The sequence below is a fragment of the Streptomyces sp. CC228A genome, from assembly GCF_021390935.1.
Classification (GTDB): domain Bacteria; phylum Actinomycetota; class Actinomycetes; order Streptomycetales; family Streptomycetaceae; genus Streptomyces.
Genome location: NZ_JAJPUI010000002.1, coordinates 460861 through 518531, shown reverse-complemented (window position 1 = coordinate 518531; position 57671 = coordinate 460861). Strand labels below are relative to the sequence as shown.

The window sequence follows — 57671 nt, the reverse complement described above, 5'->3', positions numbered from 1 at the left end:
CGGTGCTCGTGCAGGGCGCGGGCGGCGGGGTCGCGACGGCCGCGATCGTCCTCGGCAAGGCCGCCGGGCTGCGGGTGTACGCCACGAGCCGCGACGAGGCGAAGCGCAAGCGGGCCGTCGAGCTCGGCGCGGTCGACGCGTTCGAGCCCGGTGCGCGGCTGCCGCAGCGGGTGGACGCGGTCATCGAGACGGTCGGCGCGGCCACGTGGTCGCACTCCGTCAAGTCCCTGCGGCCGGGCGGCACCCTGGTCATCTCCGGTGCGACGAGCGGTGACCGGCCCTCGCACGCGGAGCTGACCCGCATCTTCTTCCTGGAGCTGAAGGTCGTCGGTTCGACGATGGGCTCCAAGGGCGAGCTGGAGGACCTGCTGGCGTTCTGCGCCGCCACCGGGGTGCGGCCGGTGATCGACGAGCTGCTGCCGCTGGACCGGGCGCGGGAGGGCTTCGCGAAGATGGAGTCGGGCGACCTGTTCGGAAAGATCGTCCTGACGGCCTCCTGAGGGCCTCGGCGGTCTGGTGACGGCCTGCTGACGGCCTGCTGACGGTCTCCTGCCGGTCTCGACGGCCTGCGCGGACCTGGCCGGCGGCGGGGATCTGTCAGTCTCCTGCCGGCCTGCCGGTCTCGGTGGCCTGCCGGCCTCCTGCCGGTCTCGGTGGTCTGCTGGCGGCCCGGCGGCCTCCTGAAGCTCTCGACGGCCTCCCGCAGGCCTCGACGGTCCCTGGCGGCCTTCCGGGCTCCTCCGGCCCGCACGGTTTTCCCGCCGCATCTCTTGATGGTTCGTCAGTTTCGCTGTGGGATCTCCGGCATCGCGTACGACACGTCCCGTCACGCCATGCCGGAGGTCCCATGCGCACCACCGCCCGTGCCGCCGTCCTCTCCGCCCTCTCCGCGCTGCTCGTCGCCGCGGTCCCCGCGCCTCCCGCCGCCACCGCGCCCCCGGCGGCCCGTGCGGCCGCCGATCCCGGTGTCCCGCGCCTCACCGACGAGCGCGGCCGGGTGCTGACCCTGCGCGGCTGGAACGTCGAGGACAAGGCCAACCGCGGGGACGCCGCCCTGTCCGCCATCACCGAGCGCCACTTCCGCGACCTGCGCGCCCGCGGGTTCAACACGGCCCGGCTGCTGGTCTTCTGGGACGACCTGGAGCCGCGGCGCGGCCACTACAGCGAGGCGTACCTCAGGAAGATCGCCCGCATCCTGGACTGGGCGCACCGGCACGGCATACGGGTCGTCATCGACGCCCACCAGGACGTCTTCGGGCCCGCGTTCGGCCACCGCGGCATCCCCGCGTGGGCCACGAGGACGGACGGGCTGCCGTTCACGCCGCGACCGGACGACTGGTTCTCCGAGTACTTCGAGCCCGCCGTGCAGCGGGCCTTCACCCACCTGTACGACGACGAGGACCTGCGCCGCGCCCAGGCCGCGATGTGGCGGGTGATCGCCGACCGGTTCGGGCGGCATCCGGCGGTGCTGGGCTACGACCTGATCAACGAGCCGATGGGCGAGCTGCGGGAGGGCGAGGACCTCGCGGCGGCGGCCCGCAGGATCGAGGCGGAGAAGCTGACGCCCATGTACAACCGGCTCGCCGCGGCGGTGCGTTCGGTGGACCGGGAGAGCTGGCTGTTCGTCGAGCCCACCCCGATCGTCGGGGAGGGCGTGCCGACCGCCCTGGGGAAGATCAAGGACCCGAAGGTGGTGTACGCGCCGCACTTCTACAACACCGCCATGGAGGCCGGGGCGGACTACGACCCGGACGCCGGGTGGATCGAGGCGTACGAGGCGGCGGTCGTCGCCTACCCGAAGGAGTACAAGGTCCCGGTGGTCGTGGGGGAGTGGGGCCCGCTGAACAACGCGCTGCCGCGCATGGGCCGCTTCTACGACGACGCTCTGGCGTCGCTGAACCGCTACAGCTCCGGCTGGACGGCGTACGTGTGGTGCTACGGGGGCGGCTACTGCGCGGTGGACGGCGCCGGCAGGTTCCGCACCCACAAGGAGAAGACGGCCGCGCCGTACGCGCAGGAGGTGGCCGGAGCCGTACGGGAGGAGCGGCACGGGCCCCACTCCTACCGCCTGGCCTACACGGCGGGCCGTCCGGGCGCCGGCCCCACCGTGCTGTCCCTGCCGCCCAGCGGGGGCGGCTGGCGGATCGAGGTCGAGGGGCGGGCGTGGCCCCGCACCCGGGTGGTGCCGCCGTCCGCGGGGGCGGTGCGGGTGGCGGTACGGGCCGTGCCGGGTGCGCCGGTCACGGTCCGCGTCGACCGGGGTGACACGGGGCCGCCGCCGACCCGGGCCCCCGGGCCCGGGTCGGCGACGGCCGTCAGGGGCCGGGTGTGCCCGCCGTGGCCCGGTCGGCGGCTGCGCCGCGGGGGCGGGTCAGGGCGCGGTGCCGCGCAGGAGGCGGGTGATGCGGGCTGCCGCCGACGCCAGCTGCGCGCGGGCCTCGGCGAGCCCGGCCTCGGTGACGCCGTGGTCCCGGGCCGTGTCGCGGACGTCGTCGCGGAAGCGGTCCAGCAGCCGTTCCAGGTCGCGCGCCGGGTCGCCCGAGGTGCCGGTGTCCCCGGCCCACTCCGGCAGGTCGGCCGCGGCGGGCTCCGCGTACGGGTCCCGCGGGGCCGCCGCGCCGTTGGCCGCGCCGTTCGCGGGGCCGGGGCTCGGGGCGGGCGGCGCGCCGAACAGGCCGCCGAAGCGGCTCGTCAGGTCCGACAGCCCGTCCCGTACGCCCTTGGGCCAGTCGCCCTGGGAGAGGTGCTCCTGCACCTGCTGGGCCAGCCGCTGCATCTCCTGGCGGGCCCGGTCCTGCGCCTCCTTCGCCTGGCGGCGGGCGTGCTGGGCCTCCTCGCGGGCCCGGCGCGACTCGTCCTTCGCGCGCCGCGTCTGCTCCTTCCACTCCTGCTTGGCCCGGCGCAGCTCCTCCTTGGCGCTGCGCCACGCCTCCCCGTCGGGTGCGCCCGCCGTGTGCCGGCTCTCGCCCGCCGCCGCGCGCACCTCGCTGCGCAGCCGCCCCGCGGCGCCCCGTACGTCGTCCCGGATCTCGGCCGCCAGCTCGGACACCGACTCGCGGATCTCCTGCTCCAGGTCGGCCAGCTCGCCGGCGCGCGCGGCCAGTTCGGCACGGCCCGCGTCGGTGATCGCGTACACCTTGCGGCCGCCCTCGGAGGTGTGCCGCACCAGCCCCTCGGCCTCCAGCTTGGCCAGCCGCGGGTAGACGGTGCCGGCGGACGGCGCGTACAGGCCCTGGAAGCGCTCCTCCAGCAGCCGGATCACCTCGTAGCCGTGGCGCGGCGCCTCGTTGAGCAGCTTCAGCAGGTAGAGCCGCAGTCGGCCGTGGGCGAAGACGGGCGGCATGTCACAGGACCTTTCCGGACGGTACGTCATCGGGGGCCGCGCCGCCGGCGGGCGCGGGCGCAGCCTCGGCGTCCTCCGGGCGGCGCAGCAGGGCGATCGCGCCGGACACGGTCGTCGCCTTCAGGGTGCCGGTGCCCGCGCCGAGCGTGCCGGTGATCTGCTTGGCGCCCCACATGCCGCCGACGCGCAGCCCGTCGAAGGCGTTCGACACGGCGCCGCTCGTCGTGTTGGCCTCGACCCGGGCGTCGGCGCGCTGCGGCAGCCGGATCGCGACCTCCCCGGACACGGTGACGAGCTGGATGTCGGTCGGGCCGCCGGCGGCCGGTTCCACGTCCACCAGCATGTCGCCGCTCACGGACTCCGCCCGCAGGGACGCGCCCGAGCCGTCGACGACGGTGAGGTCACCCGACACGGACGTGAACCGCAGGTCGCCGGTGACGGCCTGGGCCTCCAGACCGCCGGAGACGGTCTCGGCCCTCACCGGGCCGGACAGCCGGGCCAGCGTGGTGTCCCCGGTGACCCCCCGGACCTCCGTGCGGCCCCGGATGCCGGAGACCGTGGCCGTGGCGCCGACCGCGGCGACCTGCACGTCCGTGCCGACCGGGACGGTGACGGTGACGACGGCGCTGCGCTGCCTGCCGCCGGGCTTCAGCCAGGACCGGAACCCCTTCCAGTGCAGGTCCTCGTACGTGACGGTGAGGGTGCGGTCCTCGTGGGTGACGACCAGCGGCGGGCCCTCGACGGCCGAGACCTCCAGCCGGGCCGGGGCGCCGGCGTCCTCGGTGCCGATCACGTTGACCGCGCCGTTCACCACGCGGACGCGCACCGCGGCGAGGGGGTGGTCGAAGGTGAGTCTCACGGAATCGCTGACGGTCCACTGGGACATGCGGCAGTCCTCCTCGGCACGGGCGGAAACGCGACCGGACACGGCATATCGCGTTACGTCTCTACACACGATATATCGCGCTAGCCCGTAGTCAAGCGCGTGTTTCTGCCCCCCGGCCCCCGCACAATCCCTCACACCGGGACAAATTGCCCTAGCGTATGGCCCATGAACGCGACATCGACGGGCGCGCTTCTGCTCTGCCGTGCCGCCTGCGACACGGCCGCGGCCACCGCGTACCTGCTGCGCGAACGCGTCGTGCTCGCCCCCGCGGGCCCCCACTGGAGCGTCCTCGTCCCCGAGGGCCGCCCCTGGCAGGAGGACGCGGAACCCGTCGAGCGGGTCGCCTCCGGGTGGGCCACCGCACTCGCCGTGGCCGCCCCCTGGCCCGTGCTCGCCCTGTGGTGGGACCAGGACCGCGCCGGCTACACCCTCGCCTCCGGCTTCCGCAGGCCCGTCGGCTACACCTGGCTCGCCGACGGCACGCCCGCGGGCGAGGACGAGGCGATGCTGACCTTCGCCGAGCGGCTCGGCCTCGACCCCGTCCTCGACGTCCAGGCCCTCCACTGGCTGACCCGCCCCGACGCGGACGCCGACGCGCACGCCCGGCTGCTGGGACTCCTCGCCGTGCTGTCCCGGCTCGACCTGCTCCTCCCGGAGGGCGTCCGCCCCGGGGGCGCGGCCGCCGACCTCCAGGGCGGCGCCTCCGCGGTCCCCGGCGCCCGGCACCTCGCCGGCCACGGGTGGCGCGACACCGTCCGGGCCGAGCTCGCCACCGTCGAGAACGGCCCGCTGGGCCCCTGGCTGCGCGGCCCGCGCGCCCGCCTCGTCGCCGCCGGACAGCTCGCGGTCGGCCTGCCGCTGCTCGCGTGGGCGCTCGCACCGCGCCGGATCCGCCCCGGATGGGCCACCGCGGGCGCGCTGCTCACCCTGCAGGGCGCGCTCGGCCTCGCGTACGACCGCATCCGCGCCCGCGAGGCGGACACCGACGACGACTGACCGGGCGGGCGCGGCCGGCGGTCGGACGGCGCCCCAGGGGCGGTGGGTGGCCGGGGTGGTGGGCGGCCGAGTGCGGCGGCCGGCTGGGGGTGACGGCGCCGGCCGAGTGCGGCGGTCGGCCGGGGCAGTGGTGGACCGGGGTGGCGGGAGGCTACTCGTCGTCCTCGTCGTCCAGCCGCGCCAGCCACGTGGCCAACCGCTCCACCGGCACCTCGAAGTCCGGGTTCAGGTCGACGAACGTGCGGAACTGCTCGGCGAGCCACTCGAAGGTGACCTCCTCCTCGCCGCGCCGCTTCTCCAGCTCCTCGATGCCACGGTCCGTGAAGTACAAGACATGCTCCTGATCGTCCGGGGGCGTCGCCCCGCTGTCCTCCGTCCAGGGTATGAGGTGGTCGGCGCCGGGGTCGGTGCCTATCCCGCCGGCAGAGGCCCGACGGGCAGGCGCGGGGGCGCCGCCGAGATCGCACGTGTCGACCGGATCGCGCGACGCAGCCTGCCCGACCGGCCGCAGGACGTGCCCGCGTCACGCGCGTCACTGCGGCAGCTCATCGCCGTGCGCAGGGAGGTCGGTTCGCGGGCGCGGTGCCGGCCGTACCGGGACTTGACCACAGCCGTACTGTCCGGATCCGCGACGGCACCGCACGAAGGGCCCGGTCCCGCGGCCGGTGAGGCCGCGGGGCCGGGCCCCTGATGGGCGGTGGCCCGCGTCAACGCGTCAGGAGATCGCCTCGACCGCCTGCCAGCCGCCGGTGCCGACGACCAGGGGAGCGCCGATCAGGCCGGTGCGGCGACCCGGCATGAACTCCAGCCCGGCCGTGGCATTGCCCGTGGTGGTCCACATGTCCGGGATGCCGTCCCCGTTGCCGTCGCCCGTCGCCGTGATCAGCGGGCGCGCGGTGGTGCTCCAGCCGGTGGCGTAGGCCGTGCGGTAGGAGGGGATGCCCAGCGCGCCCGGGTCGGTCCCGCCGTCGGCGACCCCGTCGCCGTCCGCGTCTCCGCGGCTCCTGCCGTGGTACACCCAGACGTCGCCGCTGACGGTGTCACGGGCGATGAGGTCGACGAAGCCGTCACCGTCCAGGTCACCGGGCGAGGCCAGGGTCATCTTGCCCCAGCCGCTGTTGCCGATCGGGTAGCCGGACTCGATGGTGCCGCCGGAGTACCCGGGCAGGAACCACAGCTGGTCGCCGATGACGGCCACGAAATCGGGGTTGTAGGACTCGGAGTCCGGTGTGATGTCCCCGACGGAGACGATCTGCCGGATCTTGGCCGGGTCGGTGGCGGTGCCCGTCTCCGGGTCCGGGAAGACGTACACCTCCTGCTTGGTGTCCTCCGAGAACTCGCCGATGCCGCTGTTCGGGTACAGCCACAGCTTGCCGTCGGCCTTGCGGGCCACGACGTCCTCGTAGAAGTCCTCCGTCCAGTCCCCGCGGTGCGTCACCAGCGCGCCGCTCCAGTCGCCGGTGGCGGTCTGCGGGATGCCCACCGCCAGTTCGCCGCCGCCGATGCCGCCGTACAGGCGCAGGTTGTCCTGGTAATCGACGCTCAGCATGTCGGGGACGCCGTCGCCGTTCACGTCACCCGGCTTGTCCATGACACCGGGACTGCCGACGTAGAAGCGGTACGGGTACGTGGGGCCGGGGCTGCCGGCCGCGTCGAAGGACTGCACGTACAGGGTGTGCGGTCCGGGGGTGAGCGGGGTGACCGAGACCGTGACGCTGCCGCCCTTCACGGACGGGGTGGCCGTGCTGTCCGGCGGGACGCGGTCCAGGGCGTACTTGTACCGGGTGACGTCCGTGACGCCGTTGGCCTCGAAGGTGAACTTGCCCGTCGTGCGGGCCAGGGCGCCGTCGGCGTCCTCCGGGTACAGCCCGTCGGCCGACTTCACGAGCGGCGGGACCGCGGGGGCCAGCGGGTCGAAGCCGAAGCGGCAGCCCGGGGCGCCCGCCGTGGGCGTCCAGTCGGAGGCGAAGGCGGCGTCGGACGGGTCCTCGGCCTGGGCCTTCCACGAGAACTGGCCGCCGCTCAGGCCCTTGTACTGGTTCAGCAGCGTCTTGGGCACCGTGACCTGCGCCCGCGCGCCCTTGGAGTTCTTCGACGAGACCGTGACCTTGACCTTCCGGTCGAAGAAGACCCCCGGCGACCCGCCGTGCTTGCCCGTCGCCCACAGGTGGAACTGGACGTTCACGTCACCGCCGTCGGGGTCCCAGACCTGCGCGGTGAGGACGACGTCGGTGTTGCCGAGCGTCACGTACGAGCTGCCGTTGCCGCACTCGTTGGCGCCGACCTTGGTGCTGGGGATGGTGTCCAGTGACCACGGCGCCTTCGGCGGCCGGTTGAAGTCCACGATCAGCTTGGCGTCCGGCTTGAACTTCTTCCAACTGTACGTGTCCTTCGCGTCCTCCGCCGACTGCGGGGCGCGCAGGCCGAAGGTGATGTTCGACCACTTGCCCTTGGCGGCCTTCACGGCCGCGTCCATGGCCGTGAAGTCCACTGCCTTGTTGGCGCAGCCGACGCTCTCGTTGCCGTGCGCGTAGTTGCGGCTGTCCTGCCGGGTGGACCAGGACGGCTGGTTCTTCCACGTGGTGGACGAGCTGATGCCGCCGGTGAGCCAGAGCTCGACGGGCTTGGGAGTGCACGACCAGGAGTGCGTCTGGGTGATCTGGAACTGGGCGTCGACCACCTTGACGCCCGCCAGGAACTTCGAGTCCACGCGGAAGAAGGAGCGGGCCGTTCCGCCCGAGCTCTTCTCGTAGCCGACGCGGGCCTCGCTGGTGGTGCCGCCGCCCCAGCCGGTGCCGTTCCAGTAGCTGCTGGTCGCATGCGGCTTGTAGGCGATCGTCCAGGCCTGGCGGGTGCCCGTCATGCGCGGGTCGATGTAGACGGGGTACGTGGTGTCGGCCGCCTTGAGGAGCTTCTGGTCCGGCTTCAGGGTGAGCCGGTTCTCCGTCACGGCCACGCCGACGGCCGCGCTCTTGGCGCCCGGTGTGAGGTCCGACGGCGGTCCGCCCGCGGAGGTGGCCTGTCCGGTGGCCGCAGCCATCGTGCGGGCCATGGCCTGCGGCGGCGCGGGTTCCTCGGACTCCTCGCCGGACGAGTCCCACATGCGGGCCGTGGAGGTGGCGAACACCGTCCGCCCGGCGGGGTTGACGGCGCTGACCACGCCGGTCTCGGTGTCCTTCTTCACCGTCAGGCCGTCGGCCTCGATGCCGAAGTCCACCGCGGCGAGCTCCGGACTGGCCGCGGCCTGCGGGGTCTTGACCACGAGCGCCTGGCTGAAGCCGTCGATGTCCGCGGCGACCGACAGGTCAACGCCGGGCATGACCTCGCGGTACGTGGCGACCGAGCCGTCGAGCACCGGCTCGGGCAGCGGCTCGGGCCAGGTCAGCTTGAGCGTACGGCCCTGGTCCTTGAGGACGACGAGCGGGGCCTTGCCGCCGGCCGAGAAGGTGACGTTTCCTACGGCGGCCTTGGGCGTGATGCGACCGGCCGCCTTGACGAGCGACGTGTCGACGGCTGTCCACTCGCCCTCGCGCTTCACGCGCACCGGCACGGTGTGCTGGACGTGGCGGTAGTTGCCGTTCGGCAGGGCGAACGTCTCGCTGGTCTCCGAGCGCTTGTCGAGGATCTCGACGGGTTTGCCGGATTTCTTCGCCTCGGTCAGGGCGTGCGCCGCCGAACCGGGCTGGGAGACCGCTGAGGCGTCGGTCGTGGCGGCTGCGGCCGGCGTGGCGGAAACGACCGGGGTGAGACTGAGGGAGCCCCCGGCGAGAACGGCCGCCAGCGCTGTGCGCGCCGTGCGTCTCGCCCTCCCCTTCGCCGCGGGTATATCTGACATGTACCGATTCCCCCCTTGTTGCTGTTCTTTTCAGCACTCTTCGTGAGTGACTTCGGCCGGAACAGTACACCGCGTGGAGAACCGGAGCCCTTGCCTCCATTTGGTCGGTTGAGTGCCACTGCATGGCGCTTGTCAAGCGTCTGGGACGACTTGTCGCTTGTGACCTCTCCTCATAAGGTCATCTCGATCATCTGTTCGTGTTGCTTAGGGTGGGGGAAGCCTTCGTGCAACAACTCCTCGGCCAGTTGCGCTACTGGGGCCACTGGCACAGACAAACGACCTTCGTCGTCTTCATGGCGACGCTCATCACGCTGATACCGAACGACCCGGCCGCGGCCGCCGGACGCGGACTGCGCCTTGCCGACCTCAAGGACGAACGCTCCGTACCCGGCCGCGAGTTCAGCCGCGACCGCGAGGGCGTCCGCAACGGCGCGCTCAAGGCCTTCCGGCCGGCCGCCGGCACGCTCCCGACCGGCAGCTACGCGGCCCGCGTCGGCACCGCCGACGGCGGGTCCGCCGGGGGAGGCTCCACCGCCAGGGGCAAGGCGGCTCCGCGCGGTCTGACGCCGGCACCTGCCGGCGACCTCCTGCGCGCCGCCCCGGAGCCGCTGAAGCGGATGCCCGTCCAGCTCCGCAAGGCATCCGAAGCGCCGGCCTCCAAGGGAGCCCGCGCCAAGACGCCCGAAGCCAAGGCCGGTTCCGTCGCACGCGTCGACATCAAGGACGCCGCCACGGCCCGGAAGGCCGGCATCGAGGGCGTGCTCTTCACCGCCGCACCCGAGGCGTCCGGCGGTGACACCGCCGCGGCAGGTGCCGTCGAGGTCGCCCTCGACTACTCCGCCATCAAGGACACCTATGGCGGCGACTGGGGTTCCCGACTCCGCCTCGTCCAGCTTCCCGCCTGTGCACTGACCACTCCGGAGAAGGCGGAATGCCGCACCCGGACGGAGCTGCGCGGCGACAACGACGTGGAGAACCACACCGTCGAGGCCACCGTGGACCTCGGCGGCACGGCACCCGCCGTCAAGGACGGCGACGCCGGCGGACTCGCCCCCATGACGGCCCGCAGCGCCTCCGCAGGCTCCGCCGCTCCCATGGTGCTCGCCGCCACCGCGGCCGCCTCCGGCCCGGGCGGCAGCCACGAGGCCACCTCGCTGTCACCGTCCGGCTCCTGGATGGCCGGCAGCTCATCGGGCGGCTTCTCGTGGACGTACCCGATCGAGGCCGCCGAGGTCCCGGGCGGCCCGCAACCCGAGATCGCCCTGTCCTACTCCTCCCAGTCCGTCGACGGCCGCACCGCGTCCACCAACGCCCAGTCGTCGTGGATCGCCGAGGGCTGGGACTACGAGCCCGGGTTCATCGAGCGCAAGTACCGCTCCTGCTCGGACGACAAGGCCAAGGTCGACGGCAAGGCGCCCAACAACACCGGCGACAGCGGCGACCTCTGCTACGGCTCCGACCAGGTCGTGATGTCCCTCGGAGGCAACACCACCGAGCTCGTCAAGGACGACAAGACCGGCACCTGGCGCCCGTCCGACGACGACGGCACCCGTATCGAGCGGAAGACGGGCGCCGCCAACGGCGCCAAGGACGGCGAGTACTGGATCGTCACCGGCACGGACGGCGTGAAGTACCACTTCGGCCTCAACAAGCTGCCGGGCGCGTCCACCCAGGCCACCAACTCGGCCCTGACCGTCCCCGTCTTCGGCAACCACCCCGGTGAGCCCTGCCACGCCGCGGCGTTCGCGGACTCCGACTGCGCCATGGCCTACCGCTGGAACCTGGACTACGTCGTCGACCCGCTCGGCGACGCCATGACCCTGTGGTGGAACAAGCACGTCAACCACTACGGCCAGCACATGAAGGCCGACCGGCAGGCCGCCTACGTGCGCTCCGCCGACCTGGCGCGCATCGACTACGGCCAGCGGTCGAACACGCTGTTCACCGCCCAGCCGGCCGGCCGGGTCGTGTTCACCACCACCGAGCGCTGCGTCCCCAACGCGGGGTTCGACTGCGCGGAGTCCAAGCGGACCGCGGCCAACGCCAAGCACTGGCCCGACACCCCGCTCGACCAGGAGTGCAAGTCCGGCGCCAAGTGCACCGACAAGTACACGCCGACGTTCTGGTCCACCAAGCGCCTCGCGAAGATCACCACCCAGGTGCTCTCCGGCACGGCCCTGAAGAACGTCGACTCATGGACGCTGGAGAGCTCCTTCCCGTCCACGGGTGACGGCACCTCTCCGGCCCTGTGGCTGGACTCCGTCACCCGCACCGGCCACGGCGCCGGCGGCACCGCCTCGATGCCGAAGGTCACCTTTGCCGGCATCCAGCTCGACAACCGCGTCGACGGGGTCGAGGGCCTGCCGCCGTTCTCCCGGCTGCGTGTCAACGCCATCGACACCGAGACGGGCGGGCGCATCGGCGTCACCTACTCGGAGCGCGACTGCCGGGTCCTGGAACCCCGCCGTATGCCGGCCTCGCCCGAGTCCAACACCATGCGCTGCTTCCCGCAGTACTGGACGCCCAAGGGCGCGCTGAAGCCGGTCCAGGACTGGTTCCACAAGTACGTCGTGACCGAGGTCAAGGAGATGGACCTGGTCACCGACGCGCCGACGAAGGTGACGTCGTACGAGTTCATCGGCGGTGCCGCCTGGGCCTACGACGACAGCGAGTTCACCGAGAACAAGCACCGCACCTGGTCGCAGTACCGCGGCTACGAGCGGGTCCGCACCCGCCTCGGCGCCGGCGGCGACGTCAAGCAGCTCACCGAGCACCGCTACTTCCGCGGCCTGCACGGCGACAAGCTGCCCGGCGGCAGCCGCACCTCGGTCGTCGAGGACTCGCAGGGCGGCACCTACCCCGACCTGCGCCACTACCAGGGCCAGCTGCGCGAGCAGATCACGTACGAGTCCGACGGCGGCCAGGTCGACTCCTCCACGCTCACCACCCCGTGGTCGGTGAAGACGGCGACGCGCGCCCGCGAGGGCACGACGGCGCTGGAAGCGTGGATGACCCGCCCGCAGACGGTCACGACCCGGGAACGCGTCAAGGGCGACACCTGGCGCACCTCGACGGAGACCACCAAGTACGACGCGTACGGCCTGCCGTACGAGGTCGACGAGACGACGCCCGGCGGCAAGCGCATGTGCTCCCGCACGACGTACGCCCGCAACACCGCGGCGCACCTGCTGGAGTCGGAGTCCCGTGAACTCACCACCCTCGGTGCCTGCTCCACGACGGGCGGCGAGGTCATCGAGGACACCCGCACCCTCTACGACGGCCAGGCCTTCGGCGCCGCCCCCACCAGGGGCCTCGCGACCGAGGTCCAGGAGCTCGACGCCGAGGGCACGGGCTACATAACGATCGACAAGACCGAGTACGACATCCACGGCCGCGAGACGGCGACGTGGGACGCCGAGAACCGCAAGACCTCGGTGGCGTACACCCCGGCCACGGTCGCCCGCCCGGTCAAGCAGGTCTCCACGGACCCGCTCGGCCACACGGAGACCACGGTGTTCGACGACGTCCGCGGCATGCCGCTGACCGAGACCGACGCCAACGGCAGGACGGCCACGATGCAGTACGACCCGCTGGGCCGGCTGCTGAAGGTCTGGGAGATCGACCGCGACCCGGCGACGCAGACGCCGACCGCCGAGTACGACTACACGGTCCGCCGCGACGGCCCCACGATCGTCACGACGAAGACCCTGAAGGACAACGGCGAGTACGCCGTCGCCTACGAGATCCTCGACGGCCTGCTGCGCGAGCGCCAGACCCAGGACGAGGCCGTGGGCGCCGGCCGCATCGTCAACGACACCTACTACGACACCGTCGGCCGCAAGTGGAAGGAGAACGACGGCTACTACAACGACCGGGAGCCGGAACCCAAGCTCCTCCAGGTCGGCGACAACGTCGTCCCGTCCCAGAACCGCACGCTGTTCAACGGCCTGGGCGAGCCGGTCGCGGAGATCACGTACCACCTCGGCAAGGAGAAGTTGCGCACCACGACCGAACGCGACGGCGACGTCTCCACGACGATCCCGCCGAAGGGCGACACGGTCACGGCCCGCTTCGAGGACGCGGAGGGCCGTACCACCCGCCTGCGCGAGTACACCAACGACGCCCGGACGGCGTGGCGTGACACGGTGTACGAGTACGACCACCACGACAACGTGGTGAAGGTCACCGCGCCGGGCGGTGCGGTCACGTCGTTCGAGTACGACGGGCGGGGACGGCAGACCGCCGTCACCGACCCCGACGGCGGCCGGACCACGTTCACGTACGACAACTCCGACAAGGTGATGTCGACCACGGACCCGCGTGGCAACACTCTGGCCACGACCTACGACGTGGTCGGTCGTCCCACCTCGCTTCGCGAGGGCAGCGCGACCGGTCCGAAGCGGATCGAGTGGACCTACGACACCCTCGCCAAGGGGCTGCCGACCGCCGCCATCCGCTACGAGAACGGGCGCGAGTACCGGGACGAGGTCACCGCGTACGACGCGGCCTACCGCCTGAAGGGGATGAAGACCGTCATCCCCGCAGAGGAGACCGGTCTGGGCGGTACGTACAACTACAGCTACTCGTACACGCCGACGGGCAACCTCGCCTGGGCTCAGCTGCCGGGACTGGGCGGCCTGACCACGGAGCGGGTCGTCTTCCGGTACAACTCCGACGGACTGCCGATCTCCATCAGCGGTGCGTCCACGTACCTCGGCGACGTCCAGTACTCGGCATTCGGCGAGATCCTGCGCACCGAGGCCGGACCGGCCGGGAAGAAGCTCTACGGCTCGTACTTCTACGACGAGTTCACCCGCCGGATGAACCAGACGGTCTTCGACCGCTCGGTGTCCCCCGGCCGTATCAGCGACACCCGGTACTCGTTTGACGAGGCGGGCAACGTCACGAAGATCACTGACACGCCGGGTGAGGCGGCACCCGATGCCGGTAAGAGGGACACGCAGTGCTTCGTCCACGACAAGCTGCGCCAGATGACCTCCGCCTGGACGGCCCGTAGCGACGACTGCACGGCCGGGCCCTCCAAGGAGACGGTCGGCGGCCCGGACGCGTACTGGCACAGCTACAAGTTCGACGCGGCGGGCAACCGCACAGAGCTCGTCGAGCACGACACCGCGGGCGACGCCGACAAGAACGTCACGCGCTTCTACACCTACGGCAAGGCGGGCGTGGGCGGCCCCAACGCCCTCGCATCCGTCAAGTCGGTGGGCCCGGACGGCGAGCGACTCAACACCTTCGCCTACGACAAGGCCGGCAACACCACGACCCGGCAGCGCGCCGACGTCAACCAGACGCTGCGGTGGAACGTCGAGGGCAAGCTGGAATCCGTGTCCGAGCCGGCGAAGGGCGGGGGCAGCAACACCACCTCGTACCTGTACGGCCCTGACGGCGACCGGCTGATCCGCACCGGTGCGGACGGCAGCAGGACGCTGTACCTCGGGGAGGCGGAACTGACCGTCAGCGCGGACCTCACGTCCGTCAAGGCGGAACGCTTCTACGCCCACCCCGATGGCGCGGTGTCCGTCCGGGCCACCGGCGGTGTCCGGCAGCTCATGCTGTCCGACCACCACGGTTCGTCCCATACGGTCGTGGACATGGCGAGCCCGGCCATGGGCGTCACGCGGCGCAAGCTGATGCCGTTCGGCGACCTGCGGGGCGCGGCACCCTCTGCCTGGCCCGGCCAGCGCGGATTCGTGGGCGGCACGATGGACAGGGACACGGGGCTGACAACGCTCGGGGCTCGGGAGTACGACCCTGGCACTGGCCGGTTCCTCTCCGTCGACCCGATGGTCGACTACAGCCAGCCGGCCACGATGAACCCGTACGCCTACAGCAACAACGCTCCGGCGACGTTCTCTGACCCGACGGGGTTGATCTTCCCGGTTCTGATCGGTATCGCGGCCCGTATCGCCATCCAGGCGGCGATCCGCGCGGCGGCTCGCCGTGCCGCCCAGATCGCGGCTCGGAAGGCTGCCGAAGCGGCGGCGCGTCGTGCGGCGGCTCTCGCCCGCAAGCGCGCCATCGAGGCGGCCAAGCGTGCTGCGGCAAAGCGTGCCCGTGAGGAGGCGAGGAAGCGGGCTGCGGCGCAGCGGGCCGCCGCGCGCCGTGCTGCCCAGCGAGCTGCGGCCAAGCGTGCGGCCCAGCGACGTGCTGCGGCTCAGGCGAGGCAGCGGGCCGCCCGCCAGGCGGCCAAGCGTGCCCAGGCCCGGAGGGCCGCGGCCCGCAAGGCAGCGGCACGGCCCAAGCCCCGGGCGAAGCCGCGGACGCAACCGAGGCCCAGGGCCAAGCCGTCCCAGGCCAGGAAGCCGGCTCAGAAGGCCACGCGCAAGGCAGCCGAGGAGGCCAAATCCGAGGCCAAGGAACAAGCACAGGAAGCCGTACAACAGAAGGCCGCGGAGTGGAGTGAAGGCCAGGAGGACTCCGCCTCCGCCGCTCGGTACGCACGTGACCTGCAGGGCCACGAGGACAAGGGTAAGCACTCCGCCTACACTGCTGGTTTCGACCCGAGCAACCCGAGCCAGGTGTTCATCGGCTGTTCGTCGAACCCCTCCGGCTGCGCCGAACGCGATGTCGAGCGTCAGGCAGGCAGGGGCCCGGAGAACGTGGTCTTCACAAAGGCCTTCGGTTGGCGGGCGAAGAAGTGGGTCGAAATCCCCATCTGCAAGAAGTGCCAGGCCCGGTACAAGCGGAGTCAGTTCCCGCCGGACGTCCTGTACGACAAGGATGGCCCATGGGCCCAGTGACAACGAGTCGAAGGGAAGGCCCCAGTGAGTAAGAGCCTGGCCGTCATCGAGATCGAGCGTGTCGACTGGGCCTCGTTCCCCATCCTGGGCGACAGGCCGGAGGCCGTCCCCGAGTCCCTGCGGCGACTGATCTCCGCGGTGACCGAGGACGAGGCGATGGATGCCTACTGGGGGCTGGAGAACGTCGTCGTGGTGCAGGGCCAGCTCTATGGCGCCGCTTTGCCCACCGTTCCGGTCCTGCTGGCCGCGCTGCTGGACGACCTGTCCGCCGACGCCCGTGACCTGGTTCTGGAGCTGCTGTTCCAGATCGTGGCCGGCGAGGCGGATGAGGAAGAGGCGGCGCGGGGCAACGTGGACCTCGGCGACAGGTGTCGTGCTGCGGCACGGCAGGGCCTCTGGCTTGTCTACCGCGAGCTGGGTACGAGGCGCCGGGAGACGGCTGTGGCGGTGCTGGAGCGCATCGAGGACGACAAGGCCAGGCTCGCCGCCTACTGTGCGGGACTGCGTGGGAAGTAGTCGCTTGCGGAACCGCAGGTCGGTGAGGCCCCACGGACGGCTTCGGCTGCTCCGTGGGGCCCGTCCATCTCGGCACAATGGGCACGTCCCCGGAGAAGAACAGGAGTCACTGTGTTCGGTAGCGCGTTGAACGAGCTGTTCGCTCCCGGCCGTCGGCACACCGAGGAGGAGCGGCGGCGGCAGGAGGTCACGCTGGACGAGGTGGGGGACGCCGATCCCGGGCGGGGCCCCATAGACCTGGCCAGCGGTGCGGTGCTCATACGGGTCCCAGCGGCGCGATGAGAACGCCGGAGGGCCCGGCACCCCTTGTGGGGTGCCGGGCCCTCCGTTCGTGTGCGGTCGCCGGTCGGCCGTCAGGCCTCGAAGACCTCGTTGACCAGCTGGATCTGCTCCGCCTGGTGGCGCTTCGCGGAGCCGACCGCCGGGCTGGAGCTGTGCGGGCGCGAGATCCGGCGCAGCCGTTCGGCCTGCGGGATGTCGGCGCCGACGGCCAGGTCCAGGTGGTCGATCAGGTTGAGCGCGATGAACGGCCAGGCACCCTGGTTCGCCGGCTCCTCCTGGGCCCAGATGAACTTCTCCGCGTTCGGGTACTTGGAGATCTCGGCCTGGACCTCCGCGCCCGGCAGCGGGTAGAGGCGCTCCAGGCGGATGATCGCCACGTCCTTGACGCCGCGCTTCTGCCGCTCCGCCTCCAGGTCGTAGTACACCTTGCCGGAGCACAGGACGACCTTGCGGACCGCGGCCGGCTCGACCGACGCGTCACCGATGACCGGGCGGAACCGGCCCGTCGTGAACTCCTCCGCCTTCGACGCCGCCGCCTTCAGACGCAGCATCGACTTCGGGGTGAAGACGATCAGCGGCTTGTGGTGCGGGTTGTGCACCTGCCAGCGCAGGAGGTGGAAGTAGTTCGACGGGAGCGTCGGCATCGCGACCGTCATGTTGTTCTGCGCGCAGATCTGGAGGAACCGCTCCGGGCGGGCGGACGAGTGGTCCGGGCCCTGGCCCTCGTAGCCGTGCGGCAGGAGGAGGGTGACGCCGGACGTCTGGCCCCACTTCTGCTCGGCCGAGGAGATGAACTCGTCCACGACGGTCTGGGCGCCGTTGACGAAGTCGCCGAACTGCGCCTCCCACATGACCAGCGCGTTCGGGCGGGCCAGCGAGTAGCCGTACTCGAAGCCCATCGCCGCGTACTCGGAGAGCAGCGAGTCGTACACGTTGTACCGGGCCTGGTCCTCCGCGAGGTACAGGAGCGGGGTGTAGTCCTCGTTCGTCTCCTGGTCCACCAGCACCGCGTGGCGCTGGCCGAAGGTGCCGCGGCGGGAGTCCTGGCCGGCCAGGCGCACCGGGACGCCCTCCATCAGCAGCGAGCCGATGGCGAGGGTCTCGCCCATGCCCCAGTCGATCGTGCCGTCGGAGATCGACGACGCGCGGCGCTGGAGCTGCGGCAGCAGACGCGGGTGGACGGTGATGTGGTCGGGGATGTTGACCTGCGACTCGGCGATCCGCTTCACGACCTCCTGGGAGATCGCGGTGTCCACGTCGCTCGCCGGGAAGCCGGCCTGCGGGTCCGCCGCCATGCCCTCGGAGGGCTGCGAGGCGGCCTCGCGGACCTCGGTGAAGACCTTCTCCAGCTGTCCCTGGAAGTCCTGCAGAGCCTGCTCGGCCTCTTCCACGGTGATGTCGCCGCGACCGATCAGCGACTCCGTGTACAGCTTGCGCACGGACCGCTTCTTGTCGATCAGGCTCACCATCGCCGGGTTGGTGAACTGCGGGTTGTCGCCCTCGTTGTGACCGCGGCGGCGGTAGCAGATGAGGTCGATGACGACGTCCTTGTTGAACGTCTGGCGGAACTCGAAGGCGAGCCGCGCCACCCGGACGCACGCCTCCGGGTCGTCGCCGTTCACGTGGAAGATCGGCGCCTCGATCATGCGCGCCACGTCGGTGGCGTACATCGAGGAGCGGGACGACTCGGGCGCCGCCGTGAAGCCGACCTGGTTGTTGATGACGACGTGCACCGTGCCGCCGGTGCGGTAGCCGCGCAGCTGCGACATGTTCAGCGTCTCGGCGACGACGCCCTGGCCCGCGAAGGCCGCGTCGCCGTGCAGGGCCACGGGCAGGACGGTGAAGTCCGTGCCGGCCTTGCCGATGATGTCCTGCTTGGCGCGGACGACGCCCTCCAGGACCGGGTCCACCGCCTCCAGGTGCGACGGGTTGGCGACCAGGCTGACCTTGATCTGCTCACCGTCCAGGCCGGTGAAGGTGCCCTCGGCGCCCAGGTGGTACTTCACGTCGCCGGAGCCGTGCATCGACTTCGGGTCGAGGTTGCCCTCGAACTCGCGGAAGATCTGCGCGTACGACTTGCCGACGATGTTCGCGAGGACGTTCAGGCGGCCGCGGTGGGCCATGCCGATGACGACCTCGTCCAGGCGGGACTCGGCCGCGCTGTCGATGACCGCGTCCAGCAGCGGGATGACGGACTCGCCGCCCTCCAGGCTGAAGCGCTTCTGGCCGACGTACTTCGTCTGCAGGAAGGTCTCGAAGGCCTCCGCCGCGTTCAGGCGGCGCAGGATCCGCAGCTGCTCCTCGCGCTCCGGCTTGGAGTGCGGGCGCTCCACGCGGTCCTGGATCCACTTGCGCTGCTTGGGGTCCTGGATGTGCATGAACTCGATGCCGGTGGTGCGGCAGTACGAGTCGCGCAGCACGCCGAGGATGTCGCGCAGCTTCATCATCGACTTGCCGCCGAAGCCGCCGACCGCGAACTCCCGCTCCAGGTCCCACAGGGTGAGGCCGTGCTCGGTGATGTCCAGGTCGGGGTGCTTGCGCTGGTGGTAGTCCAGCGGGTCGGTGTCGGCCATGACGTGGCCGCGGACCCGGTAGGAGTGGATCAGCTCGAAGACGCGCGCCGCCTTCGTCACGTCGTCGTCGTGGGACGCGTCGATGTCCTTGAGCCAGCGGACCGGCTCGTAGGGGATGCGCAGCGCCTTGAAGACGTCGTCGTAGAAGCCGTTCTCACCGAGGAGGAGGTTGGCGACGATCCGCAGGAACTCGCCGGACGCGGCGCCCTGGATGACCCGGTGGTCGTAGGTCGACGTGAGGGTCATCACCTTGGAGATGCCCAGCTTGTTCAGGGTGTCCTGCGAGGTGCCCTGGAACTCGGCCGGGTAGTCCATGGAGCCGACGCCCATGATGACCGACTGGCCGGGCATGAGGCGCGGCACGGAGTGGACGGTGCCGAGGCCGCCGGGGTTGGTGAGGGAGACGGTGACGCCCGAGAAGTCGTCCATCGTCAGCTTGCCGGCGCGGGCGCGGCGGACGATGTCCTCGTACGCCTGCCAGAACTCGAAGAAGTCGAGCGTCTCGGCCTTCTTGATGGCCGCGACGACGAGCTGGCGGTCGCCGTTGGGCTTGACGAGGTCGATGGCGAGGCCGAGGTTGACGTGCTCCGGCTTCACCAGCGTCGGCTTGCCGTCCTTGACCTGGTACGACCAGTTCATGGCGGGCATGGCCTTGATCGCCTGCACCATCGCGTACCCGATGATGTGCGTGAAGGAGATCTTCCCGCCGCGGGCCCGCTTCAGGTGGTTGTTGATGACGATGCGGTTGTCGAACAGCAGCTTCACCGGGACGGCGCGGACCGACGTGGCGGTCGGCATGTCCAGCGAGGCGTCCATGTTCTTCGCCACGGCGCCGGCCGGGCCGCGCAGCGTCACGAACTCGGGGCCCTCGGGCGACTCGGCGGCGGGCTTCGCGGCCGCCGGCTTGGCCTGCGCCGGCTTCGCGGCAGCCGCGGGCGCCGCCTGTGCCGGCTTCGCGGGGGCCGCGGGCTTCGCCGGGGCGGCCGGGGTGGCGGCAGGAGCCTGTGCGGTCGCTCCTGCTGCCGGGGCCTGCGGCTGCTGCGCCGGGGCGGCGGCCTGCGCCGGGGGCTGGGCCTGCGTCCGGGCCTGCGGCGTCACGGTGCCCGCAGCCCCCGAGGCCGCGGGGGCCTGTGCTGCGGGCTTGTCCGCCGTGCCGGGCGCGCCCGGCTTGTAGTCGGCGAAGAAGTCCCACCAGGCGCGGTCGACCGAATTCGGGTCCTGGAGGTACTGCTGGTAGATCTCGTCGACGAGCCACTCGTTGGCGCCGAACGCCGCGGCAGGGCTCTTGCCCTGTCCGTCTGGGTCGGTCGAGATGCTCGAGTTACTGGGGGACTGAGACGACACGGCGGCAACCGCCCTCTTCCGCTTCACAAGGTGATGGACAGCGGAAATAAAGGCTACGCCTCTACGGGCGGGAGGTGCAGGCCGGGCAGGGCATCGTCGCGTACATCACACCAAAACGCTGGTTTCGTCGAAGACAATGGCGGGAAACAAGCGTGGTTCGGCAGTCACCCGGCGTGACGCGGGTAGCGCTGAACAGGGCCGCGGCCCCCTTCGTCCGCACCCCTGAGCGGGCCGGCTCCGTGCCCGTACACGTTCACGGGTCGGCGGCGGCCGCGGTTCGAACCCTACGTCAATCGCGCTGCGGGGGGATCCCCGGAAGAGTGACGAGAATCCGGCAGCCGCGAGCCGATTCGGCCACACCGATACGGCCACCGTGGAGGTCGACCGCCCACCGGGCGATGGCCAGCCCCAGGCCCGTGCCGCCGTCGCTGCCAGGGCCGTGCGGGGACGGCACGCTGCCCCGGTTGAACCGCTCGAAGACCTTGTGCCGCTCCGCCTCGGGGATGCCCGGCCCCTCGTCCTGCACCTCCAGGTCCAGGGACTCCGGGTAGGGCCCGCGCCGTGCCCGCACGGTGACCCGGCCGTGCGGCGGCGAGTGCTTCACGGCGTTGTCGATCAGGTTCGCCACGACCTGGTGCAGCCGCTCCATGTCCGCGTGCGCGGTCAGCTCCGGCGGCGACACGTCCAGGTGCAGGTGCACGTCGCTGCGGGTGTGCGGGCCCGAGGCGGAGCCGCCCACCGCGCGCTGCGACGCCGCGAGCCCGGCCTCCTTCAGCACGCCCGACAGGTACGGCCACACCTCGAAGCGCCGGCAGCGCAGCGGCACCACGCCGTTGTCGAGCCGGGACAGGTCCAGCAGCGTCTCCACCAGCCGGCCCAGCCGCTCCGTCTGCGCCAGGGCGGTGCGCATGGTCTCCGGGTCGGCGGCCGACACGCCGTCCACGACGTTCTCCAGCACGGCCCGCAGGGCGGCGATCGGGGTGCGCAGCTCGTGCGACACGTTCGCGACGAGCTCCTTGCGGTGCCGGTCCACGGCCTCCAGGTCGTCCGCCATGCGGTTGATGGTGGAGGCCAGGTCGCCGAGCTCGTCGCGGCGGTCGGCGCCGCGCACCCGGCGGGTGTAGTCGCCGTGGGAGATGCCCTTGGCGACGGTGGTCATCTCGTCGAGCGGCGCGGTCAGGCCGTGCGCGAAGAACTGGGTGAGGAGGAGGGTGGCGATCACCGAGAAGACGGTGATGAACCGCAGCTCGGTCTCCGTGCGGAGCGCCACCAGCAGCAGCCCGGTCGTGATGAACACGGACACCACGACGAGGCTGCCGAGCTTCGTCTTGATGGAGATCGGCACCCCTCCGAGCCGCCGTCGCCGCCGCCGGACGGCGCGGCACCCGGCACCGCCTCCGGCGGGCCGGCCCGCGGGGTGCTCGTGCCCGGCGGGCGGGTCGCGGTCGTCGGACGGACGGGCGGAGCCGGCTGCCGCGGGGCTCCCCGGTGCCCGGAGCGGCACCGGCGGGACGGCCGGTACCGGCGGTGACGGGGAGTGCGCCGGTGCCGGCGGGGGTGGCGCCCGCGGGGTCGGTGGTACGGGCGGTGGCGCCGGAGGGGTCGGTACGGGCAGCGTGGGGTGCGTTGGTGCCGGCGGGGTCGGTACGGGCCGTGGCGCCGGCGGGGTCGGTGCGGGCGGTGTGGGGTGCGCCGGTGTCGGCGGTGGCGTGGGGTGCGCCGGTGTCGGCCGGGGTGGCGGGGCGGTCGCTGTCCGCGGGGGTCCGGGGGCGGCCGATGCCGGCGGGTGGCCGGGAGCGGACGGCGTCCGCGGACCCCTCCGGTGCGGGGCCCCGCGGGGTGTCCGGTGCCGCCTCCGGCGCGGTGTCCCGGGGCGCCTGCGGTGAGGTCGCCCTGGTCTCCGCGGTGGCCTCGGCCTGCGCTGGGGTCGCCCCGGTCTCCGCGGTGGCCTCGGCCTGCGCTGGGGTCGCCCCGGTCTCCGGAGTGGTCCTGGGGCGCGGGACCCGGGGGGTGCGCTTCGGTGCCCGGCCCGGCGGGGAAGCCCCGGCGCCCTGGCCGTCGGCCCGGCTCACGGCGCCGGGGTCTCCAGCGCGTAGCCGACACCGTGCACGGTGCGGATCCGCTCGGCGCCGATCTTCCGTCGGAGCGCCTTGATGTGGCTGTCCACGGTCCGCGTGCCCGACGCGTCCGTCCAGTCCCACACCTCCGCCAGCAGCTGCTCGCGCGACAGCACCGCGCGCGGCGTGTTGGCCAGGCAGACCAGCAGGTCGAACTCCGTCGGCGTCAGGTGCACGTCGTCGTTCCTGACCCGCACCCGGCGCTGCGCGTGGTCGATCTCCAGCTCGCCCAGCCGCAGGATCCCGCTGCGCGGGGTCACCGCGGCGAGCGCCGCGCGCTCCACGCGGCGCAGCAGCACGTGCACCCGCGCCACCAGCTCGCGCATCGAGAACGGCTTGGTCATGTAGTCGTCCGCGCCGACACCGAGGCCGACCAGCATGTCGGTCTCGTCGTCCCGCGCCGTCAGCATCAGGACCGGGACGGGCCGCTGCGCCTGCACGCGGCGGCACACCTCCAGCCCGTCGAAGCCGGGCAGCATGACGTCCAGGACCATCAGGTCCGGCTGCCACGCCTCGGCCGCCTCCACCGCCGACGGGCCGTCCGGCGCCGTCTGCACCTGGAAGCCCTCGGCCCGCAACCGCGCGGAGATGGCTTCCACGATGGTCGCGTCGTCCTCGACGACCAGGACCCGGCGCTGGGTACCCGGCGTGGCCGCGTTGCCGGTGTGGCTGGTGTGTACGTGCTCCATGCCCCGCCCCTGTCGCGTCCTGCGCGAGCCTCTAGGTCCGTGCGTTCCGTTGGTCGAGTCAAAACATAAAGGCAGTCGACGTGTCCCGGCTACGCGGGGCGAACAGCGAGGTGGACGACGTCCGGTACGCCTCGGGCAACCGGGATCTCTTCGGTTCTTACCCCGCTGAATCCGGCATTCCGCAAGGACTCTTCGAAATCCGCGGACGGCTGCGCGGACCACACGGCCAGCACGCCGCCGGGGGTGAGCCGCGCGGCACAGGCGGCCAGCCCCGCCGGTGCGTACAGGCCGTCGTTGTCCGCGGTCACGGTCCAGTCGGGCCCGTTGTCGATGTCCAGGCACAGCGCGTCGTACGTCTCGGACGTACGGTGCAGCCAGGCCACCAGATCGGCGTGGACGAGGGTGGTGCGCGGGTCGGCGAGCGCCGCGCCGGACATCCGGCCGAGGGGCCCCTCGCGGTGCCAGTCGATGACGGCCTGCTCCCGTTCCACCACCGCGATCCGGCCCCATGCCGGTTGGGCGGCGGCGTGCGCGAGCGAGAAGCCGACCCCGAGGCCGCCGATGAGCACGGAGGGGGCCGGACGGCCGTCCAGCGCGCCCAAGGCCGCGTCGATCAGCAGGCGTTCCGAGCGGCCGTCCGAGGTGTCCATCAGGAACGTGCCGTTGGCGATGATCTCGAAGTGGTCGCCGCGCTGCCGCAGCACCACTTCGCCGTACGGGCCTTCACGTCGGTCGAGCGTCACAGGCATGGACTTCACCTTATGCGCGCCGACCGCCCCTGCGGAGCGGCCGCGGACGCCGGGCGCGACCTCCGTGTGACCTTCCTCACGGACGGGGTGGCGTGGACCGCGCCGGGTGGCGGCGGGGGCCGGGCGCGCCGCGGTCCGGTGCCGCAAGCCGCCGCGGCGGGGCGCGGGGCCGGCAGGAGGAACCCGCTGTGTGACCGGAGCCGGAGATGTGCCGCCTCGGCGGCGGCGCCCCGCCCCGAAGTCCGCCGCGGCCGCCGGGCCTCCCCGGCGCGGCCCCGTCCACCGTGCGCGCGGACGCCGGGCGCACCGAGGGCCGGCCCCGCTCCCGCCGCACGTTTCCGGACAGGTCGACGCCGGACCCGTCGGCGCTCCCGTACCCGCGGCGCGCGGTCGTGCGGCCGCTGCCGACGCCGACCGGGACGCCCTTCACCTTCTGCTGCGCCCTCGCGCTCCCTCTGAACGTGGGGACCAGTTTCGGCCTTCCGGTATGCGCGGGGCGGTGAGGGGCCTGGTGCGCCCCGCGGCCGCGCCGACCGGTGCCGGCGCGGGTGAACTGACGCTGCCGTACGGCCTCATGGATCTCGCGGGCCCGGTCGCGAACGGGCCCCGCCGGCACTGCCCGTCGGCCCGGGATTCCGGCGGCCGGTGTGCCGGGCGGCGGAGTGGCGGGACATGGCGGCGGGGGCGGCGGCCACCGGCGGCCGCCTCCGCACCGGTCTGACGGGGCGGCACACCTCCGGTGCTGCGTGCCGCGCTGCGGCCGCGGTTGTCCTGTGCAGTTGAAGACTTCATCTGTCGCGATGGTGACCGGCGAAGTGAAACGTTCGCCCGGACGATCGACGCCCTGGTTGTGCAGAGATACCTTGCATATTCCAGGGCGGGCCGACATAGGGGTGGGCCCTGTCCGCCGCAGGGGAGTGGCGGACAGGGCCCACGTCTGGGGAACTCTCCAGCTGTGGCGTGCGGTCTCGGTCGACCGCGCCCCACACCGTCATACGTTGTGGCGTCGCACGGTCAGGTACGGGTCGTCCGCCAATGCGCGCCGTCCTCCGACAAGCGCGCCGACCGCGAGTCCAAGGACCGGAAGGGTCAGGACGGCCAGCATCCAGACAGGGCCGGGGATCGTGTCCCATGGCCGGATCGTCAGCCCGAGTGCGTCGCTGAGAGGGCCGGCCAGTACGGCGGCCACGGCGGCTCCGGCCACGAGCCCCAGGAGCCCGGCGGCGAGTCCGGTCCGCACCGCTTCGCCGATGAGGAGGCGGCGCAGGGAGGACATCGACTCGCCGAGGACCCGGAGGACGGCGAATTGGGCGAGCCTGGCCCGGACGCTGTCCATCGCCCGGGCTGCCCCCAGCAGCAGCGATACGACCGCGAGCAGGGCGGCGAGCACCAGGGTGAACCACTGGACGGCGCCGAAGAGCCCGGGCAGGTTGCCGATCCGGTCCGAGACCGGCGACGCCGAGATGCCGAGTTTCTGCAGGGCCGCGGTGACGGGTGCGACGTATCGCTGGTGCTCGGTCACCACGAGGGCGCTCTGGGCGCCTTCGGTGCTCATGAACTCCGTGGGCGTCTGAGCGGCGCGGGCGGCGGCGAGCCGTAGGGCGGTGGTCGGGGAGACGTAGGCGGCGCCGGGCCCGTCCGGCTGCCAGGACGGATCGTAGGCGGCGACGGCGGTGAGGGCGATGTCCTTGGTCGTGCCCGTGTTGGGGCCGGTGCCGACGGTGTGCGAGAAGGTGAGGGTGCGGCCCACGAATCCGCCGAGGTCGGTGCCGTCGGCCTTGGCGGGGACGATGATCTGGCCGTCGGCGAGTTGCTTGTCCGGGGCTTGGCCCTCGACGACGGGAATCGTGCTGCCGGGCACGTAGCTGTTCGCGCCGAGGATGTAGGTTCCGCCGGTCTCCGTAGCGGCGTAGACCGAAGCCGCGTAGTCGGGTACGACCTGGGTGACGCCGTCGATCCCGGCGGCCTCGGTGAGGACGTCCTGGGTGAGTGGCCGTGCGGAGCCTCCGGCGCCGGAGCCCGAGCCGGTCGTGGCGAGCTCGATCTGCGTCAGGCCGCCGCTGGACAGGACATCGCGTTCCACGGCGGTGGAGGCGCCGCTGGTCACTCCGACGGACAGGGCGAGCAGCGCCGACAGGGCGGTCACGGTGGTCAGGGCTCTGCGCAGGGAGTTGCTGTCGCGGCGCCAGGTCAGGCCGCTCCAGCCGCCCGGGTGCCGCGGGGCGGTCTCAGTGGACGGGGTCACGCGGTTCCTCCTGGGTGGGGCCGGCGGGGGTGGCGTCGGTGAGTCGTCCGTCCACGAGACGGGACGCGCGGGCGCACCGGTCCGCGATGCGCGGGTCGTGCGTGACGACGAGTACGCCGGTGCCGCGCGCCGCGCACTCCAGCAGCGCCTCCATGACGAGGTCGCCGTTCTTCTCGTCGAGTCCGGAGGTCGGTTCGTCGGCGAGGATCAGCGCGGGTTCGTGCACGGCGGCGCGGGCGATGGCCACGCGTTGCCGCTGGCCGCCGGAGAGCTCCTGGACCGGGCGGTCGGCGAGGTCCGCCATGTCCAGTGCGGACAGCGCGGCGCGCGCCTGTTCGCGATGGCGGGCCAGGCGCGGCCCGAAGGCGGCCGCGACGTTCTCCCAGGTATTGAGGAACGGGAGGAGACCGAGGTCCTGGAGCACCGTGCCGACGCGATGACGGCGAAGAGCATCGGGGTCGCCCGCGGCGGAGTCGGCGCCGGCGATGGTGATCGTCCCGGCCGTGGGGGCCAGGATCAACCCCGCCAGCGCGAGCACGGTGCTCTTGCCGCAGCCGGACGGACCCTGCACGGCAAGGGTCAGGCCCGCAGGCAGGGTGAGGTTCAGGTCCTCGATCACATTCCGGTCCGTGCCCGGATATCGGTAGGACACGGAGTCGAGGACGAGTGCGGCAGGGGGTTCTTCGAGCACGATGCGCTCCGGGACGCTGGGACGGGTCGGTGCTGTCACTGCAGGGAGTAGGCAGCGTTGGTGGCTTCCACATCGGCGGGACCGCCAGGAGTACGGCTGTAGAGGGAAGCGTTGCCCTTCGCCGTGAACTTTGCCACGAGAGAGGGAAGTTGGTCGAAGAACTCCTGGGAGATCACCGCTCCGGAGTGAACAGCGGCCCAATAGGCGTCCGCGGCGCCGATGAGGTCGCCGTCGCGTAGCAATCCGGTGGCGATTTTCGGCAGGTCGTGGCCGGTAACGGCCTGAGCGGCCTGCTCCTTGCAGCCGGCTTCGCCGAGGAGCCGGAGGGCGCGGAGCGCCGGGCCGTCGAGTCGTTTGCCCTCGGGCAGCGCGGGAGCGATGTCGGTCTTGGGGCAGCCGAGTTCCAGCTCGATGCGGGCCCGCATGGTGTCTCCCCATTGGGCGGACCGGTTGGCCTGATAGCGAGGGGGCACGACGAGCGCGGCGACATCGCGTTGGCCCTCTGCTGCTCGGGGGCCGCAGGCTAGTTCCAACCGGTCGCAGATCAGGGCGACCATGACATTGTCGCCGGGGGGAAGTTCGCGTTCATTGCTGAGCTTTCGCACCGCGTCGGTGAGCCAGTCGGGTGCCTGATTCTGTGTTCCGGTAATGGCGAGCGCGCGAGCCGCTTCGTACGTCGCTCGGAGGTTTCCCTGCTGATTGGGCGTTTCGATGACGAGTCCCTTGTCATCGAAAGCGGCCCTGGTCTTGATGCTCTTTTCCTGAGGAAGAGCTCTGCGAGCCAGCCAGCGTGTTTGTGGATTGTCCGAGCCGATGCCGGCCTTGAGGCATTGCGCGGATTCCTGCGGCAGACGCGTGGCCGGGGAGAGGATCCGCTGGGCGGCCAGCTGAGCGGCGTCGGCCTCGGTGCACGACTGGGCCGTGGCCTCTGAGTGCCAGTCGCTGACCGCGGTGGACGGCTTCAGAGGGCGGCCGAGCCCGGAAAGCGCGTCCGACGCCTCCAGCACGGGGATCGGCGTGCTGATTCGGTTCGCGTCCGTCGCGAGGGCGTCAAGGGCCGACTCGGGTACGCCGTCCGCCTTGCCGAGACAGCGCAGCGCGGTGAGGAAAGAACCGCGGGTGGCGACAGACGTGTCGATGCTGTCCGTGGAGCCTCGGGTGATCAGGTACGTGCGGGCTTCCTCCAAGGCTTCCTTCGACCACGGGATTTGGTCCATGAGCCGCTGGGCGTGCGGCGATGGAGCGCCGGGGTCCCTGGGGGCGACAGCCAGGCACAGATAGTAGGCACGCCATGCGGGCGATTCAGTCGCGTCCGATTCCGCGAGGGCGATGAGCGCTTTGTCGTCGAGGGCGGGCATGGCGGTCGTGCCGTCGGAGAGTCGGGTCTCCTGGCGGCCGTACGCGGTGCTGTGAAGGCGGGGGCGGGCGCCGTGCGCGACAGCCTGCGGGCGCACGAGGTCGTTGTCACCCCGTAGCTGTTCCAACGCCTCCGGCAGTCCCTGGCCCGGAGCGTCCGGCACATGGTCGCTCTTGCCCGGAAGGAGCTGGCCGATGTGCAGGGGGAGCGTGAGGACGAGCGCGAGCAGCAGAGCACCCGCCCCGACCAGCCACCCGAGTCGCTTCCTCGTCATCGTGGTTCCCGCGTTTCTTGCGTAGTTCGGGTTGGTGTACGGCGTGGGGCAGCCGCGCGATCGCGGCGGCCCCACACGGGTTCATCAGGTGCAGGCCGACGACCACGCCTTCGAACCGCTCTTGAACGCGTACGCGTCGGAGCAGGTGGTGATGCTCGTGCTGAAGGCGCCCGACGGGTCAGCGATCCCGCTGATGTCGGAGATCCACGTGTTGGTGTTCGTCCACGCGATCCGGGCCGTCTCCTTGCTCACCTGCGTGGCGCTCGGCGACACCGATATGGTCGCCCCCCAGCCGTTCGCGGTGACCGTCGCGGTGTTCTTGATCGTCTCGACCTTGTACGCGGACCCGCTCTTGAGGGCCTTCGAGGACGTGGCGAACGAGCACTTGTCGCTGTAGAAGTTGCAGTTCCAGGTGTTGGCCTGGATGACCACTCCGGTACCCGGAATGGAGACCGAGGCGCTGTCGGAGATCGTGGCGCCTTCGCTGGCAGCGGTGGCCTGACCCGCTCCGGCCAGCATCAGCCCTGCCAGGGCCACCGCGAGTGCGCCACCTTTGGCGGCGCGGAAGGAAATGGACATGATGGTGCGCTCCTTGGTCGTTGTGGTGCAGATTGCAGACGTCGACGTCGGACCGCAGGGACCTTGCGACCGGTGGCTAACCGGTGTTCCCCCGAGGTCGTGGCGTGGAGCCGGCTGTTCGGCTTGTTCTGCCGCTGTCGGCTTCGCGGTGTGAGCCTCACACAGATCGGCTCCTGTGTCCCCACGGACCGTGGAGTTCCGCGGGAGATGGCTGAGGCGGGTGTGACTTGTGGCTCGAACGAAGTGGGGTCGGTACTGATTGAGGGGGTGTCGGCGCACTTCCCGCTTGTCCATCGCCAGACAATCGCGCTGGACGCCGCCATGGAACGGGTGAATTTCTTTCTGTGTCGCCCGCGTGGCGCTATTGCAGTTGAGGCGTTCGATATGCCTGTGGAGATTAAACGTTCGATAAACGCCGGATTGGTGGCATCAACCGGGTGAGCTGTCAGGTTCTCTCCTCCGCTCGTCGGCGTGCGTCCCAGGCGAGAAACTGTGGATCGGTCTGCTTGCTGTGCCAGATCGCTCCTTCGGTCCGTTCGTACTTCGGGGCCCATGCGCGGTCGATGACGGGGCGGATGTGGAGGTGGCGGAGCAGGGGGGAGCCGGCCTTGCGGTTCCGGCTGAACCAGAGCGCGCTCTGCTCGTGTCGCCGGGCTTGCGCGCGGTGCAGGGGCGGGAGGACGCCGCTGACCCGTGCCGGCGAGTAGGTGTTGGTCGGCGCGGAGGGAGGACGCCAGGAGTCGGCGATCGCCCCGTGCGCTATGGCGTCGCCCAACTCGGGTTTGTCGTCGTACGGGTAGCTGACGCGGCGGCTGATCTCCGCACAGAAGCGGAGGCCGTCCAGGATGTTGCCGCTCGCGAGGCGGCGCCAGTGGGGCGAGGCGATGATCACGGCGAGGCTGACGGCTTCGGGATAGACCGCGGAGGTGCTGTAGGCGTAGAAGGCGGCGGACTCGTCGCCGTCCGGCACGAGTACCCGGGCCCGGGCGTCCCAGGTGTACGCGACGTGACGGGGGTCTTCGGGCGGGCGGACCGTGTCCCAGATGTGCCCGCAGAAGCTGGAGGCGGTCAGCACGGCGTCGTAGGTGGCTGCCCACCCGCGTCGGCTCAGCAGGCGCAGGTGCCGACGCTGGGCGTCGACGACGGCGGGAAGTTCGCTCAGGTCGGCGGAGGGTCTGTCGGCGTCCGGCGGGCCGATCCAGGTGCGGTGGCGCAGGCAGACGTAGCGGTGGTGCGGCAGGAGGCGGGTGACCTTTCCGCCCGGATGCCGGGCGTCGCATCGGTGGCAGCCGGGCTGGGGCTGGTGGCGGAACATCCTCCAGTCGGGCTGCGGGTCACGGAGTTCGGGCAGGGCTCCGGCGAGGTCGTGGATGCTGCGGCCGGTGATCGCTCAGAGCGAACACGTGCCGGGGTGGGAACATAGGGCGGCTCACATGCATTGAGTCGGTAGAGCTCAACTTGCCTGCCTAAGGGGAGATCATGGCTGCTGATTCGCCGTCCGCTTCGCTGACCCTGCCCGTCCTGCCCCTCGACGACGAGGTGGTCCTGCCCGGCATGGTGGTGTCCCTGGAGCTGTCCGACGCCGACGTGCGCGCCGCCGTGGAGGCCGCGCAGGCCGCCGCGCGGGGCGGGGGCGCCAAGCCCCGCGTGCTGCTGGTCCCGCGGATCGACGGCACCTACGCGGGGATCGGCGTGCTCGGCACCGTCGAGCAGGTCGGCCGGCTCTCCGGCGGCGACGCGGGCGCGCTGATCCGGGGCCTGCGACGGGTGCGGATCGGCGCCGGGACCACCGGGCCGGGCGCCGCGCTGTGGGTCGAGGGGACGGCCCTCGACGAGGCCGTACCGGACCCCCTGCCCGGAGCCGTCACCGAACTCGTCACCGAGTACAAGGCCCTGGCCACCAGCTGGCTCCGCAAGCGCGGCGCGTGGCAGGTCGTGGACCGCGTCCAGCAGATCGACGGGGTCGGCGCCCTCGCGGACAACGCCGGGTACTCGCCGTTCCTGACCCTGGAGCAGAAGGTCGCCCTGCTGGAGGCCGTCGACCCCGTCGAGCGGCTCAGGCTCGCCACCCAGCAGCTGCGCGACCACCTCGCCGAGCAGGACGTCGCCGAGTCCATCGCCAAGGACGTCCAGGAAGGCGTCGACAAGCAGCAGCGGGAGTTCCTGCTGCGCCGCCAGCTCGAAGCCGTACGCAAGGAGCTGCGCGAACTCGACGGCGGCGGCGACGGCGACGAGTCCGACGACTACCGGGCCCGGGTCGAGGCCGCGGACCTCCCGGAGAAGGTGCGTGAGGCCGCCCTCAAGGAAGTGGACAAGCTGGAGCGGGGCAGCGACCAGTCCCCGGAGAGCGGCTGGATCCGCACGTGGCTCGACACCGTCCTCGAACTGCCCTGGAACGAGCGGACCGAGGACCGGTACGACATCCGGGGCGCCCGCGCCGTGCTCGACGCCGAGCACGCGGGACTCGACGACGTGAAGGACCGCATCACCGAGTACCTCGCCGTGCGCAAGCGGCGCTCCGACCGCGGCATGGGTGTCGTCGGCGGGCGCCGCGGCGGCGCCGTCCTCGCCCTCGTCGGCCCGCCCGGCGTGGGCAAGACCTCGCTCGGCGAGTCCGTCGCCCACGCCATGGGGCGGAAGTTCGTCCGGGTCGCGCTCGGCGGCGTACGGGACGAAGCCGAGATCCGCGGCCACCGCAGGACCTACGTCGGAGCCCTGCCGGGCCGGATCGTGCGGGCCGTCAAGGAAGCCGGCTCCATGAACCCGGTCGTGCTCCTCGACGAGATCGACAAGGTCGGCTCCGACTTCCGGGGCGACCCGGCCGCCGCCCTGCTGGAGGTCCTGGACCCGGCCCAGAACCACACCTTCCGCGACCACTACCTGGAAGTCGAACTCGACCTGAGCGACGTCGTCTTCCTCGCGACCGCCAACGTGCTGGAGGCCATCCCGGACGCCCTGCTCGACCGGATGGAGCTCGTCCGCCTCGACGGCTACACGGAGGACGAGAAGATCGTCATCGCCCGTGAGCACCTGGTGCCGCGCCAGCTCGACCGCGCGGGGCTCGCGGAGGACGAGGTCGTGGTCGAGGAGGCCGCGCTGCGCCGCCTCGCCGGCGAATACACCCGCGAGGCGGGCGTGCGGAACCTGGAGCGGGCCGTCGCCCGGCTGCTGCGGAAGGTCGCGGCGCAGGCCGAACTGGGGGAGCGGAAGCTGCCGTCCACGGTGGGCGCCGACGACCTGCGCGGGCTCATCGGGCGGCCCCACCACGTGCCGGAGTCGGCGCAGGACCCGTCCGAGCGCCGTACGTCCGTGCCCGGTGTGGCGACCGGTCTGGCCGTCACCGGGGCCGGAGGCGACGTGCTGTTCGTGGAGGCGTCCCTGGCGGACCCGGAGACCGGCGCCGCCGGGCTCACCCTCACCGGTCAGCTCGGCGACGTCATGAAGGAGTCCGCGCAGATCGCGCTGTCCTTCCTCCGCTCGCACGGCGCCGAGCTGGAGCTGCCCGTCACCGGGTTGAAGGACCGTGGTGTGCACGTCCACTTCCCGGCGGGCGCCGTGCCGAAGGACGGCCCCAGTGCCGGCATCACCATGACGACCGCCCTCGCCTCCCTGCTCAGCGGGCGGCTGGTGCGGACCGATGTGGCGATGACCGGCGAGGTCTCGCTGACGGGGCGGGTCCTGCCCATCGGCGGCGTCAAGCAGAAGCTGCTGGCGGCGCACCGGGCGGGCATCACCACCGTCGTCATCCCGAAGCGCAACGAGCCCGACCTCGACGACGTGCCGGCCGAGGTGCTGGACGCGCTGGAGGTGCACACCGTGACGGATGTCCGGCAGGTCCTCGACATCGCCCTGACCCCGGCGTCCACCCGCCCGGCGGACAGCGGAGCCGAGGCCGCCGGGGCGGTCGGCGGGACCCCGGTCGCCGCCGCCTGAACGGCCCGCGAGGGTGCTCCGCCGACGGGCGGCCCGCCCTCGCGGTGCCGGGGTTCAGGGCTGGAGCCAGCCGCGGGCGGTGGCCCTGGCCCCGGCCTGGAAGCGGGTACGGGCGTCCAAGGTGTCCAGGAGCCGGGTGATGCGGCGGCGCGCCGTGTGCACATGGACGCCCAGGCGGCGGGCGATCGCCTCGTCCTTCAGACCGGCCGCCAGCAGGGAGAGCAGCTCCCGCTGCTGGTCACCGGCGGGTTCCGGTCCGGCGGGCTGCCGCTGGGGCTCCGGCCGCCGGTCCCCGGCGGCAGCCGGTCCCGGCTCGGCCGGGTGCGGTCCGGCCGGGTGCGGTCCGGCTTCCCGCCTCGGCTGGTTCGTACGCCGTTCGGGCGCTCGCTGCTGGTCACCGGCGGGCGCCGCCTGCGGTCCGGCCGGGCGCCGCTCGGGCTCCCGCCCCGGCTGGTTCTGGTGCCGCTCGGGCTCCCCCTCCGGCCGGTTCGGGCGCCGTTCGGGTTCCCGCCGCAGGCGGGCCTGGCTCCGGTCGGCCTCCCCCTCCGGCCGGTTCGGGCGCCGTTCGGGTTCCCGCCGCAGGCGGGCCTGGCTCCGGTCGGCCTCCCCCTCCGGCCGGTTCGGGCCCCGCTCGGGTTCCCGCCGCAGGCGGGCCTGGCTCCGTTCGGCCTCCGGCCCCGGCTGGTTCGGGTGCCGCTCGGGTTCCCCCTCCGGCCGGTTCGGGCGCCGTTCGGGTTCCCGTCGCAGGCGGGCCTGGCTCCGGTCGGCCTCCGGCCCCGGCTGGTTCGGGTGGCGCTCGGCCTCCGGTCCCGGCCGGTCCGGGCCCCGTTCGGGTTCACGCCCCGGCCGGTCCAGGCGCCGTTCGGGTTCACCCCGGCCGGTCCGGGGGTGTGGCGCCGGACCAGACCGCCTCGAAGAGGGGCAGCAGCGCGTCCCGGAGCCGGGCCTCCGCGACCAGCAGGGCGTAGGCCCCCGGGGCGGCCCCGCCGGCCGGCGGCAGCAGCGCCACGCGGCCGTCCACCGCGACCAGCCGCGTGGGCACCCCCGCCGCCGCGGCCCGCAGCCGCAGGCCCCGGTCCGCGAGGGCGGCTGCACGCCGCTGACCGGCGGGGCAGCCGAGGCCCGGCCCGCCCAGCACCACCCGTACCGGTAGGCCTTCGGCTGCCCGCGCCGCCGCGAGGTCCAGCCAGGCGACGTGCGGCCGGTCGTCCATGACCAGCACTTCCCGCTCGGCGCCCGCCACGAGTTCCCCCGCCCGTTCCGCGATGGCCCGCGCCCCCGAGACCGCCTCGACCCCGCCGACGGGGCCGGACGCCTGGCCCGGCCCCGTACCGGCCGCGGCGGCCAGCCGTTCTGCGGTGAGCCGCAGCCGGGCCAACTCCGCCGATCTGCGGTGCAGTTCCGCCTGCCTGCGGTGGATCAGGGTGTGGAGCGCCGTCTCCGGCGCCGTCGGGTGCGGCAGCCCGGCGCCGTCGGGCGGTCCGGCCGGCCGGGCGAAGCCGTGTTCCACGAGCCGGTCCAGCGCGGTGTGCACCTGCTTCTGCGGGAGGTCGAGGAGCCGCGCCAACTCCTCCACCCCATGGGCCCGTTCCAGCAGTAACGCCTCGTACGCCCGCTCCTCGGCCTCCCCCAGGCCGAGCGGGGGCCATTCCCCCTGGATCATGCGTCGGATTCTCACCAGACGCTCACGGGACACACAAGTGTGCATCCCCACTTCTCAACGCATCTGGCTCATTGCCGACTTCGCGCCGACCCCGCTTGCATGTCCCTGACCAGACCACCCGAACGGCTCTGACCAAGCACGTAGGAGGGTTACGGACTGTGCGCAACACCCGAAAGTCACGGGGCATGGGCGAGACACGCAGCGGCATACGGAGGGGGGCGGCCGCGACCGGGGGAGCGGCCCTCCTCGCCGCGGGACTGCTGATCACGGCGGTCCCCCCGGCCCTGGCCGCTCCTCCGGCGGCCGAGGCGCCGGCACCGGCGGCCGCCCCGACCGGCCCGACGGGCCGCCACCGGCCGTCGACGCCGTGCCGCTGCCGGAGACGGACACCCCCGCCCTGGTGGAGGGCATCCACGAACCGGTGGACGCCGAAGCGGCCCCCGCGGACGCCGCCCGCCGCCACCTCGCCGCGAAGGAGAGCCGCTACCGCATCGCCGAACCCCGGCGCGATCTCGTCCCCGTGCAGACGGTGACGCGGGGCGCCGAGGAGACCGTGCGGCTCCAGCAGCGGCACCGGGGCGTCCCGGTGCTCGGCGGCCAGTACGTGGTCCGCATGGAGCACGAGCGCGGGCGGCGCGCCGTCACCGGCACCTCCGGCAAGTACTTCACGGGCCTCACGGCGGACACGCGGCCCGCCGTCTCCGAGGCCACCGCCGTGCAGCGCGCGGTGGCCGCGACCCGCACGCGGCTCGTCGGCGGCCGCCTCGCCAAGCCGGCCGGCGACGCCCGCCGGGCGGCCGGCCCGTCTCTTCGGGGCAGCGCCAACGGCCTGGTGGTCGTCCCGCTCGGCGGGGGCGTGCTCACGTACCACGTGACGGTGCGCGGCACCCACCCGGCGACGGGGGAGCCGGTCCTCCAGCACGTGTACGTGGACGCCCGCGCCGGCTACCCGGTGCTCCAGTACACCGGCATCAAGACCATCGGCCTGCCCGCGAAGCCCCCGGCCGGAAAGGCCTCGGCGGCGAAGCCCGCGGCCGGACAGCCCGCGGCGGGCAACGCCGCGGCCGGGAAGCGCCCCGCGGCGAAGCCCGCCGCCGACCGGGCCGCGCCCGGAGCCTCCACCGCCGGCAGCGGGGCCGCGGACGGCGCCCAGGCCGGCAGCGGCGTCCGCCTCGACGGCACGCAGGTCGCCCTCAACATCCACCGGGCCGCGCCCGACGGGCCGTACGCCCTCAGCGACCGCGCCCGCATGGCACGCGCCAGCAAGAACGCCCTCACCACGTGGGACGCGCGCGGCAAGGACGTCTTCGACGTCGCCGGCACCTGGCCGGACGGGCTGAAGGAGTTCGCGAGCGCCACCCCCGCCTTCGGGAAGGACGCCACCGACTCCGGGGCGGTCGACGCCCACTGGGCGGCGGGCGAGGTGTACGACTACTACAAGGAGCGGCACGGCAGGGACGGTCTCGACGGTCGCGGTTCCGCCGTCGACTCCCTCGTCGGCGTGACCGAGTTCGGCGGGCCCTACGTCAACGCCTTCTGGGACGGCACCAAGATGGTGTACGGCTCCGGCGACGACACGTACAAGCCGCTCTCCGCCGACCTGGACGTGGTCGGCCACGAGATGACCCACGGTGTCGTCGAGCACACCTCGAACCTCGTCTACGCGGGCCAGTCCGGCGCGCTCAACGAGGCGTTCGCCGACTACTTCGGCAACGCCATCGACGTCGACGCGTCCGGCACCCCCATGGACGACCCGGACGCGGGCCTCATCGGCGAGGACCTGTGCCGGGAGGCCGCGGCCAGGGACTGCGCGCTGCGCGACCTCGACGACGGCGCCACCACCACGAGCCGCTTCCTCGGCGTCACCTTCGGCACCGACAACGGCGGTGTGCACCTCAACTCGACCATCTTCTCCGGCGCCCTGTGGGACCTGCGCCAGGACGTCGGGCCCGAGCTGGCGGACAGGATCGCCTACAAGGCCCTCACCGAGTACCTCACCCCGCTCGACGGCTTCACCGAGGGCCGCGCCGCCGTCCTCGCCGCCGCCCGCGACCTGGGCGCCAAGGCCGGGCAGATGAGGGCCGTCACCCGGTCCTTCAACGCCCACGGCATCGTGCCCGGCTGGGAGAACGCGCTGGGCCTCGACAGCGACACCCTCCTGGCGAAGGTGCACACCCAGGGCGTCGGCGTCCAGGCGGGCGGCGACTGGTGGACCACGTCCCTGTCGAACGACGACGGCACGGAGGCGTACTCCGTCTACGCGGGCCGCGTCGACGGCAGGGGCGCGCCGAAGCTGATGAGCCCCAACGACGGCCGCTACCACGTGTACCCGGCGACCGACGGCCGGACCGTCGTGTGGGCGGCGTACGGTCCCGACGGCGTCGACCTCCTGTCCCGGCCGATCACGGGCGGCCCGGTGAAGCGGCTGCACACGGTCCAGGGCGACGTGGTGGCCCTGCGCGTCGAGGCGGGGACGACCGTCTTCGACATCGTCGACTACACCACGTTCCAGCGCCGCGTCGGCTATCTGCGGCCCGGTGACCGCACGCCGACGTACGTCGACGGGGGCCGGGACGACATCGTGACCGGCCTGCCGTCGCTCGCGCACGGCAGGATCGCGTACGCCGTGCTGTACCCGTCGGAGGACGGGGCGCAGGGGTACCGCCTCGGCGTGCGGGTCCTCGACCTCGGCAGCGGCCGCACGGTGCAGACCGAGCAGCTCGGCGAGGTGCAGGCCGTCGGCGGGACCGCGCTCAACAGCCGGCACGTGTTCTGGATCACCGACGACAACCCGGACGACGACGGCCGGACGGGCATCCGGCGGGCCGACGCCGGGGACGGCACCCAGGCGTTCGACATCAGCAGCGAGTACAAGCCCGGCGCGCTCGCCGCGACGGACATCACGGTGTCCGACACGGCCGTCACGGTCGGCGCGGTCCCGGTGGACGCGGGCGCCGACGGCGCCTTCACCAACGCCGGCCTGACGAAGATCTGGCAGCTCTCCACGGACGGCGCGCGCAAGCAGCGGCTGTCCTGCAACCGCGGTGAGCAGGTCTCCCCGGCCGCCGTCTCCGGCACCCGGGTGGTGTGGCTGGACGGCACCGCGGGCTGGACGAGCGTCGTGACCCGCGGCCGCCCGGCGGGCACCTGCGGCTGACGGCCGGCAGCCGCCTCCCCCGGCGCGGGTGAGGACCGGTCGGCACCCGGGAAGGACCCCCGGCCCGCCAGGGCCGGGGTCCTTCCCGCTGCCTCGCCCGTCGGGGCGCGGCGCGCGCAGCGCCTATGCTGAGGGCGCTCCAGAACGCCTGAGTGGGGTCCGGCCGTATGAACCGTTCAGCAGTGCACGTGATGATCGTCGACGACGAGGTCCTGATCCGGGAGGGGCTCCGGCGGATCGTCGACGGGTTCGCGGCGGCCCGGGTGGTGGCGGTGTGCAGCGGCTCGGAAGCGCTCGGTGCCGCGCGGGAGCACCGTCCCGACGTCGTCCTGCTGGACGTGCGCATGCCGGACCGGGACGGCCTGACCGTACTGGCCGACCTGCGGTCCCTGCCCGAGCCGCCGGTCGTCGCCATGCTGACCACGTTCGACGCCGACGAGCACCTGTCGGCGGCGCTCCGCGGCGGCGCGGCGGGCTTCCTGCTGAAGGACACCGCGCCGGAGCAGTTGGAGTACCAGCTGCAGGAACTGGCGGCGGGCGGCAGCGTGATCTCCCCGAAGGTCGCCAGGACCGTCGTGGACGGCTACCTCCGCGCGGAAGGGGAGGGGACGGCCGCGGAAGGCGGCGGTGCGGGGGCCGGTGCGGCCGCAGGCGCACCCGGCGCGGGTCCGGGCGCCGGACCGCGGGCGTACGGCGGGTACGGAGCGGGCGCCTCCGGGGCCGGGCCGCAGGGCCCGCCGTCCGTGCTGGACGAGCTGACCGCCCGCGAACGCGAGGTCCTGGCGCTCCTCGCGGAGGGCCTGTCCAACGGCGAGATCGCGCAGCGGCTCTTCATCGGCACGACCACGGTCAAGGACCACGTCAGCACGCTGCTCGGCAAGCTCGGCGTGACGAACCGCGTCCAGGCGGCGGTCCGCGCCCACCAGTGGAGACTCATCCGGTGAGGTTCCCCCGAGCGGCACGGCTCCGCGTCCCGGCGCCCAGGGCCCCGTCCGGACGGTCCGCCCCGCCCCGCCCGTCGGCCCTCGCACCCGGTACGGCCGGCGGCACCCCGCCCGACTCCGGTGGCACCGCCGACGACGGCGCACCCGCCGGGGACGCACCCGCGCCGCGGGCGGTCGGCGACGGCAGCGGTGCCGACGGTGCCGGGGACGGCGCGGGTGCCCGCGGCGCACCCGCCGGAGGCTCGGACACTGCCGGCGCACCCGCCGGAGGCTCGGACACCGCCGGCGCACCCGCCGGAGGCTCGGACACCGCCGGCGCACCCGCCGGCGGTACGGCCGGTGGACGCGCCGCGTGCCGTGGCGTACCGGAGGCCGGCGCGCCCGCCGCCGCAGCCGGCGGCCCGAGGCGGCCCGGCTCGCAGGCGGACGCCACCGGCGAGGACCGCGGCGGGGACGGGGCCACGGGCGGCAGCGGAAGGCCGGGCGGGCTGCGGCAGCGGGCCACCGCCTGGCGGGTCGCGTGCGGCCGGGTCACCGCGGGCGGCTCACCGCCGAGCGGGTCGCCGTGGCGGCGGCCGCCGCCGAGTTGCTGACCGTCGCCGACGCGTTCGGCCGTACGACGCTCGCGGTGTGCGCGCTCGCGCTGCTGGCCCTCCCGCTGCGGCGGAGGCTGCCGCTCACGGCCCTGTGCGCGACGCTGCCGTCCCTGCTGCTGGGGCACCTGTGGCTGCCCCCGATGATCGTGATGTACGAGATAGCCCGGGGCCGCTCCCGCCGCCGGCTCGCGTGGTCCTGCGGCCTGCTGTTCTGCGCGGCCGCCTGCCCCTGGCCCCTCGGCGGGCTCGCCGCCATGACGCGTGAGGAGATCCTCACCTCCGTGGAGGCGGCCGGGCTGCTGAGCATGGGGCCCACCGCCCTCGGCCTGCTGGCCGCCACCCGGGCCGAACTGCGCGCCCGGCTGGCCGACCTGACGGCGACGCAGGAGCGCGAACGCCGCCTGGAGGCCGAGCGTGCCGTCGCGGGCGAGCGCTCCCGGCTCGCCCGCGAGATGCACGACACGGTCTCGCACCACGTGGGCATCATCGCCGTCCAGGCGGGCGCCCTGCGGACGGTGGAGACCGCCGACGACTGGAAGCGCGAGACCGCGGAGAGCATCCGCCGCCACAGCGTGCAGGCCCTGGAGGAACTCCGGGACATGGTCGGCGTCCTGCGCGGCTCCGACGCGGGGGCCGCCGCGGCGGCCGGCCGCTCCGGCCTGGAGGACCTGCGGCGACTGGCCGCCGACAGCCTGCTGGACGTCAGCGTGCGGCTGCCGGGGGCGGCCGGGCCGCAGGACGGCGCGTACCCCGCCGCGGTGGAGGCGGCGGCGTTCCGCATCGTGCAGGAGGCTCTGAGCAATGTGCGGAAGCACGCCCCCGACGCCCGCGTCACGGTCCGGGTCGACCGCTCCGCCGACGGCCGGTCCCTGACGGTGGAGGTCCTCAACGGCCCGCCCGCGCGGGCCGGGACCGTGGGCGCCGCGTGCCGGGACGACCTGCCCCGGGGCGGCCACGGCCTCGTCGGCCTCCGGGAGCGGGCCGCGCTGCTGGGCGGCCGGCTGACGGCCCGCCCCTGCCCGGACGGCGGCTTCGTCGTACGGGCGGACCTGCCGCTCTGACGGCGGCGCCCCACCGACCGGAGGGGGCCGACCGGCGGTACGGCGCCCCGCCCCGCGCGGCAGCATGGGGGCAGCCGGCCTGGGGGACCTGACCAGTCACGCCGGGACCCGAGGAGGAACTTCCGCGGCCCACGTCCGCGGAACGGGATCCCGCCACTGGAGCGGCGGGCGTACCGGCAGAGGCGTCCCGGCGCACCGGGGCAGCGGTGCGCCGGGACCCGTCCTCACGGCTCCCGACCGCCGCCCTGCCCCGCCGCCGGGTCCGGCACCCCCTGCCACCGTCGCCCCGCCCCAGCGCGTGGACCGCCGGCCCGCTCGTACGCCCGTCGGCGCCGCCCGTATGCCCCTCCGCGCTGGTCGGGCGCCCCTCCGCGCCTCCCGTACGCCCTTCCGCGCCGGTCGGGTGCCCGCCCAAACCGGCCGTGACCGCGCCCGGTCCCGGGCGTAGCCTGGAAGCGGACTCGGGGTGACGGCGACTCTCCCGGAGGCTGAAGATCATGACCGGGATCCTGCAGAGAACCTTCGAGCAGGCGGACGAGACCCGTCCCTTCGAGGAGGGCAAGGGCCGACTCGACCTGCTGAACACGGAACACGGCCCGGTGGGCCGGGCGGTGTTCGAGCCGGGCTGGCAGTGGTCCGAGCACATCAAGCCGATCGTCGGCGGCGACAGCTGCCAGGCCGCGCACGTCGGCTACTGCCTGAGCGGCCGGATGAAGATCGTCATGGACGACGGCGAGGCGGTCGAGCTCGGCCCCGGCGACTTCATGGCCGTCGCCCCGGGGCACGACGCGTGGGTCGTCGGCGACGAGCCCTGCGTCATGCTCGACTGGGCGGGCTTCGGCGACTACGCCAAGCCGCAGGGGTAGTCCCCGGCGCACCGCCGCAGACCGCCTCACCCCGCCCCCTCGGAGCCGGGCCGCGGGCCCGGCCACCCCGCCCCCGGAGCCCGGCCGCCCTCGCGAGCCGCGAGCCGGTTCCTGCCCTGATCCGCCGCCGAGGGCGATCCGTCCGGCGCCCCTGCGCCATACTGGCCCGGCCGCGGAGCCTCCGCGGCGGAGAGGACAGGCGTGAGGGGTACGGACGTGGGCGGCAGCGGCACGGGGCAGGACCCGGACGGCCCGGAGGGCGCCGGCGGGGGCGGTGCCGGCGGCGACGAGGCGTACCTCGCCCTCGAACGCGAACTCGCCGTGTTCCTGCGCCGCGCCCGCGCCCAGTCGGGCGAACTGGCCCGCGAGGTCCACCCGGACCTGGAGCCCGCCGCGTACGGACTGCTCGTCCGGCTCGACGAGGCGGGGGAGCAGCGGGCCACCGAGCTCGCCGGCTACTTCGGCGTCGGCCGGGCGACGATGAGCCGCCAACTGCGCGGCCTGGAGGACCTGGGGCTGATCGCCCGCACGCCCGACCCCGCCGACGGCCGCGCTTCCCTGGTGCGCCTCACCGACGAGGGCCGAGCCCGCTTCCGGCAGGTCAGGGACGGCCGCCGCGCCCGGTACGTGCGCAAGCTGGCCGACTGGGACCGCGCCGAGGTGGCCGAGCTCGCCCGGCTGCTGCACCAGCTCAACACCCGGGCCGAGGCACGCGACTGAGCCGTGCCGCCCGCGGCCGGGCGCGCCCACCGGGGCCCACCGCAGCCCGGCCCCGCCGATCAGGACCGCCGCCGCGACACCGCCCGGCACCGCCCGCGGCCCGGCATGACCGCCGCAGCACCGCGGCCGCCCGCGCGTCACGGCCGCCGCCGTCGCACCACCGCGGCCGGCCGCCCCGTCACCGCGCCGCCCGCAGCACCGCAGCCGTCAGAGCTCCGCGAAGACCGCCGTGGCGTCGTCGTGGAGCTTCCACCGGCGGCTGCCGCCCGCGCCCGCCTCATGCCGCTCCAGGGTCCTGACCCGGTGCAGGAGGCCCCGCGTTCCCTCCTTCCGGAGCACCCGGAAGCAGTCCCGCCAGTCGCCCTCGCCGAACAACTCCACCCAGCGGGACGCCCCGTCGGTGAGGGCGGCCAGCGCGCGCACCTCCTTCCGGGGCGACACCCCCGTCACGGCGCGCCGCGCCACACCGGGATCGGCCGCGGCCGTGAAGAAGCCGCCCTCCGCGTTGCGCCACCGGTCGGTGGCCTCGTGGGAGCGCAGCACCTCACGCGGAACGCGGTCCAGCCGGTCGTCCCGTACCGCGCGCACCGCGCCCGCCGGGGACTCCAGCAGGAGCACCGAGTCCGACAGGACCAGATGCTCCACGCGCTGCGCGTCCCAGCGGGCCGCGACCACCGTCGCCTGGGGCGTGCGGATATGAGAAAGATCACAGGTCGACCGGTGGGAGTCCGCGGTGCGCCGGATTGCCTCCGCCAGGATCTCCGCGAGCGTCAACTCGCCGCGCGAAGCGCACAGTCCGGTCAGCGCACCTCCGAGGCGGGCCGTGAACCACGGCACACCGTGCACACAACCGTCATCCCCCGCCGGGGGAGTCACCCCGTCCAGCACGACCACCGCGCCGCCCCCACCCGGCGTCGGAACTGCCGTGGCAGACCAGTCCTCGTTGGGGCGGTCGGCCGCGCCGGGCAGCGAAGCGGATTCCGCGTACATGCGCCCCAGTCTGCATGACTCCTCCACACCGCGCACCGCACTCCGCGAATGGCCTGTACCAGCAGGTCAGTCGGGTCGGCGGCGCACCCGGGCAGGCACCGGCGCCCGGGCCGCCACCGGGCACGGGCACATGCGGGCGGGCATCCTGCCAAAGCCTTCGCGGAAGGTCCAACCCGGCGCCGCGCGCGACGCGTCACGCGCGGCCACGCGAGTTGTTCGCCAACTCAGGAGTGTTGTTCACTCGTTCGGGTGGCGGAGTGGCCGATGGGTGCTCCCTTCCCAAAAGGGCTGGAATGGTCGGAAGCCGTGCTGGGGGTGGGGGCTCTATGTCCGTGACCGGTCGCCACCTCTGCTTCATGGGCTAACGAGTTCAAGAATGTGAGCACCGGTGCAGAAGCGCAGTGACACTCCCGGCGATCCCCATGTTCCGGGCGGCCGCAGCGTACGCGTACGAAACCGGCTGGTGGCCGGTGTCGCACTCGTCGGCGTCACCGTCGTCGGCGCCGGGGCACCCGGTCTGCTCGCCACCGCGGCCGACCTGAACGAATCGCAGGGACTGGTCACGTTCGCCCAGCTCAACCGGCAGGCCGTCACCCTGGCCCACTCCCTGGCGGACGAGCGGGACGAGGTCACCCAGTACGTCGCCGCCGGGCGCGGCGCCCCGCGCGACACGGACGCCGGCGCCGGAAGCGGCGGCACGGGCAGCGACGGCACCGCCGACGGCGGCGCCGGGAGCGGCACGGACCAGGACCGCAGCGCCCGCGGAACCCGGCCGCCCGCCGCCCACACCGCCCGCGTCGACCGCCAGATCGACGAGATCCGCGCCGCCGCCCCCGAGGACCTCCGGCGGGTCCTCGCCGGCATCCCCGAACTCCGCCGCAGCGCCCTCACCGGCACCGGCACCGCCCTGGAAGTGCACCGCGCGTACACCGAGGTCATCGGCAAGCTCCAGGGACTCGCCGCGGAGTTCGCCCACCGCACGCCCGCCCGCGCCGACACCACCGGGCGCGCCCCCGCGGAACTGGGCCAGGCCACCGAACGCGCCGCCGCCACGCGCGGGCTGCTGCTCGCCGCCCTGGCCGTGCCCGGCACCGACGCCCCGGACCGCGTCGAGTTCGACCCGGTCACCGGCACCTACCGCACCCGTGAGGACCCGGCGGCCGTCGCCGCCGCCCGCGACCGCGACGCGCTCAGCTCCGCCGCGCACCTCACCCGCGTCCGCGAGCAGGTCGCCCTCGCCGAGTTCGACCAGGAGGCCGACACCGCCGCACGCGAGTCGCTCAGCGCCACGGTCACCGGCCCGGAGGTCACGGCCGCCGAGAAGTACCTCGACGCCCTCACCGACCGCCCCGAGCTGTCGGAGAAGGAGCAGCGGACCGACCCGGAGGAACTGGAGGCCGCCCTCACCGCCCGCGTCGAGCAGATGCGCGGCGTGGAGTCGGCCCTCGCCACCGGCCGCGTCGAAAGCATGGAGCGGCTGCGTGACGCCGACGTCACGACCCTCGAACTGCGCATCGCCCTGCTCGGCGGCTGCCTGCTGGTCGCGATCGGCGTGTCCACGGCGGTCGCCCGCTCCCTCACCCGGCCGCTCGCCGTGCTCCGCCTCGGCGCCGCCCGGCTCGCGGCGTCCCCGGAGACCGAGGAACCCGTCCGCTTCACCGGCCGCAACGACGAGTTCGCCCAGGTCGTCCGGTCCCTGAACACCCTCCACGGCAAGGTCGCCGCCCTCGCCGCCCGCGCCGAGCGCCCCGGCACCCCGGCCACGCGGCAGGACGCCCCCGTACCGGGGGACGGGCCCGTACCCGGCGACGTACCCGTCCAGGCGGGAGCGGCCGAGCCGGCCCCGCAGGGCGCCGCAGCGGCCGGGCAGCCCGCCGGAGCCCGGCAGGACGCGGCGGACGCGGCCGCGGAAGCCGAGCGCGAGGCGCTCGCCGCCCAGCTCACCGCCCTGCGCGCCGAGGTGCGCGCGGACACCGAGCGGCTCACCGCCGAACTGGAGCGCCTGCGCCGCACCGCCGACGAGACGGCCGCGACCTCGGTCAACCTCTCCCTGCGGGCCCTCGGGCTCGTCGAGCGCCAACTGACCGTGATCGAGGCCCTGGAGGAGCGCGAGCAGGACCCCGAGCGCCTGGCCTCCCTCTTCCAGCTCGACCACATGGCGACCGTCATGCGGAGGCACTGCGAGAACCTGCTCATCCTCTCCGGGCACGAGCACCGCCACGCCCACGAGGTCCCCGTGCCGCTGGTCGACGTCCTGCGGGCCGCGGTCAGCGAGATCGAGCAGTACGGGCGGGTGGCCATCCAGTCGCTGCCCCCGCACACGTTCGTCTCGGGAGACGCCGCGGACGACCTCAGCCACCTGCTGGCCGAACTGCTGGAGAACGCCACCGCGTTCTCCCCGGAGGGCGCGCGCGTCCAGCTGTCCGCCTGGCTGCTGGAGGACGGCGACGTCATGCTGTCCGTGCGGGACAAGGGCGCCGGCATCCCGCTGGACCGCAGGTCCCTGCTGAACGCCCGGCTCGCTGAGCCGTCCGCCCCCGGCGACGCCGCGGACGACGGGGCCGACGGCGGACTGGGCCTCCGGGTCGCCTCCCTGCTGGCCGCCCGCCACGGCGTGCGGGTGGAGCTCCGCGAGGACGAGCAGGGCGGGGCGACGGCGCTGGTGGTCCTGCCGCGGCGCCTCCTGCCCGACGCCGCCCCCTGGCCGCCCCACCCGCGGTCGCCCTCGCGGAGGGCGCGCCCCTGCTGACCCTGCCCGGCACCATCGCCGAGGCGAACGGGAACACGCTGCCGACCCGGTCGCGCCCCGCCGCGGCCGAGGGCGAGCACACCGGCGACGCCGGCGGCCCGCGGGGCGACGGAGCCGCCGCCGGCACGGCTGAGGCCGCCGCCGGCACGGCCGCGGCGCCGGCGTCCCAGCCGGAGGCGGGACAGCACCCGCACCCGGAGCCCGAGGCGTACCCGGACGGCGAGTCGCGGACGGATTCCCGTCCGCTGGTGGACGCCGAGCCGCTGCCGCACCCTGAGCCGCCCGGCAGTCGGGCGGCACCACCGCGCACGACGACCACGAGGGCTCGGCGGAACCGGCGCGCACCCCTCAGGGCGCCGCGCCGGGGGCGTCCGCCGAGACCCCGGACGCCCACGGCAGTGAGGAGGCCGGTTCCTCCACCGGAACCCCGGCCCCCGCCCCCGCCGACCGGACCCCGCCGTCGGACGGCCCCGCCGCTCTCGGCACGGCCGACGCGGCCGACGCGGCCGACGCGGCCGACGCCCGGGCCGCCACGCGTCCACGGCACCGCCCGAGCCCGCGGGACACGGCGACCACGTCGAGGACCCTGGGCACGTCGAGGACCCTGGGCACGTCGAGCCCATGGAGCCCGTCGACCCCGCGGGAAGCGGCGAGCACGCCCGGCCCGCCGGCAGCACCGAGCACGCCGCCACCACCGACCCCACCGGGCACGTCAGGAACACGCAGCCCACCGGGCACGGGCAGCACTCCGCGGCCGTCGAGGACGACGGGCACGCCTTCGACGGCGGCGACGCCGCAGAGGTCCCCGAGGCCACCCTCCAGGTGCGGCTGCCCGCCCCCGCAGAAGCACACGAGCGTGCGGACTCCGACCCCGCGCCCGCCTGGGAGCGCGTCACCGGCAAGGGGCTGCCCAAGCGCACGCCCCGCCAGGTCGACTCCCTGGCCCCGCGGCCCGAGCGCACGGGTGCGGTCGACGCCGAGGAACTGCGCCGCAGGCTCGGCGGGTTCCAGCGGGGCTCCGAGGACGGCCGGCGCGCCGCCCGCGCGGAGCTCACCGACGTGGCAGAAGAGAAGGCACCAGGAACGGGCACAGTCGAGGAGGCACGCAAGTGAGTGCGACGACCGGCACCGACGCCCACGGGGCGAGCAGATCCACCGGCCTGAGCAGCGAGGCGCGCAACCTCCGCTGGCTGCTCGGCAGCCTCGTGGAGGAGGTACCGGGCATCCGCTCGGTCGCCGTCGTCTCCTCGGACGGGCTGCTCCTGCTCTCCTCCGACCCCGCGCCGCCCGCGCCGCCGCCCGAGACCGTGCCGCCGCAGCGGGGGCGGACCCCGCGCGGCTCCAGCGCCGACCTCGCCACCATCGTGTCCGGGCTCGCCAGCCTCACCATCGGTGCCGCCCACCTCATGGACGGCGGGGCGGTGCGGCAGACCATCGTCGCCATGGAGCAGAGCAGCGTCGTCGTCATGTCGATCAGCGACGGCTCCCTCCTCGGCGTCCACACGGAACCCGACTGCGACATGGGTGCCGTCGCGTACCACATGGCGCTCTTCGTGGGGCGCGCAGGGCACGTCCTGACCCCCGAACTCCGCAGCGAGCTGCGGGAGTCGATGGAGCAGGAGGCCGACCGGTGACCTCGCTGTCCGCCTTCCCCGCCGGCGCCGCGGCCGCCGGGCGCCTCCCGGTACGGGGCGAGGGCCGCCGCGCGGCCCGCGTCCGCCCGTACTCGCTCACCGGCGGCCGTACGCGCTTCGGCCACGTCCTGCTCGTCGAGACCTTCGTCGCCGCCCAGGACGGACCGGAGCCCGCCGCCGCGTCCGCCGCCCCGCGAGCGCGGTCCATGCCCGAGATGCGGGCCATCGTCGAGGTGTGCCGCCGGATGCGGACCGTCGCCGAGATCTCCGCGCTGCTCAGGATGCCCCTCGGTGTCGTCCGGGTGCTCATCAGCGACCTCGCCGACCAGGGCAAGCTCCGTGTGTACGGGACCGGGCACGGCACCGGCCGGCCCGACCGCGCGCTGTTGGAAAGGGTGCTCAGTGGTCTTCGCCGTCTCTGATCCGCCGTCCGGTCCGCTCCCGCCCGAGGAGGAGCCGCCGGCCTGGCAGCTCGACCGCACCCGGGCACCGATAGCCACCAAGATCGTCGTCGCGGGCGGTTTCGGCGTGGGCAAGACCACGCTGGTCGGCGCGGTCTCCGAAATCACCCCGCTGCGCACCGAGGCGCTGATGACGCAGGCGGGCGCCGGCACGGACGACGCCTCCGCGACGCCCGACAAGGTCACCACCACCGTGGCCATGGACTTCGGGCGGATCACCCTCGACGACGACCTGGTGCTGTACGTCTTCGGCACCCCCGGTCAGCGGCGCTTCTGGTTCATGTGGGACGACCTGGTGCGCGGGGCGATCGGGGCGATCGTCCTGGTCGACACCCGGCGGCTGGCCGACTGCTTCCCGGCCCTCGACTACTTCGAGACCTGCGGGCTGCCGTACATCGTGGCCGTCAACCACTTCGAGGGCACGGAGCGCTTCGCACCGGAGGACGTACGGGAGGCCCTCAGCATCCCGGCCGACGTGCCGGTCGTGGTGATGGACGCCCGGGACCGCGGCTCGGTCGTCGGGACGCTGCTGACGCTGGTGACCCGCGCCCGCGACACGACGCCCGAGGAGCACCCGGCGGGGGCGCCCGCGCCGGCGGGCCGGCCGTAGCACCCGAACGACCCCAGCACCACCGGCCGGAGCGCCGAAACGGAACCGAAGGAAGAGCGATGCGCAAGATACTCATCGTCGGCGCAGGCCAGTCCGGACTGCAGCTGGCCCTGGGGCTCCAGGAGCGCGGCTACGACATCACCCTGATGGCGAACCGCACCGCCGACGAGATCCGCTCCGGGCGTGTCATGTCCACGCAGTGCATGTTCGCCACGGCGCTGGGGCACGAGCGGGACCTCGGCATCAACTTCTGGGAGCCGCTGGCCCCGCGCATCGAAGGGCTCGGCGTCTCCGTCGCCGCCCCCGGCGGCGCCGGCCGCGCCGGCCGTGCCGTCGACTGGCTGGGCCGCCTCGACGGGTACGCCCAGTCCGTCGACCAGCGCGTCAAGATGTCCGGCTGGCTCGACACCTTCGTGCAGCGCGGCGGCCAGCTCGTCGTGCACGGCGCCGCCCTCTCCGACCTGGACTACTTCTCGCGGCTCTACGACCTCGTCCTCGTCGCCGCGGGCAAGGGCGAGCTGGTGTCGCTGTTCGCACGCGACGCCGGCCGCTCCCCGTACCGCGAACCGCAGCGCGCGCTGGCCGTGTCGTACGTGCACGGGCTGGGTCCCCGCCCCGAGCACCCGGACACCGAGGCGGTCCGCTGCAACGTGGTGCCCGGGGTGGGCGAGCTGTTCGTGATGCCGGCGCTCACGACCGGCGGGCGCGCGGACATCCTGTTCTGGGAGGGCGTGCCCGGCGGGCCGATCGACGTGTTCGACGGCGTCACCGACCCGGGTGAGCACCTGGCGCTCACGCTGGAGCTGATGGAGCGGTTCACCCCCTGGGAGTACGCGCGGGCCACCAACGTCGAGCTGACCGACGCGGGCGCCACCCTCGCCGGGCGCTACGCCCCCACCGTGCGCGAGCCGGTCGGCCGACTGCCCGGCGGCGGGGCCGTCCTCGGCGTCGCGGACGTGGTCGTCGCCAACGACCCGGTCACCGGCCAGGGCGCCAACTCCGCGGCCAAGTGCGCCGCCGCGTACCTCGACGCGATCGTCGCGCACGGCGACCGGCCCTTCGACGAGGCGTGGATGCAGGCGACGTTCGACCGCTACTGGGAGACGGCGCGGCACGTCACCAAGTGGACGAACGCGATGCTCGGCCCCCTGCCGGAGCACGCCGTGCAGCTGCTCGGCGCGGCCGGGCAGCTCCCGCGGGTGGCCGACCGCTTCGCCAACGGCTTCAACGACCCGTCGGACTTCGAGCACTACTTCTACGACCCCGCCGCCACGGCGGCCTATCTGGAGTCGGCGGCGGCCGGCGCCTGACCCGCCGGCGGTCCGGGCGCGGCCGACGCGGCTCCGGGGACGGGGGCCGCGCACCGGGGCGCGAGGCCGTGTGCCGCCCGCCGCGCCGCCGGCTCAGGAGAGATCCGCGGCACCCGCCCCCGTGCCGGGACCCGCCCCCGCGGGCCCGTCCGCTCCGGTACCCGGCACGTCCGCCTCCGCCTCCGGGGCGGAGGGGGAACGCCGACGGACCCGTCCGGCCCGGTACCCGGCACGTCCGCCTCCGGTTCCAGGGCGGAGGGGGAACGCCGACGGGGGCGTCGGCGCGGGACGCCTCCAGCTCCGCGAGGGCGGCCAGTTCGCCGGGGGGCAGCGCCGCCAGGATCCCCGCGGCCTCCAGCAGCCGGAGCCGGGCCGTGTCGCGGGCCTGGCGCTGGCGCGCCAGCAGCGTCTGCCGCCGGTCGAGGTCCTTGCGGGCGGCGCCCGCCAGGGCGTCCGCCCGCCGCTCCGCCCGCGCGGAGCGGGCCACCGCCGCGGCCTCCACCGCGGCCGCGCGCCGCAGCGTCCGGTCCCCGTCGAGGGCCGCCCGGGCGTCCCGGGCGAACAGCAGCCGCAGCGGCAGCGGCAGCGCGGGCGCCCGGCCCCGGTACTGGGCGCGGGCGAACCGCCCGGCGTCCGCGCGGGCGCGGGCCGCCGCGTCCCGCGCCCCGGCCAGTTCGGCCGTCAGCCGCCGGGTCCGCGCGGTGAGCGCCGTCAGCTCCTCCTCCGCTGCGTCGTACGCCTCCGTCGCCGCCTCGGCGTCCCGGTACAGGCCCTGCAACCGGGTCAGCAGGGCCGCCACGCCCGGCGCGCCGGGGCGGGCGAAGAGGGCGGCGCCTCCGACGCACCCGCGGCCGGCGAGCTCAGGGGCGCCGGTTCCTCCGCGGCCGCCGCCCGCGGTACGGGGACCAGCGCGGCGGCGGCCACCGCCACCGCCGCCGCGACCGCCTTCGTGCGGAACGCCATGCCGTCACCTCCGGGGCTCTGGGGCACACCGGGATGATGGCGGCGGTGCCTGCCGTCCGATCAGAGGCTCATCCGACGAATGGGCGTTTCGGCCCAACGCCGTCACCGGCAGGGGGAACGGCGGGGCGCCGCAGGACGGAGCACCCTCGGCACCCGCCACCGCCGGCCGGCCGGACCGGGCGGCCGCGCGCCAGGACCGGGCGCGGGACGCGGTCACGGGGCACGGCCGCGGAAGGGCGGCACGCAGGCGCGCGACCCGGCGGGCGGCGCCCCGCGCGGCATCCGGGGCGCGGCGGGGCGGGCCGTCGGGCAGCCGCCGGCCTCGGGCGAAGGGCCCGTCAAAGGGCCTCCAGGCGGCCGCGCGGGGTCACTTCGACCAGGGCCACGTGAGGGTGCGGCGCTCCCGGCCGGCGGGCTCGTACGTGTACTTCCAGCCGCGCTGGAGCCCGAGGCGGCGGGTGTGGCCCGCGGGCACGCGGCGGTACGCGTACACGGTGGGCGGGCCGCCGTCCTCGTCGGGGACGGGGACCTCGTACCACTTGGGCGGGTGGCCGGTCATGCCGGTGAGGACGGGCAGGACGCGCCCGTCCAGCGGGCCGCCGTGGAAGGGGGTGTTCTCGCTGTGCACGAGAACCAGTGTCACAGCAGGTGGCCGGCCTCGCCCACGACGGGCAGCACACGGCGGGCCAGCGTGCCGGCCGGCCCGTCCGGCGCCTCCAGTGCCAGCAGGCCGCGCAGCACCCCCGCGGTCTGCGGGTCGGTCGCGGCGGTCGCGGCGAGCAGCGCCATCAGGTGGTCGACGAGCCAGGCACGCAGCTCCCCGGCCGGCGGGTTCTTGCCCTCGTCGAGCCAGATGAGCGAGGCGGCCTCGACGGACGCGATCCAGGTGCGCACCATCATGCGCAGCCGCGGCCCCGGCTCGGGAACGTCCAGGTGGACGAGGATCTGCTCGGCGGCGGCCCGCCGCACCTCGTCGACGATCGCCGTCGTCCGGGAGGTCTCGGCGACGCTGCCGCCCTGCAGCAGGGCGCTGAACCCGGCGTCGTGCTCGTCGACGAACGCGAGGTAGCGGTCGAGGACGCGGGCGAGCCGGTCGGTGGGCGGCCCCGCGGACGGCTCCGCGAAGCAGCGCTCCAGCCGGTCCGCGGCGGAGCGCAGGGCCGCCTCGTACAGCTGCTGCTTGCCGCCGGGGAAGTAGCGGTAGACGAGCGGCCGCGACACCCCCGCGGCCTCGGCGACCTCGTCCAGCGAGACGTCCTCGGGCGCGTGGTGCGCGAAGAGGGTCAGGGCGGCGGCGAGCAGTTGCGAGCGCCGCTCCTCGACGCTGAGCCGTCGGTACGCGGGCGGCCGGGCGGGCGTGGCGGCACTCGTCATACGGGCAGCCTAACGCCGCGCTCCCGGCTCCGGCCCGCCCCGGCGGGTCCCGGGGCGGGCCGGGGCGGTTACGCCAGCAGGCCCGAGCTCTGCCACAGGCGGCGGCCCGGGCCGCGCAGGACGCCGATGTCGTCCAGGAAGTCCGTGAGCCGCTTCGCGCCGCTCTGCATGACCTCCCTGCGGTGGCCGCTGGCCCTGACCTGGGCGACGGCCTCGCGGCGGTCCAGGCCCACGTTCTCGTACACCTGCGGGTTGATGAAGCACACCGAGAAGACCTTCGCGGCCTGGCCGCAGCTGAGCCGGGTGAACTCCTGCTCCCAGCGCGGCGCCGTCACCATCTGGCGGCGCAGTTCCTCGCGGGCGTACCGGACGTGCCGTGCCTCCTCCACCACGTGGATGCGGGTCACGCCGCGCACCAGCGGCTGGATCCGCTCGTCGGGGAACGTCAGCCGCTGCATCCAGTCGAGGATCTCCTCGCCCAGCAGGGTCGCCGCGAACGAGCCCGGCGTGGTGGACACCGTCTTCAGGACGCGCGCCATGTTGTGGTAGAGCCGCGGCACCGGGTACGCGGGGGCGCCGCCCCGCTGGATCATGCGGGCGAACATCATCGAGTGGCGGCACTCGTCCGCGATCTCGGTGAGCGCGTAGCGGACGTGATTGCTGGTCACCGACTTGTCGTAGATGTGCCGGACCAGCAGCTGCATCAGGATGATCTCGAACCAGATGCCCAGTGAGGCGAGGGAGGCCGCCTCGTGCCGGGCCAGGTCCATCCGCTGCTCCTCGGACATCCTGTGCCACAGGGGTGTGTCGTAGAGCGACACGAGCTCCGGGGGCCAGAACCACTTGCCCTCCTCGAAGGGGGCGTCCCAGTCCAGCTCCTTGTCGGGGTCAAAGGAGTGCTTCGCGGAGGACTCCAGGAGCCGTGCGGCGACCTGTTCGCGGTCCCGCAGCGGGCCCAGCGCGTCGCGCAGCAGACGCAGATCGGGTTCGGACACGGTCGTCATGGGTGCGGCCACCTCGCGTTCGGGACGTTCGGGACGTCTCGGGTGCCGAGGACCCGAGGCTTCACCCTTATGAGACTCGGTGTCAGCAAGCCCGTCAATCCCTCCGGCGGGACTTGTTGACGCCGAGTCTTGTCCCCGGTCGTCAGACGGCGTCGGGCGCGTGCACCGCCTCGGGCTGCGGCTGCGGCTGCGCGGCCCCCGGCGGGAAGCTCCTGCGCAGGTCGAAGGCGTACGGCGTCGGCCCGTGGGCCCGCAGGTGCAGCAGCCGCTCCTCCGCCTCCGCCACGGTCGGGCGATGGCCCGCCTCGACCCACCACAGCGTGGTCATGGCCTCCTTGACCCGCTCGAAGAACTCGTGGCGGCGGGACAGCAGCTCGCGGTGCTGCCCCTGGTACATGAAGGCCGCCAGGGCGTTCGCGTCCCGCCACACGGACAGGTTGACGATCAGCCACTCGTCGCCGAAGGCGTAGACGTCCGTGGAGTTGCCCGCGTCGTTCTTCAGCCGCCACACGAAGCCGTCCGCCGCCTCGGCGACCGCGTTGACCGGGTCGAGCGCGTCCACGAAGTCCTTCAACTCCGGTGAGTCCAGCGGGTGTTTCAGTCGGGCTATGTTCACCTGGGCCAGTTCGAAGGCGGTGTCGAGTGTCATGGGGCGCACCCTAAGCACCCGCACCCGCGCCGGCTCAGCCCTTTCCGTCCAGTGAGACGGCCGCCTCCATCACCGCGCGGGCGATCGGCGCCGCGCTGCCGCCGCCGCTGATCTCCTCCCGGCGGGCCGCCGCGTCCTCCACGACCACCGCCACCGCCACCGCGGGCCGGGCCGCGCCCTCGGCCCGCGCCCAGCCGATGAACCAGGCGTACGGCGTGCCGTGGTTGCCCACGCCGTGCTGCGCGGTACCGGTCTTGCCGCCGACCTCCGCACCCTCGATGGCCGCGTTGCCGCCCGAGCCCCGCTCCACCACGTCCACCATCAGCTTCCGCAGCCGCAGGGCCGTCGACGGCGTCATCGCGCGGCCGTAGCTGCGCCGCATGGTCTGGCGGACCAGGCCGCCGTCCGCCGTCGTGGTGGAGTCGACGAGGTACGGGTGCGCCACGTCGCCGCCGTTCGCGACGGCCGCCGCGACCATCGCCATCTGGAGCGGCGTCGCCTTCGTGTCGTACTGGCCGATGGAGGACAGCGCCAGCTGGTCCGGGGACATGCCCGTGTCGACGTTGGAGCGCGCCACGCGGGAGGGGATGCGCAGGTCCGGGTCGTTGAAGCCGAACGACCGCGCCGTCTCCAGCATCCGCCGCTCGCCCGTCCTGACCCCCAGCGCCGCCATCACCGTGTTGCACGACCAGCGGATGGCGTAGGCGAGCGAGGCGTCCGCGCAGCCGGTGGCGGCGTTCGGCAGCGCCGTCCGGGTGCCCGGCAGCACGTACGGATCGGGGACGCCCGTCGGCGCGTCCACGTCCGTGACGACCCCCGCGTCCAGGGCCGCCGCCGCCGTCACGATCTTGAACGTGGAGCCCGGCGGGTACGTCTCGTGGAGCGCCCGGTTCAGCATGGGCCGGGTCGCCGCCGTGTTGAGCCGCGCCCAGGCCGTGGCCGCCTCGCTGCCCGTACCGGACAGCAGGCCCGGCTCGTACGAGGGGCTCGACACCAGCGCCAGGACGCGGCCGCTCGACGGCTCGACCGCCGCCACCGCCCCCCGGCGGCCCGCGAGGCTGCGGAACGCCGCCTGCTGGAGGGCGCCCCTGATGGTGGTGGCGACGTTGCCGGCGGGGCGGCGGGTGGTGCGGCTGACGTCGCTCCACAGGGGGAGCGGGGCGAGCAGCGGACTGGTCCCGGACAGCAGGGCGTCCTCGGCGTCCTCGATCAGCGTCGTGCCGTACGTCTGGGAGGCGTAGCCGGTCACCGGCGCGTACAGCGGGCCGTCGGTGTAGGTGCGTTCGTAGCGCAGGATCTCGCCGGTGTCCTTGGAGCCGGTGACCGGCTGCCCGTCGACGAGGATGTTGCCGCGCGGCGCGGCGTAGCGGGCGAGCACGGGGCGGCGGTTGCCCGGGTTGCCGTCCAGCCGGTCCGCTTCGAAGACCTGCACGCGGGCCGCGTTGACCAGCAGGGCGACGAGCAGGACGAGGCAGAGGGCGGCGGCCCGCCGGATGCATCTGGTCAACGGGCTTCCTTTCGCGGTACGGCGGCGTCCGGGGGCGCCGGCCCGGATCCGGCGGCCCGCGCACCCGGGCCGCCGCCGGTGCCGGTGCCGGCGCCCGGCCCGGTGTCGGCGTGGGTGGGGGTGCGCGGGCGGCGGGGGCACCGCCGCCGGGGTCCGCGGGGGCGTCGGCGTCGGTGAGGGTGGCCGGGCCCGGGGCGAGGGGGCCGCCGCGCGGGTCGCGGGCGGAGTCGCTGAGCCGGATCAGCAGCGCCACCATGATCCAGTTGGTGACCACGGACGAGCCGCCCTGCGCCAGGAACGGCATCGCCATCCCGGTCAGCGGGATCAGCCCCATCACCCCGCCGGCGATGACGAAGACCTGGAGCGCCAGGATGGAGGCGAGCCCGATCGCCAGCAGCCTGCCGAAGGGGTCCCGCAGCGCGAGCCCCGAGCGGTAGCCGCGGGCGACCAGCAGCGCGTAGAGCAGGAAGAGCGCCGTCAGCCCGGCGAGCCCCAGTTCCTCGCCCGCCGTCGCCAGGATGAAGTCCGACTTCGCGGCGAAGCCGATGAGCGAGGAATGCCCGAGCCCCAGACCCGATCCGAACATCCCGCCCGCGGCGAACGCGAACAGCGACTGCGCGAGCTGCCCGGGCCCCTGGCCCGCCTCGATCGACGCGAAGGGGTGCAGCCAGTCCGCCACCCGGCTGTTGACGTGCGGCTCCAGGGACCCGACGGCGTACGCCCCGGCGGCGGCCAGCAGCAGGCCGAGCGCGATCCAGCCGGTTCGCCCGGTCGCCACGTACAGCATGATCACGAACAGTCCGAAGAACAGCAGCGACGTGCCCAGGTCCCGTTCGAGGACGAGCACGCCCACGCTGGTCAGCCACACCGCGACGACCGGTCCCAGCACCCGTCCGGCCGGCAGCCGCGTGCCGAGGAGCCCGCGGCCGCCGCTGCGCGCGAGCACCGAGGCGTTCGCCGCCAGGTACGCCGCGAAGAACACCGCGAGGAGGATCTTCGCGAACTCGCCCGGCTGGAAGGACAGGCCGCCCAGCCGGATCCAGATGCGCGCGCCGTTCACGGCGGGGAAGAAGATCGGCAGGATCAGCAGGGTCAGCGCGGCGGCCACTGACACGTACGCGTACCGCTGTAGCAGCCGGTGGTCCCGCACGCACACCACGACCACCGCGAACAGCGCCACACCGAGCGCCGACCAGACGAGCTGGGTGGGCGCCGCCCGGTCGGCAGGGGTCTCCAGGTCCAGGCGGTAGATGAGGACCAGGCCCAGACCGTTGAGGAGCACCGCGATCGGCAGCAGCAGCGGATCGGCGTACGGGGCGCACAGCCGCACCGCCAGGTGCGCGAGCAGCGCCAGCAGGCCGAGCCCCGCTCCGTACCCAGCGACGTCGGGCGGGACGGCACCGCTGTGGGCGAGACCGACGTCGGCGTAGCCGAGCACCGAGCACAGGACAGCGCAGACGAGCAGGGACAGCTCCACCCCGCGCCGCTTGGCGAGCGGCACCGGAGGAGGGGAGGGGTCCGATGTCGCTGCGGTCATGCACCGCAACGTAGCAAGATATGTGAAATATGTCCTTTATGGCGGTGCGGGCCCGCTCAAGTGGCGTGCACACCGGCCTGACGCGCCCCGCCGCGCACCCCGCGCCGCTGTCCGCCGTGCCGACGGTTCGTCAGCCGGGCCGGCGGGCCCCACCGCCGTGCCGACGGTCCGTCAGCCCGACCTGAGGCCCGCGGTGCCGGACGGGCCCCACCCGCGGCCGCCGGTGCCCGGCAGGCTCCCGGTGGCGCGGCGGCTTCCGTGCGCCGGAGGCTCACGCCGTCTCCGGGGGCCCCGGAGGCTGCGGTCCGTCCCCGGTCCCGGTGGGCTCCGCGGACTCCGGCGGGCCGCCCGCGTCGCCTGGACCGCCGGGCGCGTCGGCGTCGGCGGCCCGCGGATCCGGGCCGGCCGCCCGCTCGCCCTCCGGCTCCTCGGTGAGGTCCACGTACTCCGGCAGCGTCAGCCGCGCCAGCGCGCCCCCGTCCGGGGCGTTCCCGAACCGCAACTCCCCGCCGATCGCCGCCGCCTGGCCCTTCGCGATGGTCAGCCCCAGCCCGTGCCCCTTGCTGCCGCTCTCCGTACGGAACCGCTGCGGGCCGTGCTCCAGCAGGTACGCCGGAAAGCCCGGCCCGTGGTCCCGGATCGTCACCACCGGCCCCTCGACGGTCAGTTCGACCGGCGGGGCGCCGTGCAGGTGCGCGTTCGCCAG

At 73.8% G+C, this 57671-nt stretch carries 41 protein-coding genes and 3 pseudogenes (2 of these 44 only partly in view); 19 read left to right on the top strand and 25 right to left on the bottom strand.

Annotation, left to right across the window (positions count from 1 at the left end; all coding sequences use genetic code 11):
- Both L6E17_RS07640 and L6E17_RS07635 read left to right on the top strand, forming a co-directional pair.
- On the top strand, positions 1-500 hold the 3' portion of the coding sequence (locus L6E17_RS07640) for a zinc-binding dehydrogenase (RefSeq protein WP_236240000.1). It extends 466 nt beyond the left edge of the window; 500 of the gene's 966 nt are visible here — the last part of the coding sequence; the start codon falls outside the window, past its left edge; the stop codon is at positions 498-500.
- Positions 501-847: 347 nt separating this feature from the next.
- Positions 848-2272: pseudogene (locus L6E17_RS07635) on the top strand (glycoside hydrolase family 5 protein); the annotation flags it as partial.
- Positions 2273-2371: 99 nt separating this feature from the next.
- On the opposite strand, the gene L6E17_RS07630 reads toward L6E17_RS07635, so the two are convergent.
- Both L6E17_RS07630 and L6E17_RS07625 read right to left on the bottom strand, forming a co-directional pair.
- On the bottom strand, positions 2372-3343 hold the full coding sequence (locus tag L6E17_RS07630) for a PadR family transcriptional regulator (RefSeq protein WP_236239999.1): 972 nt from the start codon (positions 3341-3343) through the stop codon (positions 2372-2374).
- 1 nt (position 3344) lies between these two features.
- The gene (locus L6E17_RS07625) at positions 3345-4229 is read right to left on the bottom strand and encodes a DUF4097 family beta strand repeat-containing protein (RefSeq protein WP_236239998.1); all 885 of its coding nucleotides are present in this window, start codon (positions 4227-4229) and stop codon (positions 3345-3347) included.
- 165 nt (positions 4230-4394) lie between these two features.
- Here L6E17_RS07625 and L6E17_RS07620 point away from each other — a divergent pair, with 165 nt between their 5' ends.
- Positions 4395-5225, top strand: a complete 831-nt coding sequence (locus L6E17_RS07620; RefSeq protein ID WP_236239997.1) for a hypothetical protein — start codon at positions 4395-4397, stop codon at positions 5223-5225.
- A 151-nt stretch (positions 5226-5376) separates the two neighbouring features.
- On the opposite strand, the gene L6E17_RS07615 is transcribed toward L6E17_RS07620, so the two are convergent.
- Positions 5377-5556, bottom strand: coding sequence for a DUF6104 family protein (locus tag L6E17_RS07615; protein WP_236239996.1), 180 nt, complete (start codon positions 5554-5556; stop codon positions 5377-5379).
- A 384-nt stretch (positions 5557-5940) separates the two neighbouring features.
- A complete protein-coding gene (locus tag L6E17_RS07610) occupies positions 5941-9060 on the bottom strand; it encodes a DNRLRE domain-containing protein (protein ID WP_236239995.1) in 3120 nt (1039 codons plus the stop codon).
- Between the two features lie 197 nt (positions 9061-9257).
- Here L6E17_RS07610 and L6E17_RS07605 point away from each other — a divergent pair, with 197 nt between their 5' ends.
- From L6E17_RS07605 to L6E17_RS07595, 3 genes are all read left to right on the top strand, one after another.
- Positions 9258-15821 carry an RHS repeat-associated core domain-containing protein gene (locus tag L6E17_RS07605; protein WP_236239994.1) on the top strand — a complete coding sequence of 2188 codons (6564 nt, stop codon included), beginning with the start codon at positions 9258-9260 and terminating at the stop codon, positions 15819-15821.
- Positions 15822-15845: 24 nt separating this feature from the next.
- Positions 15846-16337 (top strand): hypothetical protein, encoded by a 492-nt coding sequence (locus tag L6E17_RS07600; protein WP_236239993.1) that lies wholly within the window; start codon positions 15846-15848, stop codon positions 16335-16337.
- A 126-nt stretch (positions 16338-16463) separates the two neighbouring features.
- Positions 16464-16619, top strand: a complete 156-nt coding sequence (locus L6E17_RS07595; RefSeq protein WP_236239992.1) for a DUF6191 domain-containing protein — start codon at positions 16464-16466, stop codon at positions 16617-16619.
- Between the two features lie 71 nt (positions 16620-16690).
- Here L6E17_RS07595 and L6E17_RS07590 read toward each other — a convergent pair whose 3' ends face one another.
- The 8 genes from L6E17_RS07590 to L6E17_RS07555 all read right to left on the bottom strand — a co-directional run bounded on the left by L6E17_RS07590 (position 16691) and on the right by L6E17_RS07555 (position 29237).
- The gene (locus L6E17_RS07590; protein WP_236239991.1) at positions 16691-20536 is read right to left on the bottom strand and encodes a multifunctional oxoglutarate decarboxylase/oxoglutarate dehydrogenase thiamine pyrophosphate-binding subunit/dihydrolipoyllysine-residue succinyltransferase subunit; all 3846 of its coding nucleotides are present in this window, start codon (positions 20534-20536) and stop codon (positions 16691-16693) included.
- Positions 20537-20825: 289 nt separating this feature from the next.
- Entirely contained in the window at positions 20826-21881 is a 1056-nt protein-coding gene (locus tag L6E17_RS07585) for a HAMP domain-containing sensor histidine kinase (RefSeq protein WP_236239990.1), read from the bottom strand.
- A 723-nt stretch (positions 21882-22604) separates the two neighbouring features.
- Positions 22605-23342, bottom strand: coding sequence for a response regulator transcription factor (locus L6E17_RS07580; RefSeq protein WP_236239989.1), 738 nt, complete (start codon positions 23340-23342; stop codon positions 22605-22607).
- An 89-nt stretch (positions 23343-23431) separates the two neighbouring features.
- On the bottom strand, positions 23432-24091 hold the full coding sequence (locus tag L6E17_RS07575) for a spermidine synthase (RefSeq protein ID WP_236239988.1): 660 nt from the start codon (positions 24089-24091) through the stop codon (positions 23432-23434).
- 991 nt (positions 24092-25082) lie between these two features.
- Positions 25083-26336 (bottom strand): FtsX-like permease family protein, encoded by a 1254-nt coding sequence (locus L6E17_RS07570; RefSeq protein ID WP_236239987.1) that lies wholly within the window; start codon positions 26334-26336, stop codon positions 25083-25085.
- A complete protein-coding gene (locus tag L6E17_RS07565; RefSeq protein ID WP_236239986.1) occupies positions 26320-27066 on the bottom strand; it encodes an ABC transporter ATP-binding protein in 747 nt (248 codons plus the stop codon). The genes L6E17_RS07570 and L6E17_RS07565 overlap by 17 nt, the downstream gene beginning before the upstream one ends.
- On the bottom strand, positions 27063-28658 hold the full coding sequence (locus L6E17_RS07560) for a hypothetical protein (RefSeq protein WP_236239985.1): 1596 nt from the start codon (positions 28656-28658) through the stop codon (positions 27063-27065). Before L6E17_RS07560 ends, L6E17_RS07565 begins: the two co-directional genes overlap by 4 nt.
- A gap of 84 nt (positions 28659-28742) precedes the next feature.
- Positions 28743-29237, bottom strand: coding sequence for a hypothetical protein (locus tag L6E17_RS07555; protein ID WP_236239984.1), 495 nt, complete (start codon positions 29235-29237; stop codon positions 28743-28745).
- A gap of 207 nt (positions 29238-29444) precedes the next feature.
- Between L6E17_RS07555 and L6E17_RS07550 the strand changes: the two genes are divergently transcribed.
- Positions 29445-29678, top strand: coding sequence for a hypothetical protein (locus L6E17_RS07550; protein ID WP_236239983.1), 234 nt, complete (start codon positions 29445-29447; stop codon positions 29676-29678).
- A 4-nt stretch (positions 29679-29682) separates the two neighbouring features.
- On the opposite strand, the gene L6E17_RS07545 is transcribed toward L6E17_RS07550, so the two are convergent.
- On the bottom strand, positions 29683-30552 hold the full coding sequence (locus L6E17_RS07545; RefSeq protein WP_236239982.1) for a hypothetical protein: 870 nt from the start codon (positions 30550-30552) through the stop codon (positions 29683-29685).
- A gap of 164 nt (positions 30553-30716) precedes the next feature.
- Here L6E17_RS07545 and lon point away from each other — a divergent pair, with 164 nt between their 5' ends.
- The gene (gene lon, locus L6E17_RS07540) at positions 30717-33170 is read left to right on the top strand and encodes an endopeptidase La (RefSeq protein ID WP_236239981.1); all 2454 of its coding nucleotides are present in this window, start codon (positions 30717-30719) and stop codon (positions 33168-33170) included.
- Between the two features lie 54 nt (positions 33171-33224).
- On the opposite strand, the pseudogene L6E17_RS07535 reads toward lon, so the two are convergent.
- Both L6E17_RS07535 and L6E17_RS07530 read right to left on the bottom strand, forming a co-directional pair.
- A pseudogene (locus L6E17_RS07535) lies at positions 33225-33410 on the bottom strand (helix-turn-helix domain-containing protein); the annotation flags it as partial.
- A 628-nt stretch (positions 33411-34038) separates the two neighbouring features.
- Positions 34039-34833, bottom strand: coding sequence for a TrmB family transcriptional regulator (locus L6E17_RS07530; RefSeq protein WP_236239980.1), 795 nt, complete (start codon positions 34831-34833; stop codon positions 34039-34041).
- A 367-nt stretch (positions 34834-35200) separates the two neighbouring features.
- On the opposite strand from L6E17_RS07530, the gene L6E17_RS07525 reads away from it, so the two are divergent.
- The 5 genes from L6E17_RS07525 (at position 35201) to L6E17_RS07500 (ending at position 42177) form a co-directional block, all read left to right on the top strand.
- Positions 35201-37990 carry a M4 family metallopeptidase gene (locus tag L6E17_RS07525; protein ID WP_236239979.1) on the top strand — a complete coding sequence of 930 codons (2790 nt, stop codon included), beginning with the start codon at positions 35201-35203 and terminating at the stop codon, positions 37988-37990.
- 167 nt (positions 37991-38157) lie between these two features.
- A complete protein-coding gene (locus L6E17_RS07520; protein WP_236239978.1) occupies positions 38158-38934 on the top strand; it encodes a response regulator transcription factor in 777 nt (258 codons plus the stop codon).
- Positions 38935-39454: 520 nt separating this feature from the next.
- Positions 39455-40591, top strand: coding sequence for a sensor histidine kinase (locus L6E17_RS07510; protein ID WP_236239977.1), 1137 nt, complete (start codon positions 39455-39457; stop codon positions 40589-40591).
- A gap of 497 nt (positions 40592-41088) precedes the next feature.
- Positions 41089-41457 (top strand): cupin domain-containing protein, encoded by a 369-nt coding sequence (locus L6E17_RS07505; RefSeq protein ID WP_236239976.1) that lies wholly within the window; start codon positions 41089-41091, stop codon positions 41455-41457.
- Positions 41458-41673: 216 nt separating this feature from the next.
- Positions 41674-42177 carry a MarR family winged helix-turn-helix transcriptional regulator gene (locus tag L6E17_RS07500; RefSeq protein ID WP_374109025.1) on the top strand — a complete coding sequence of 168 codons (504 nt, stop codon included), beginning with the start codon at positions 41674-41676 and terminating at the stop codon, positions 42175-42177.
- Between the two features lie 207 nt (positions 42178-42384).
- Here the strand turns inward: L6E17_RS07500 and L6E17_RS07495 are convergent, their stop codons facing one another.
- The gene (locus L6E17_RS07495; RefSeq protein WP_236239975.1) at positions 42385-43167 is read right to left on the bottom strand and encodes a protein phosphatase 2C domain-containing protein; all 783 of its coding nucleotides are present in this window, start codon (positions 43165-43167) and stop codon (positions 42385-42387) included.
- A gap of 463 nt (positions 43168-43630) precedes the next feature.
- Between L6E17_RS07495 and L6E17_RS07490 the strand changes: the two genes are divergently transcribed.
- The 6 genes from L6E17_RS07490 (at position 43631) to L6E17_RS07465 (ending at position 49931) form a co-directional block, all read left to right on the top strand.
- Entirely contained in the window at positions 43631-45916 is a 2286-nt protein-coding gene (locus L6E17_RS07490; protein ID WP_236239974.1) for a nitrate- and nitrite sensing domain-containing protein, read from the top strand.
- A gap of 621 nt (positions 45917-46537) precedes the next feature.
- Positions 46538-47029, top strand: a complete 492-nt coding sequence (locus L6E17_RS07485; RefSeq protein WP_236239973.1) for a hypothetical protein — start codon at positions 46538-46540, stop codon at positions 47027-47029.
- Entirely contained in the window at positions 47026-47550 is a 525-nt protein-coding gene (locus tag L6E17_RS07480; RefSeq protein ID WP_236239972.1) for a roadblock/LC7 domain-containing protein, read from the top strand. Before L6E17_RS07485 ends, L6E17_RS07480 begins: the two co-directional genes overlap by 4 nt.
- Positions 47547-47972: a DUF742 domain-containing protein gene (locus L6E17_RS07475; protein ID WP_236239971.1), complete on the top strand. Its 426-nt coding sequence runs from the start codon at positions 47547-47549 to the stop codon at positions 47970-47972. Before L6E17_RS07480 ends, L6E17_RS07475 begins: the two co-directional genes overlap by 4 nt.
- Positions 47953-48621 (top strand): ATP/GTP-binding protein, encoded by a 669-nt coding sequence (locus L6E17_RS07470; RefSeq protein WP_236239970.1) that lies wholly within the window; start codon positions 47953-47955, stop codon positions 48619-48621. The genes L6E17_RS07475 and L6E17_RS07470 overlap by 20 nt, the downstream gene beginning before the upstream one ends.
- Before the next feature lie 59 nt (positions 48622-48680).
- Positions 48681-49931 (top strand): styrene monooxygenase/indole monooxygenase family protein, encoded by a 1251-nt coding sequence (locus L6E17_RS07465; protein ID WP_236239969.1) that lies wholly within the window; start codon positions 48681-48683, stop codon positions 49929-49931.
- Here the strand turns inward: L6E17_RS07465 and L6E17_RS07460 are convergent.
- The 9 genes and pseudogenes from L6E17_RS07460 to L6E17_RS07420 form a co-directional block, all read right to left on the bottom strand.
- Positions 49846-50730 (bottom strand): hypothetical protein, encoded by an 885-nt coding sequence (locus L6E17_RS07460; RefSeq protein WP_236239968.1) that lies wholly within the window; start codon positions 50728-50730, stop codon positions 49846-49848. The genes L6E17_RS07465 and L6E17_RS07460 overlap by 86 nt on opposite strands.
- Positions 50715-50894, bottom strand: coding sequence for a hypothetical protein (locus L6E17_RS07455; RefSeq protein ID WP_236239967.1), 180 nt, complete (start codon positions 50892-50894; stop codon positions 50715-50717). The genes L6E17_RS07460 and L6E17_RS07455 overlap by 16 nt, the downstream gene beginning before the upstream one ends.
- Before the next feature lie 367 nt (positions 50895-51261).
- The gene (locus L6E17_RS07450; RefSeq protein WP_071266308.1) at positions 51262-51522 is read right to left on the bottom strand and encodes a hypothetical protein; all 261 of its coding nucleotides are present in this window, start codon (positions 51520-51522) and stop codon (positions 51262-51264) included.
- A gap of 11 nt (positions 51523-51533) precedes the next feature.
- Positions 51534-52268 (bottom strand): TetR/AcrR family transcriptional regulator, encoded by a 735-nt coding sequence (locus L6E17_RS07445; protein WP_236239966.1) that lies wholly within the window; start codon positions 52266-52268, stop codon positions 51534-51536.
- 68 nt (positions 52269-52336) lie between these two features.
- Positions 52337-53272 carry a diiron oxygenase gene (locus tag L6E17_RS07440; protein ID WP_236239965.1) on the bottom strand — a complete coding sequence of 312 codons (936 nt, stop codon included), beginning with the start codon at positions 53270-53272 and terminating at the stop codon, positions 52337-52339.
- Positions 53273-53414: 142 nt separating this feature from the next.
- Positions 53415-53921, bottom strand: a complete 507-nt coding sequence (locus L6E17_RS07435; RefSeq protein WP_236239964.1) for a DUF3291 domain-containing protein — start codon at positions 53919-53921, stop codon at positions 53415-53417.
- A gap of 34 nt (positions 53922-53955) precedes the next feature.
- Complete coding sequence (locus tag L6E17_RS07430) at positions 53956-55428, bottom strand: penicillin-binding transpeptidase domain-containing protein (RefSeq protein WP_236239963.1); 1473 nt, start codon at positions 55426-55428, stop codon at positions 53956-53958.
- 210 nt (positions 55429-55638) lie between these two features.
- Positions 55639-56965 (bottom strand): annotated as a pseudogene (locus tag L6E17_RS07425) (FtsW/RodA/SpoVE family cell cycle protein); the annotation flags it as partial.
- A 271-nt stretch (positions 56966-57236) separates the two neighbouring features.
- Positions 57237-57671, bottom strand: partial view of a HAMP domain-containing sensor histidine kinase gene (locus tag L6E17_RS07420; protein WP_236239962.1) — the 3' end only. Its footprint extends 987 nt past the window's final position; 435 of the gene's 1422 nt are visible here — the last part of the coding sequence; the start codon falls outside the window, past its right edge; it ends in the stop codon at positions 57237-57239.

Coding starts and splice junctions, on each gene's coding strand:
- L6E17_RS07435 (WP_236239964.1), bottom strand. CDS start 53,921: ATGACACTCGACACCGCCTTCGAACTGGCCCAGGTGAACATAGCCCGA.
- L6E17_RS07550 (WP_236239983.1), top strand. CDS start 29,445: ATGGCTGAGGCGGGTGTGACTTGTGGCTCGAACGAAGTGGGGTCGGTA.
- L6E17_RS07620 (WP_236239997.1), top strand. CDS start 4,395: ATGAACGCGACATCGACGGGCGCGCTTCTGCTCTGCCGTGCCGCCTGC.
- L6E17_RS07610 (WP_236239995.1), bottom strand. CDS start 9,060: ATGTCAGATATACCCGCGGCGAAGGGGAGGGCGAGACGCACGGCGCGC.
- L6E17_RS07630 (WP_236239999.1), bottom strand. CDS start 3,343: ATGCCGCCCGTCTTCGCCCACGGCCGACTGCGGCTCTACCTGCTGAAG.
- L6E17_RS07495 (WP_236239975.1), bottom strand. CDS start 43,167: ATGTACGCGGAATCCGCTTCGCTGCCCGGCGCGGCCGACCGCCCCAAC.
- L6E17_RS07555 (WP_236239984.1), bottom strand. CDS start 29,237: ATGTCCATTTCCTTCCGCGCCGCCAAAGGTGGCGCACTCGCGGTGGCC.
- L6E17_RS07520 (WP_236239978.1), top strand. CDS start 38,158: ATGAACCGTTCAGCAGTGCACGTGATGATCGTCGACGACGAGGTCCTG.
- L6E17_RS07545 (WP_236239982.1), bottom strand. CDS start 30,552: ATGTTCCGCCACCAGCCCCAGCCCGGCTGCCACCGATGCGACGCCCGG.
- L6E17_RS07465 (WP_236239969.1), top strand. CDS start 48,681: ATGCGCAAGATACTCATCGTCGGCGCAGGCCAGTCCGGACTGCAGCTG.
- L6E17_RS07580 (WP_236239989.1), bottom strand. CDS start 23,342: ATGGAGCACGTACACACCAGCCACACCGGCAACGCGGCCACGCCGGGT.
- L6E17_RS07505 (WP_236239976.1), top strand. CDS start 41,089: ATGACCGGGATCCTGCAGAGAACCTTCGAGCAGGCGGACGAGACCCGT.
- L6E17_RS07625 (WP_236239998.1), bottom strand. CDS start 4,229: ATGTCCCAGTGGACCGTCAGCGATTCCGTGAGACTCACCTTCGACCAC.
- L6E17_RS07575 (WP_236239988.1), bottom strand. CDS start 24,091: ATGCCTGTGACGCTCGACCGACGTGAAGGCCCGTACGGCGAAGTGGTG.
- L6E17_RS07455 (WP_236239967.1), bottom strand. CDS start 50,894: ATGGCGTTCCGCACGAAGGCGGTCGCGGCGGCGGTGGCGGTGGCCGCC.
- L6E17_RS07445 (WP_236239966.1), bottom strand. CDS start 52,268: ATGACGAGTGCCGCCACGCCCGCCCGGCCGCCCGCGTACCGACGGCTC.
- L6E17_RS07560 (WP_236239985.1), bottom strand. CDS start 28,658: ATGACGAGGAAGCGACTCGGGTGGCTGGTCGGGGCGGGTGCTCTGCTG.
- L6E17_RS07485 (WP_236239973.1), top strand. CDS start 46,538: ATGGAGCCCGTCGACCCCGCGGGAAGCGGCGAGCACGCCCGGCCCGCC.
- L6E17_RS07440 (WP_236239965.1), bottom strand. CDS start 53,272: ATGACGACCGTGTCCGAACCCGATCTGCGTCTGCTGCGCGACGCGCTG.
- L6E17_RS07530 (WP_236239980.1), bottom strand. CDS start 34,833: ATGATCCAGGGGGAATGGCCCCCGCTCGGCCTGGGGGAGGCCGAGGAG.
- lon (WP_236239981.1), top strand. CDS start 30,717: ATGGCTGCTGATTCGCCGTCCGCTTCGCTGACCCTGCCCGTCCTGCCC.